Source organism: Blastococcus sp. SYSU DS0669, from assembly GCF_054050895.1.
This window is the reverse complement of the sequence record NZ_JBJHAE010000003.1, coordinates 168,611-224,961: the sequence shown is the minus strand read 5'-3', so window position 1 is coordinate 224,961 and position 56,351 is coordinate 168,611. Positions and strand designations below refer to the sequence as shown.

51 protein-coding genes and 1 pseudogene (1 of these 52 cut by a window edge) are annotated in these 56,351 nt (G+C 73.5%); 24 read left to right on the top strand and 28 right to left on the bottom strand.

The features are described 5' to 3' along the window. Window positions 1-478 carry the 3' portion of a CPBP family intramembrane glutamic endopeptidase gene (locus tag ACI792_RS05810; protein ID WP_456601751.1) on the top strand. It extends 239 nt beyond the left edge of the window, so only the last 478 of its 717 coding nucleotides appear in the window; the start codon falls outside the window, past its left edge; the stop codon is at window positions 476-478. Between the two features lie 35 nt (window positions 479-513). On the opposite strand, the gene ACI792_RS05805 is transcribed toward ACI792_RS05810, so the two are convergent. Both ACI792_RS05805 and ACI792_RS05800 read right to left on the bottom strand, forming a co-directional pair. Next, complete coding sequence (locus tag ACI792_RS05805; RefSeq protein ID WP_456601750.1) at window positions 514-687, bottom strand: hypothetical protein; 174 nt, start codon at window positions 685-687, stop codon at window positions 514-516. 2 nt (window positions 688-689) lie between these two features. Then, window positions 690-1,352 (bottom strand): alpha/beta fold hydrolase, encoded by a 663-nt coding sequence (locus ACI792_RS05800; RefSeq protein ID WP_456601749.1) that lies wholly within the window; start codon window positions 1,350-1,352, stop codon window positions 690-692. A 357-nt stretch (window positions 1,353-1,709) separates the two neighbouring features. On the opposite strand from ACI792_RS05800, the gene ACI792_RS05795 reads away from it, so the two are divergent. After that, window positions 1,710-3,644, top strand: coding sequence for an acyl-CoA dehydrogenase family protein (locus ACI792_RS05795; RefSeq protein WP_456601748.1), 1,935 nt, complete (start codon window positions 1,710-1,712; stop codon window positions 3,642-3,644). A 158-nt stretch (window positions 3,645-3,802) separates the two neighbouring features. Here the strand turns inward: ACI792_RS05795 and ACI792_RS05790 are convergent, their stop codons facing one another. Further along, window positions 3,803-4,117 (bottom strand): hypothetical protein, encoded by a 315-nt coding sequence (locus tag ACI792_RS05790; RefSeq protein ID WP_456601747.1) that lies wholly within the window; start codon window positions 4,115-4,117, stop codon window positions 3,803-3,805. A 419-nt stretch (window positions 4,118-4,536) separates the two neighbouring features. Here ACI792_RS05790 and ACI792_RS05785 point away from each other — a divergent pair, with 419 nt between their 5' ends. Next, window positions 4,537-4,995, top strand: coding sequence for an anthrone oxygenase family protein (locus ACI792_RS05785; protein WP_456601746.1), 459 nt, complete (start codon window positions 4,537-4,539; stop codon window positions 4,993-4,995). A gap of 376 nt (window positions 4,996-5,371) precedes the next feature. On the opposite strand, the gene ACI792_RS05780 is transcribed toward ACI792_RS05785, so the two are convergent. Continuing rightward, complete coding sequence (locus tag ACI792_RS05780) at window positions 5,372-5,566, bottom strand: type II toxin-antitoxin system RelE family toxin (RefSeq protein WP_456601745.1); 195 nt, start codon at window positions 5,564-5,566, stop codon at window positions 5,372-5,374. Window positions 5,567-5,968: 402 nt separating this feature from the next. Here ACI792_RS05780 and ACI792_RS05775 point away from each other — a divergent pair, with 402 nt between their 5' ends. Continuing rightward, the gene (locus ACI792_RS05775) at window positions 5,969-7,249 is read left to right on the top strand and encodes a M1 family aminopeptidase (protein WP_456601744.1); all 1,281 of its coding nucleotides are present in this window, start codon (window positions 5,969-5,971) and stop codon (window positions 7,247-7,249) included. A gap of 329 nt (window positions 7,250-7,578) precedes the next feature. On the opposite strand, the gene ACI792_RS05770 is transcribed toward ACI792_RS05775, so the two are convergent. Beyond that, window positions 7,579-8,550 carry an NAD(P)H-dependent flavin oxidoreductase gene (locus ACI792_RS05770; protein ID WP_456601743.1) on the bottom strand — a complete coding sequence of 324 codons (972 nt, stop codon included), beginning with the start codon at window positions 8,548-8,550 and terminating at the stop codon, window positions 7,579-7,581. Between the two features lie 135 nt (window positions 8,551-8,685). Next, window positions 8,686-10,644: an alpha-amylase family protein gene (locus ACI792_RS05765; protein WP_456601742.1), complete on the bottom strand. Its 1,959-nt coding sequence runs from the start codon at window positions 10,642-10,644 to the stop codon at window positions 8,686-8,688. 390 nt (window positions 10,645-11,034) lie between these two features. Between ACI792_RS05765 and ACI792_RS05760 the strand changes: the two genes are divergently transcribed. Beyond that, window positions 11,035-11,529: a PIN domain-containing protein gene (locus tag ACI792_RS05760; RefSeq protein WP_456601741.1), complete on the top strand. Its 495-nt coding sequence runs from the start codon at window positions 11,035-11,037 to the stop codon at window positions 11,527-11,529. A gap of 41 nt (window positions 11,530-11,570) precedes the next feature. Here ACI792_RS05760 and ACI792_RS05755 read toward each other — a convergent pair whose 3' ends face one another. Next, window positions 11,571-12,479 (bottom strand): CPBP family intramembrane glutamic endopeptidase, encoded by a 909-nt coding sequence (locus tag ACI792_RS05755; protein ID WP_456601740.1) that lies wholly within the window; start codon window positions 12,477-12,479, stop codon window positions 11,571-11,573. Beyond that, window positions 12,476-13,444: an NAD-dependent epimerase/dehydratase family protein gene (locus ACI792_RS05750; RefSeq protein WP_456601739.1), complete on the bottom strand. Its 969-nt coding sequence runs from the start codon at window positions 13,442-13,444 to the stop codon at window positions 12,476-12,478. The genes ACI792_RS05755 and ACI792_RS05750 overlap by 4 nt, the downstream gene beginning before the upstream one ends. 167 nt (window positions 13,445-13,611) lie before the next feature. On the opposite strand from ACI792_RS05750, the gene ACI792_RS05745 reads away from it, so the two are divergent. Continuing rightward, window positions 13,612-14,244, top strand: a complete 633-nt coding sequence (locus tag ACI792_RS05745) for a TetR/AcrR family transcriptional regulator (protein ID WP_456601738.1) — start codon at window positions 13,612-13,614, stop codon at window positions 14,242-14,244. Between the two features lie 718 nt (window positions 14,245-14,962). Here the strand turns inward: ACI792_RS05745 and ACI792_RS05740 are convergent. Together ACI792_RS05740 and ACI792_RS05735 are read right to left on the bottom strand one after the other, a co-directional pair. Next, window positions 14,963-15,322: a carboxymuconolactone decarboxylase family protein gene (locus ACI792_RS05740; protein ID WP_456601737.1), complete on the bottom strand. Its 360-nt coding sequence runs from the start codon at window positions 15,320-15,322 to the stop codon at window positions 14,963-14,965. Between the two features lie 438 nt (window positions 15,323-15,760). Continuing rightward, window positions 15,761-16,379, bottom strand: a pseudogene (locus ACI792_RS05735) (SDR family NAD(P)-dependent oxidoreductase). Window positions 16,380-16,849: 470 nt separating this feature from the next. Here ACI792_RS05735 and ACI792_RS05730 point away from each other — a divergent pair. Next, entirely contained in the window at window positions 16,850-17,569 is a 720-nt protein-coding gene (locus ACI792_RS05730) for an SGNH/GDSL hydrolase family protein (RefSeq protein WP_456601736.1), read from the top strand. A gap of 663 nt (window positions 17,570-18,232) precedes the next feature. Here ACI792_RS05730 and ACI792_RS05725 read toward each other — a convergent pair. From ACI792_RS05725 to ACI792_RS05705, 5 genes are all read right to left on the bottom strand, one after another. After that, window positions 18,233-19,801 (bottom strand): molybdopterin-dependent oxidoreductase, encoded by a 1,569-nt coding sequence (locus ACI792_RS05725; RefSeq protein ID WP_456601735.1) that lies wholly within the window; start codon window positions 19,799-19,801, stop codon window positions 18,233-18,235. Between the two features lie 36 nt (window positions 19,802-19,837). Further along, the gene (locus ACI792_RS05720; protein ID WP_456601734.1) at window positions 19,838-20,275 is read right to left on the bottom strand and encodes a hypothetical protein; all 438 of its coding nucleotides are present in this window, start codon (window positions 20,273-20,275) and stop codon (window positions 19,838-19,840) included. Between the two features lie 74 nt (window positions 20,276-20,349). After that, window positions 20,350-21,477: a flavin-containing monooxygenase gene (locus ACI792_RS05715; protein ID WP_456601733.1), complete on the bottom strand. Its 1,128-nt coding sequence runs from the start codon at window positions 21,475-21,477 to the stop codon at window positions 20,350-20,352. Between the two features lie 44 nt (window positions 21,478-21,521). Then, entirely contained in the window at window positions 21,522-22,010 is a 489-nt protein-coding gene (locus ACI792_RS05710) for a hypothetical protein (RefSeq protein WP_456601732.1), read from the bottom strand. Between the two features lie 116 nt (window positions 22,011-22,126). Beyond that, window positions 22,127-24,844 carry an AAA family ATPase gene (locus ACI792_RS05705; protein ID WP_456601731.1) on the bottom strand — a complete coding sequence of 906 codons (2,718 nt, stop codon included), beginning with the start codon at window positions 24,842-24,844 and terminating at the stop codon, window positions 22,127-22,129. A gap of 129 nt (window positions 24,845-24,973) precedes the next feature. Here ACI792_RS05705 and ACI792_RS05700 point away from each other — a divergent pair, with 129 nt between their 5' ends. The 9 genes from ACI792_RS05700 (at window position 24,974) to ACI792_RS05660 (ending at window position 36,441) form a co-directional block, all read left to right on the top strand. After that, window positions 24,974-26,494, top strand: coding sequence for an MFS transporter (locus tag ACI792_RS05700; protein WP_456601730.1), 1,521 nt, complete (start codon window positions 24,974-24,976; stop codon window positions 26,492-26,494). Between the two features lie 116 nt (window positions 26,495-26,610). After that, window positions 26,611-26,844, top strand: a complete 234-nt coding sequence (locus ACI792_RS05695) for a heavy-metal-associated domain-containing protein (protein ID WP_456601729.1) — start codon at window positions 26,611-26,613, stop codon at window positions 26,842-26,844. Window positions 26,845-26,952: 108 nt separating this feature from the next. Beyond that, the gene (locus ACI792_RS05690; RefSeq protein WP_456601728.1) at window positions 26,953-27,090 is read left to right on the top strand and encodes a hypothetical protein; all 138 of its coding nucleotides are present in this window, start codon (window positions 26,953-26,955) and stop codon (window positions 27,088-27,090) included. A 127-nt stretch (window positions 27,091-27,217) separates the two neighbouring features. Next, window positions 27,218-27,997, top strand: a complete 780-nt coding sequence (locus tag ACI792_RS05685) for an ABC transporter ATP-binding protein (RefSeq protein ID WP_456601727.1) — start codon at window positions 27,218-27,220, stop codon at window positions 27,995-27,997. A gap of 6 nt (window positions 27,998-28,003) precedes the next feature. Further along, window positions 28,004-30,532: an FtsX-like permease family protein gene (locus tag ACI792_RS05680; RefSeq protein WP_456601726.1), complete on the top strand. Its 2,529-nt coding sequence runs from the start codon at window positions 28,004-28,006 to the stop codon at window positions 30,530-30,532. Window positions 30,533-30,565: 33 nt separating this feature from the next. Next, entirely contained in the window at window positions 30,566-31,102 is a 537-nt protein-coding gene (locus ACI792_RS05675) for an N-acetyltransferase family protein (RefSeq protein ID WP_456601725.1), read from the top strand. 129 nt (window positions 31,103-31,231) lie between these two features. Further along, window positions 31,232-32,194 (top strand): EamA family transporter, encoded by a 963-nt coding sequence (locus ACI792_RS05670; protein WP_456601724.1) that lies wholly within the window; start codon window positions 31,232-31,234, stop codon window positions 32,192-32,194. A gap of 102 nt (window positions 32,195-32,296) precedes the next feature. Continuing rightward, the gene (locus tag ACI792_RS05665) at window positions 32,297-35,563 is read left to right on the top strand and encodes a heavy metal translocating P-type ATPase (RefSeq protein ID WP_456601723.1); all 3,267 of its coding nucleotides are present in this window, start codon (window positions 32,297-32,299) and stop codon (window positions 35,561-35,563) included. A gap of 74 nt (window positions 35,564-35,637) precedes the next feature. Next, window positions 35,638-36,441 (top strand): GNAT family N-acetyltransferase, encoded by an 804-nt coding sequence (locus tag ACI792_RS05660; RefSeq protein ID WP_456601722.1) that lies wholly within the window; start codon window positions 35,638-35,640, stop codon window positions 36,439-36,441. Here the strand turns inward: ACI792_RS05660 and ACI792_RS05655 are convergent. Both ACI792_RS05655 and ACI792_RS05650 read right to left on the bottom strand, forming a co-directional pair. Further along, window positions 36,389-37,054, bottom strand: coding sequence for a hypothetical protein (locus tag ACI792_RS05655; protein ID WP_456601721.1), 666 nt, complete (start codon window positions 37,052-37,054; stop codon window positions 36,389-36,391). The two genes, ACI792_RS05660 and ACI792_RS05655, sit on opposite strands and share 53 nt — an antisense overlap. Further along, window positions 37,042-37,386 (bottom strand): DUF2568 domain-containing protein, encoded by a 345-nt coding sequence (locus ACI792_RS05650; protein ID WP_456601720.1) that lies wholly within the window; start codon window positions 37,384-37,386, stop codon window positions 37,042-37,044. Before ACI792_RS05650 ends, ACI792_RS05655 begins: the two co-directional genes overlap by 13 nt. A gap of 157 nt (window positions 37,387-37,543) precedes the next feature. Between ACI792_RS05650 and ACI792_RS05645 the strand changes: the two genes are divergently transcribed. From ACI792_RS05645 to ACI792_RS05635, 3 genes are all read left to right on the top strand, one after another. Continuing rightward, window positions 37,544-38,653, top strand: coding sequence for a sensor histidine kinase (locus ACI792_RS05645; RefSeq protein ID WP_456601719.1), 1,110 nt, complete (start codon window positions 37,544-37,546; stop codon window positions 38,651-38,653). Continuing rightward, a complete protein-coding gene (locus ACI792_RS05640) occupies window positions 38,650-39,312 on the top strand; it encodes a response regulator (protein WP_456601718.1) in 663 nt (220 codons plus the stop codon). Before ACI792_RS05645 ends, ACI792_RS05640 begins: the two co-directional genes overlap by 4 nt. 223 nt (window positions 39,313-39,535) lie before the next feature. Then, the gene (locus tag ACI792_RS05635) at window positions 39,536-40,735 is read left to right on the top strand and encodes an acyltransferase family protein (RefSeq protein ID WP_456601717.1); all 1,200 of its coding nucleotides are present in this window, start codon (window positions 39,536-39,538) and stop codon (window positions 40,733-40,735) included. A gap of 58 nt (window positions 40,736-40,793) precedes the next feature. Here ACI792_RS05635 and ACI792_RS05630 read toward each other — a convergent pair whose 3' ends face one another. Further along, on the bottom strand, window positions 40,794-41,486 hold the full coding sequence (locus tag ACI792_RS05630; RefSeq protein WP_456601716.1) for a TetR/AcrR family transcriptional regulator: 693 nt from the start codon (window positions 41,484-41,486) through the stop codon (window positions 40,794-40,796). A gap of 102 nt (window positions 41,487-41,588) precedes the next feature. On the opposite strand from ACI792_RS05630, the gene ACI792_RS05625 reads away from it, so the two are divergent. Together ACI792_RS05625 and ACI792_RS05620 are read left to right on the top strand one after the other, a co-directional pair. After that, window positions 41,589-41,867, top strand: a complete 279-nt coding sequence (locus ACI792_RS05625) for a 2TM domain-containing protein (RefSeq protein WP_456601715.1) — start codon at window positions 41,589-41,591, stop codon at window positions 41,865-41,867. Beyond that, complete coding sequence (locus ACI792_RS05620; protein ID WP_456601714.1) at window positions 41,864-42,781, top strand: CPBP family intramembrane glutamic endopeptidase; 918 nt, start codon at window positions 41,864-41,866, stop codon at window positions 42,779-42,781. The genes ACI792_RS05625 and ACI792_RS05620 overlap by 4 nt, the downstream gene beginning before the upstream one ends. 80 nt (window positions 42,782-42,861) lie before the next feature. Here ACI792_RS05620 and ACI792_RS05615 read toward each other — a convergent pair whose 3' ends face one another. After that, complete coding sequence (locus ACI792_RS05615) at window positions 42,862-44,547, bottom strand: FAD-dependent oxidoreductase (protein ID WP_456601713.1); 1,686 nt, start codon at window positions 44,545-44,547, stop codon at window positions 42,862-42,864. Between the two features lie 199 nt (window positions 44,548-44,746). On the opposite strand from ACI792_RS05615, the gene ACI792_RS05610 reads away from it, so the two are divergent. After that, on the top strand, window positions 44,747-45,058 hold the full coding sequence (locus tag ACI792_RS05610; RefSeq protein ID WP_456601712.1) for a ubiquitin carboxyl-terminal hydrolase 14: 312 nt from the start codon (window positions 44,747-44,749) through the stop codon (window positions 45,056-45,058). 39 nt (window positions 45,059-45,097) lie between these two features. Here the strand turns inward: ACI792_RS05610 and ACI792_RS05605 are convergent, their stop codons facing one another. The 7 genes from ACI792_RS05605 to ACI792_RS05575 form a co-directional block, all read right to left on the bottom strand. After that, on the bottom strand, window positions 45,098-45,919 hold the full coding sequence (locus ACI792_RS05605; RefSeq protein ID WP_456601711.1) for a hypothetical protein: 822 nt from the start codon (window positions 45,917-45,919) through the stop codon (window positions 45,098-45,100). Further along, window positions 45,916-46,878, bottom strand: a complete 963-nt coding sequence (locus tag ACI792_RS05600) for an ABC transporter ATP-binding protein (RefSeq protein ID WP_456601710.1) — start codon at window positions 46,876-46,878, stop codon at window positions 45,916-45,918. Before ACI792_RS05600 ends, ACI792_RS05605 begins: the two co-directional genes overlap by 4 nt. Then, on the bottom strand, window positions 46,875-47,069 hold the full coding sequence (locus ACI792_RS05595; RefSeq protein ID WP_456601709.1) for a PLDc N-terminal domain-containing protein: 195 nt from the start codon (window positions 47,067-47,069) through the stop codon (window positions 46,875-46,877). Before ACI792_RS05595 ends, ACI792_RS05600 begins: the two co-directional genes overlap by 4 nt. 87 nt (window positions 47,070-47,156) lie before the next feature. Then, entirely contained in the window at window positions 47,157-47,651 is a 495-nt protein-coding gene (locus tag ACI792_RS05590; RefSeq protein WP_456601708.1) for an FBP domain-containing protein, read from the bottom strand. A 29-nt stretch (window positions 47,652-47,680) separates the two neighbouring features. Then, complete coding sequence (locus tag ACI792_RS05585) at window positions 47,681-47,908, bottom strand: hypothetical protein (protein ID WP_456601707.1); 228 nt, start codon at window positions 47,906-47,908, stop codon at window positions 47,681-47,683. A 258-nt stretch (window positions 47,909-48,166) separates the two neighbouring features. Next, the gene (locus ACI792_RS05580) at window positions 48,167-48,832 is read right to left on the bottom strand and encodes a response regulator (RefSeq protein WP_456601706.1); all 666 of its coding nucleotides are present in this window, start codon (window positions 48,830-48,832) and stop codon (window positions 48,167-48,169) included. Beyond that, window positions 48,829-50,025, bottom strand: coding sequence for a sensor histidine kinase (locus ACI792_RS05575; RefSeq protein WP_456601705.1), 1,197 nt, complete (start codon window positions 50,023-50,025; stop codon window positions 48,829-48,831). The genes ACI792_RS05580 and ACI792_RS05575 overlap by 4 nt, the downstream gene beginning before the upstream one ends. A gap of 133 nt (window positions 50,026-50,158) precedes the next feature. Between ACI792_RS05575 and ACI792_RS05570 the strand changes: the two genes are divergently transcribed. After that, the gene (locus ACI792_RS05570) at window positions 50,159-51,805 is read left to right on the top strand and encodes a histidine kinase (RefSeq protein ID WP_456601704.1); all 1,647 of its coding nucleotides are present in this window, start codon (window positions 50,159-50,161) and stop codon (window positions 51,803-51,805) included. Between the two features lie 56 nt (window positions 51,806-51,861). On the opposite strand, the gene ACI792_RS05565 is transcribed toward ACI792_RS05570, so the two are convergent. Together ACI792_RS05565 and ACI792_RS05560 are read right to left on the bottom strand one after the other, a co-directional pair. Beyond that, a complete protein-coding gene (locus ACI792_RS05565; RefSeq protein ID WP_456601703.1) occupies window positions 51,862-54,396 on the bottom strand; it encodes an ABC transporter permease in 2,535 nt (844 codons plus the stop codon). A 1-nt stretch (window position 54,397) separates the two neighbouring features. Further along, the gene (locus tag ACI792_RS05560; protein WP_456601702.1) at window positions 54,398-55,201 is read right to left on the bottom strand and encodes an ABC transporter ATP-binding protein; all 804 of its coding nucleotides are present in this window, start codon (window positions 55,199-55,201) and stop codon (window positions 54,398-54,400) included. A 208-nt stretch (window positions 55,202-55,409) separates the two neighbouring features. On the opposite strand from ACI792_RS05560, the gene ACI792_RS05555 reads away from it, so the two are divergent. Beyond that, window positions 55,410-56,258: a phosphatase PAP2 family protein gene (locus ACI792_RS05555; RefSeq protein WP_456601701.1), complete on the top strand. Its 849-nt coding sequence runs from the start codon at window positions 55,410-55,412 to the stop codon at window positions 56,256-56,258. Window positions 56,259-56,351: the final 93 nt, after the last annotated feature.

The following is a 56,351-nucleotide window of genomic DNA, read 5'->3' as shown; positions in this document are numbered from 1 at the left end:
GGCGTGCGTCGCCGTGGTCGCCGCCGGGTACGTGGTCGGACTCGCGGTACCGGCGGTCCGCCCCCTGCTGGCGGACGCACGGCTCGCGGACGCCGGCTCCGCCGAGGTCGCCTACCAGGCGCTGGTCCGGATCCCGCTCGGCACCGTCGTGTGGGAGGAGACGGCCTTCCGCGGCGTCCTGCTGGCGGCGCTGATGCGGCTGCTCTCGCCGCGCGCGGCCGTCGCGGTGTCGGCGGCGCTCTTCGGCATCTGGCACATCCGCCCGACCCTGAGCGCGGCGGCGGCCAACACGGTGGCCGGCGGGTCGGCGGGGCTGTTCACCGCCGTCTTCCTGGGCTGCGCCTTCACGGCGGCGGCCGGGATCCTCTTCGCCTGGCTGCGGCTCCGCAGCGGCAGCCTGCTGGCTCCCGTCCTCCTCCACCTGGCCACGAACAGCCTGGGCGCGCTGGCCGCAGCCGCGGCCCACCGTCTCGGGTGAGGGTGCCGCGCCGGCCGCTGCGGGCCGGCCCCGGACTACTGCGTGAGCTCGAGCAGCAGCGTGCGCAGCAGGTTCCAGCTCTCGCGGTCGGGCCCGTGGCCGCTCACGGCCCAGACCAGCTCGCCACGGGGCAGGCGCTGCACCAGCTCGTACGCGCTCACCGGCGGGCAGATCATGTCGTACCTGCCCTGCACGACGTAGACCGGCATCGTCAGCCGGTGGGCGTTGTCCAGGACGTGGTCCGGTGGCAGGAAGTGGCTGTTGGTGAAGTAGTGCGCCTGCAGGCGGGCCGGCGTCGCGTCGAAGTCGTCCGCGAACGGCGTCGGCGCGAAGCGGTCGTCCAGGTGCATGACGGCGCTGTCCGCCGTCGTGTAGGCGTACGCCGACTCCCTGCTCTGCGCTGCCACACCTCCGGGAAGAAGGTCCTCCAGCGGCCCTGGTTCAGCCACTCCGACTCCTGCTGCCGGCCGGTCAGCGATCCGTACAGCACGAGCGCCCGGACGCGTTCGGGGTGCGCCACGGCGAACGCCAGTCCCAGGCAGGAGCCCCAGGACCCGCCCATGAGGACGGCGTCGTCCACGTCGAGGTGGTCGAGGACCCGGACGATGTCCGCGACGAGGTGGTCGGTGGTGTTGTCCTGCAGCGACCCGTACGGCTCACTGCGTCCGACGCCGCGCTGGTCGCAGAACAGGACGCGCTGGCGCGAGGGGTCGAAGTACTGCTTGTAGTCGTCGCTGGCCCTGACGCCGGGACCGCCGTGGAGGAACAGCACGGGGGGCGCGTCCCCCGTGCCCCAGTCCTGCACGTGCAGGCGGTGCCCGTCACCGACCTCGACGAGCGTCTCGGGCACCGTGGAGCCGTCGACCGTCAGCATGGCACCTTCCGCACGGGACGAGGACGACGCACGACCGAAGCGCAGCGCGTCGTGGGCGTGCCTACCCGCGGTGGCGCAGGAGCTCGATCCCAGCCGGCACGCGAAGCCGTCCGAGGGAGTGCCGCAGGATCTGGTGGAGGACGAGGACGACTCCGCGCCGGCGTGACGCACGAACGGTCCACCGGTGCCGGCGCGGTCGACCAGGAACCGGTGCGGGGCTCCCGATCGGCGCGCGTCAGCTGGTGTCCGAGGGCCGATCCGCGACAGGCGCACACCCCTTCGGACGTGAGGCGCGGCGGCCGCGTAGGACGCGCCGAGATCCATTGCCGCACGAGGGCACAGGGTTGATCGTGGTGCATGGCGCCGCATCCCTCGTACGAGCAGTCGAAGCAGGTCGCCGAGGCCAGCCGTGAGACCGAGTGGACGAAGCCGTCCTTCGGCAAGGAGCTCTTCCTCGGCAACTTCCGCCTCGACCTGATCCACCCGCAGCCCGAGCTGGACCCGGCCGCGGTGACGGTGGGGGAGACGTTCCTCGAGCGCCTCCGTGCCTTCCTCACCGACCATGTCGACCCACAGCAGATCGAGCGCGAGGCGAGGATCCCCCCGAGCGTCATACAGGGCCTCAAGGAGTTGGGCGCCCTCGGCATGAAGATCCCCGTGGAGTACGGCGGTCTCGGGCTGAGCCAGGTCTACTACAACAGGGCCCTGGCCATGGCCGGCACCTGGCACTCGTCGATCTCGACGCTGCTCTCCGCGCACCAGTCGATCGGCCTGCCCGAGCCGCTGCGCCTGTTCGGCTCCGAGGAGCAGAAGCGCGAATGGCTACCCAGGCTGGCCAGGGACCACATCTCGGCGTTCCTGCTGACCGAGCCGGACGTCGGCTCGGATCCGGCGCGGATGAGCACCACTGCGGTCCCGACGGATGACGGCACCGGCTACCGGATCAACGGCACGAAGCTGTGGGCGACCAACGGCGCCATCGCCGACGTGGTCGTGGTCATGGCCGTCGTCCCGGAGTCCGACGGCCACAGGGGCGGTATCACCGCGTTCCTCTGCCCGTGCGACCGCGAGGGCGTCACGGTCGAGCACCGCAACCAGTTCATGGGCCTGAAGGGCATCGAGAACTCGGTGACGCGCTTCGACGACGTCGTCGTCCCCCGTGAGGACGTCATCGGCGGCGAAGGCAAGGGGCTGCGTATCGCGCTCACCACGCTGAACACCGGCCGCCTGTCGCTGCCGGCGTTCTGCCTGTCGGCGACGAAGTACTCGCTGAAGATCGCGCGCGAGTGGTCGGCCGAACGGAAGCAATGGGGTCAGCCCATCGGCAAGCACGACCCGATCGCCCAGAAGCTCGCCTGGCTGGCGGGGACGGCATTCGGCCTCGAGGCGGTGCTCGACGTGTCCAGCCGCCTGGCCGATGACCACCGCAACGACATCCGGATCGAAGCCGCCCTGGCGAAGCTGTACGCCTCGGAGCTCGGCTGGACCGCCGTCGACGAGATGGTGCAGATCCGCGGAGGGCGGGCCTACGAGACCGCCGAGTCGCTCGCCCGGCGCGGCGAGAAGCCGGTGCCGGCCGAGCAGATGTTGCGGGACATGCGCATCAACCGCATCTTCGAGGGATCCACCGAGATCATGCACCTGCTGATCGCCCGCGAGGCCGTCGACGAGCACCTGAGGGTGGCGGGGGACCTGGTGCTGGGCGACTCCCGTCTGGCCGACAAGGCGAAGGCCGCCGCGAGGGCAGGGGCCTTCTACGCCACGTGGTTGCCGACGCTGACCGTGGGAGCGGGTCAGCGGCCCGGCTCCTTCTCCGAGTTCGGGCAGCTGGCCAAGCACGTGCGCTACGTCGAGCGCCACTCCCGCAAGCTCGCGCGCTCGACCTTCTACGCGATGAGCCGCTACCAGGGGCGCCTCGAGCAGAAGGGTCACCTGCTCGGCCGGATCGTCGACATCGGTGCCGAGCTCTACGCGATCGCGTGCGCGTGCGTCTACGCGAGCACCATCGGGCGAGAGCGGCCCGACCGCCGGGACGAGGCCATGGAACTGGCGGACCTGTTCTGCGGCCAGGCCCGACGTCGGGTCGACCGGCTGTTCGCCGACCTGTGGGCCAACGACGACCACGCTCAGTACAGGGCTGCCCAGAAGGTCCTCTCCGGCCGATACGCGTGGTTCGAGGAGGGGGTGCTCGACCCGGCGGGCGAGGGTCCGATGATGCCGACGCACGCCCCGCCGGCCGCCGAGCAGTTCCGGGCGTCTCCGGCCCCGGTGCAGCTCGAGGCCCCGCGGTAGGGAACGGTCGCGGCCGGTGGTACCGGGCGCGCCGTGGAGACGGGGCAGGACCTGCTGAGGCCTCGGGTGTGCAGTCCGGGCCGACCGGGTTCGGTTCTCCTGCGGAGGGCACCCTGCACAGCTGGCGGCAGCAGCCGCTGCTCGACGGAGCGTCCCGGTCAGGCGCCGGGCGACGTCAGCTCTGCAGGAAGCTGCGAGAGTCCCCTGTGCGCGTCATCGAGGTTCATGCAGGGCACCATCGATACCCGCGCCTTCACGCCCAGGTACAGGGGTTCGGCGATGGCCGGCATCTGTGAGGGATCGGCCATGTCGAACACCACGGTCATGGCCCGTTGGCCATCCTCGTCATGGAAGTAGGCGGCTTCGGGATCGAGCTGCTTCACCAACTGCTCCAACATCTGAGCGACGGACCCGTTGCGGATGGCCTCGTTTCCCGCCTCGGTGTCGATGACCGCCCTGAGCATCATTCTCATCGGGCCCTCCCGGTGTGTCTGGGGCAGCCACAGCCTCCACCGCGCACTGACGGTGGAGTAGAGGCCATGGACTCCGTCCATTCCGTTCGCAGGCCGGCGGCGCGCCGCGATCACCGCTGTCGTCCTTCGTGGCGCTCGAGCCGACGATCACCGTCGGAAGGGGGGCCGGCCCCAGTCGTCGTGTCACTGCCGCAGGTGTCGTCCACTGAGCACCGCCTCAGCGGTGCCGGAGAGATGCGCGGTGACCGCGCCCCCGCGGGGCCGACGTGCGATCGCGATCCGGTGCCGCCGGGCAGATGCCCCGGCAAGGGTGTCCGAGGGGTGGCTCGCTACATGCGCGCACGGGTTCCCGCGGCCGGGAACCGACACCGCATGGATCAACCTGTTGCTGATGCGACGGGGGGTGGATAGTGCCCGGCGTGGTCGCGCGTTTCCTTGCTCTTGTCTCAGCCGTCCTGGCCGGGCTCCTGGCGGGCGGCATGCTCGTCATCGACGTCGTGCTCCTCCCGTTCTGGCGCGGCGTGCCGCCGGAACAGTTCCGCACCTGGTTCGCCGCCCACTCCGGCCGGATCCGGAGCCTGATGATTCCTCTCGCCGCGGGCTCAGCCGCCGTCAACGCAGCGTCGGCCGTCGTCCAGACGGGGAAGGGCCCTCGAGCTGGGGCGGCGTCCGTGGCGGCGGGAGCGGCAGCGGGCGTCGTCGCGATCACCATCACGGTCAACGAGCCGATGAATCACCGGTTCACGGCGGAGCACCTGGCCGACGCCGAGACCGCATCCTTGCTCGAGAGGTGGGCACGGTGGCATCACCTCCGGGTGGCGCTCGGTGTTGTTGCGACTGTCGGAGCTGCGTCGGTTCTGATGGACCGGAAGTCCTGAGCTGACGTCTCGTCCGGTCGGAGGCCACTGCGGTCTGCCAGGAGGAAGGCCCCCGGGCGAACCAGACCCCGGGTCACCCCGCCTCGCGATCGTTGGTCCGACTGGTCCCGGTGCGGGCAGCCAGGACTCTGCGGGTCCGACCCCCCGGACGGTGGGCGGCGGCTCTTCTGCAGTCCACCTCTCGGCCGTGCAGCAGTCCCGCTGACCGTCCGGCCCGGTGAATGCCGTGCAGCCCGGAGCGCCTGGCGCACCGGACGACGCGTCGGTCTGCAACCCGCTGCGACCAGAGGCGACCGGCGACGGTGAGCGCGCCGTTCCACGGCCTCCGCGTGGCTCACGGGCGGCACCCAACCTCACCCGCCGGCGCGGCACGTCCTCAGCCGTATCCATCGGCGCGGTGAGAGATGCGGAGAACGCCTACCACCACCTCGTCGTGCATGGAGTAGATGACCCGGTCCTGGCGCCGCCGGACCGACCACGAGCCCTCGGGCTGGAGCCGTAGCGGCTTGCCGACGCTGTGCGGATCCTCGGTCAGCGGGTCGTAGAGGAGGTCGACGACGGCAGCCGCCACCGCGTCATCGTCGGCTCGGCTCCGGTCAGGCGTTCTCGAGAACCGCCCGATCCGAGTCATCGACGAGGAACCGCGGGCCAACACCCCCGCTGGACGATCGTGGCGTACCGGCCCTGTACGACGGCCGCTTGACTCCCTACATTCCGTATCAGCGGACTGGCCGTACACGGAACCCGCCGAGGGCGGGACCCGGTCGACTCCGCTGGGTGGGCAGAGACCATGCTCGACGCGACCGCTCCGGCTCGGAGGCGTTGGTGGGCATCGGCGTGCGGCGCGGTCCTCCTGCTCGCCGGGTGCACCTCGTCGCCGGAGGAGACGTCGTCCCCGGAGGGCGCCGCGCGTGGGGGGCAGGTCCTCGGCTGCGCCACGGCCGAGCGGGCCGCTCCGGCGCCGGACCGGCCGGTGATCGACCTGGAGTTCCGGCTGGACGACGACCTGCGCACGGTGACCGGCACCGAGACGGTGACCTTCACCCCCGACCTGCCGGTCGAGGAGATGTGGTTCCGGCTCATCCCGAACGCCCCCCAGTCGGAGGGCAACCGGCTCAGCGTGGACGACGTCCGCGGGGACACGGTCACCGGCGGCGAGTACCTGGACGCCGACGCGGCGCCCGGGACCCCGGGCGGTCTGTACCGGGTGGACCTGGACACCGCCGTGGCCGGGGGAGAAGCCGTGACGGTGGAGCTGGACTTCACCCTGCGCCTCACCGCCGGCCGCACCCCCGCCGGCTTCGACCGGCTCGGCGTCGGCGACGACGTGACCTGGTGGGCGGGCGGCTACCCGTCGCTGGCCTGGGAGCCGGCCGTCGGCTGGGCGCGGGACCCCTTCGTCGAGATCAGCGCCGAGACGACGACCACCGCGGTGGCGGACACCACCATCCGGGTCTCCGCGCCGGAGGACCTGGTCGTCCTGATGAGCGGCGACCAGGAGGAGCCGCGCAGCGCGGAGGCCGGGCGCCGGATGTGGGAGTCGCGGGAGCCCGTCGCCCGCGACGTCAGCGTGGCGGCGGGGGACTTCGACACCGCCACCGTGGAGACGGGGAGCACGGGAGTCACCGTCGGCGTGCTGCCGGGCGCGGAAACGTCGGCGGAGGAGCTCGCCGACGACACCCTCGACGCCATCCGACGGATGGAGGAGCGCTTCGGCCCCTTCCCCTACGACACCCTCACCGTGCCGCTGGTGACCACCGGAGACGGCGACGACGGCGGCGGAGAGGAGTACGCGTCGTCGATCGTGCTCGGTGGCGACGACTACGACCTGATCCTGCACGAGGTCGCGCACATGTGGTTCTACGGGATGGTGGGGAATTCGCAGTTCCGCGACCCGTGGCTCGACGAGGCGTTCGCCAGCTTCTCGGAGTCCCTGGGGCCCGACCCGCACACGCACGAGGAGGAGCTGCGGACCCGCGGGGACGTGGGTGGGTCCATGGGCGACTTCGACGATCAGGACGAGTACGAGGACCTCGTCTACAGCAAGGGTGCCGCGGCGCTGGAGGCTGCCCGGAAGGCGGCCGGCGAGGAGGCGTTCGACGAGGCGCTGCGCTGCTACGTCGACACCCAGGCGTGGACGATCGCCCACCCCGAGGACGTGGCACAGGCCTTGGCCGGGTTGGAACCGGCGCTGGACGTGCTCCTCGAGGCCGGCGCGCTGGATCGCCAGGATCTCGCGTCGGACGGTGGGTGACCGAGCTCGGACCGTTCAGGGTGCCGACACGCTCACTCGGCGCCAGGCCGATGCTCATCGACGGCGGACCACCGGATCATGCGGACCTGAGACTTCGGGCCGCAGTTCCCGGCCACACTGGCCTCGAGCCATCCTGCCAACCGGTCGGAGCCAGAGGCAGGTGAAGCCTGCCGACGGAAAGGCCGCGGGGTTCAACTCGCTGTCGGAGGGGCGATCGAGGAGCCGCCACCCCGTGGGCGGGAGGGAACACCGGGGCGCAGCACGCTGATGCCCCGTGTCCGCCAGGGTCGCCAGGACCTCGTGCGATCGTCCCGGCGCGGGGTGTGCGTTCAGCGACGTGCGGGCACGTTGCCGGGACCGAGAGCGGCCGTCAGGTCGCGGAGCACGTCGGCGGCCGGCCGGATGGCGGTGACCGCCCCCACGCCCGCGCCCGCGTACATCGCCATGCCGGCCACGTCTCCGTCGACGGCGGCAAGGGGTGGCAGGCCGGCACCGCGCGGCAGGGCCACCTGCCGGCCACCTGTCGTCACCGTCCCGACGACGTCGCCGTCCAGGTTCCGGGCGCGTTCGACGGCAACGCGCAGGACGCGGTGACGTGGGCGGGTGGCGCAGAGGGGGCAGTCCCGGCTGAACGTGCTGCTGATGACGGTGCAGTCGCCGGTGGCGTCGACGAGTGCCTGCTTGTAGACCGGGTGGGCAGCCGCTTCCGTCGTGGCGACGAACCGCGTCCCGATGCGTGCTCCGTCCGCTCCGGCGGCCATCACCGCCGCGAGGGTGGGGGCGTCGGCGATGCCACCCGCAGCGAGCACCGGGATCGGTACCGCGTCGAGGATCTCCTGCACCAGGGGCAGCAACGGCCGGTCACCACGCACGTGGCCGCCCGCCTCGTGGCCCTGTGCGGTGACGACGTCGCATCCGGCATCCGCTGCGGCGCGCGCCTCCTCCACCGACCCGACCTGCCAGCCGACCAGGGCGCCCGCCCGGTGCACGAGCTCCACCAGCCGCGGCGAGGGGTCGAACCAGAAGAAGTCGACCACACGCACGCGCTCCGCGGTTGCGGCGATGACCTCCTCGTCGGTGTCCTCGAGGAGGATGTTGGCCGACAGCACGCCGCTCGTCCGCCGTCGCATGCCGTCCAGCCGGCGGACGAAGGTCTCGGCCGGCACACCCAGTGCACAAACGCTGCCCAGACCTCCGGCGTCCGCGACCGCGACCGCCAGGTCCGGCGACGAGACCGCCCCCATGGGCGCCTGCTGGACCGGGACCGAGCAGCCGACCAAGGCCGTGAACCGCGTCTGCATGACGGCACCCCCTCGCGGACAGTGGCCTGCAGGAACGGTCGCGCTGGGGCGCGCGTGGGTCAAGCAGGTCCGTCCCGGGCCGGCGCCTGCCGGATCGCCATCCGGCAGCGGCTCAGGTCTCGGGTCGTCCTGTCCTCAGCCCTCGGCGAACCAGGCGAAGCCCAGACCCGGGACGACGAGGCGGCCCTGCTCGACCGGCAGGACACCGTCGCCGCCGTGCACCTGGCGGAAGGTGCCCAGCCCGGTGACCGTGTCGGCGTCGACGGGCTGGGGGGCGGGGCTGACATTGGCCAGTCCGAGGAAGGTGCCGTGGCGGGGGTGCCGGCGGCGCCAGACCAGCACCGAGTCGTTGCCGATGTCGAGCACTTCGGCGCCGACGTCGCCGGACAGCGCCGGCAGCGAGCGGCGGACGTCCCCGAGCCGGCGCAGCGCGGCGGACACGCGGCCCTCGACCGAGCCGGCGTCGGCGGCCCGGGCGGCGGCCTGCCAGTCCAGAGTGGGGCGGTGCATCCACCGGTTGTCGGGTGCGAGCTCGGGGTCGGCGAGATAGCCGTGGTCGTTGAGCTGCGCGAGCTCGTCGCCGGAGAACAGCAGCGGGATGCCGCCGAAGCCGTAGACGACCGAGTACAGCAGGACCAGGCGCCGGATCCCGGACTCGAGTGCCGCGTCGTCACGCCGCGCGAGAGCGTCCTCGATACCGCACAACGACGCCGTGGTCCCCGAGATCCGTGCGTCACCGGTGGCCTCGTTCTCCTGGAAGAGCGCGCCGCGGGCGAACGAGCCGGGAAAGCGGCCGGCGTAGAAGTCGCTGAGGAAGTGACGGTGCGCGGCGCCGTCGAGGCCGACAGCGGCGGCGTCCTCGTCGGTCACCGCCCACCCGATGTCGTCGTGGCCACGGACGTACGTGCACCAGGTCGTCGACGCCGGGACGGGGCGCATCCGGGCGAGCGACTGGCGGGCCAGCCGGACGTCGCCGGTCGCCAGGCTGCTCCAGAGCAGCACCATGAGCTGGTTGTGGTACGCCAACTCGCACTCGGGGCGCTCGCGCTCGTGCGCGCCGAGGTACCGGACGAGGTCGTCGGGGGCGACGATCGCCTCGGCCTTGAAGACGACGCCCGGGGCGGCCAGCCGGGTGAGCGCGTGCAGCACCTGCAGCAGCAGGTGGGCCTCGGGCTGGTTCTGCGAGGCCGTGCCGAGCCGCTTCCAGAGAAAGGGGACGGCGTCCATCCGGAAGACGTCGACGCCGCGGTTGGCCAGCCAGGTGATCTCGCCGAGCATCGCGAGGGTGACCTCGGGGTTGGAGTAGTCGAGGTCCCACTGGTAGGGCCAGAACGTGGTCCACACCCACGCACCCGCGCCGCCCAGCGCCTCGGGCACCCAGCTGAAGGAGCCCGGCGCCCGGTCGGGGAACACCTCGGGGATGGTGGCGTCGAAGGCGTCGGGCATCGTCCGGTCGGGGAACGCCGTGTAGAAGCCGGCGTACCGGGGGTCGCCGGCCAGCCACCCCTGTGCCCACGCGTGCTCCCGTGCGGTGTGGTTGAGGACCACGTCGATGCACAGGCTCATCCCACGGTCGTGCAGCGCGGTGGCCACGGCCTCGAGATCGGCCATGGTCCCCAGACGCGGGTCGACGGCGCGGTAGTCGGCGACGGCGTAGCCGCCGTCGTTCTCGCCCTCGCGCGCACGCAGCAGCGGCATGAGGTGCAGGTAGGTGGTGCCGAGGCCGGCGAGGTGGTCGAGCCGGTCGGGCAGCCGGTCGAGGGTTCCGCAGAAGCGATCGACGTAGCAGACGTAGCCCTGCATGCCCGGTGATTGGAACCAGCGCGGGTCGATCTCCCGGCGCCGGTCGAGCCGGCGGAGCCGCTCCGGCCGCTCGCCCGCGGCCGCCAGTGCGAGGCGCAGCGCCCTCTGCAGCACGTCGGGTGCCCGCTCGCCGTAGAGCTCCGACAACGCGGTCGCGATGTCGGGTAGCCACAGCTCGGCCCGGGTGAGGAAGGCATCGGCATCGGCCTCGCCGAGCGCTGCCACCGCGTCCTCGCCGAGCACCGCGCGGATATCGGTCGTCGACTGCTGCGTGGCTGTCCCGAGGGGCACGCCCGTCACCCCCACCGCTCGTCGTGGTCCTGGGGCCCATCGGCGTGCTGCGATGGCCGCTCCGTCCGGGGACATCATGCGACTGGTCACCGACGTCCCGCCGTGTCGAGGGCGTTGAGCCCTCATGGCCTCCGTCGCCGACGCAGGGCGCTCGGGGGCAGTCACGCCCACGAGGGGACGGCCGTCAGGCCCCGGGGCCCAGGCCAGCCGGCCGGTGCCGCCCGTCATGCTGGCGCAGGCTCAACGCGAGCTGAACACCAGCGGGGTGTCGGACACGGTCCGCGCCGCTCTGCGGCAAGCGGCGAAAGCAGCCGCACGCGCCCGGCAGGTGGCCTGGCTTCAGGAGGGTGGACTCGAGGCGATGGCGGATCCGCGCCAGCGGGCTGACGCGTGGCGGTGATCGCCCGGTTCCTCATCGACACCAGCGCGGCGGCCAGGATGCGGCTGACTGCCGTCGCGGACCGATTGGAGCCCCTCATCACCGGGGGTCTGGTGGCTAGCTGCGCCGGCCTGGATGCCGAGGCGCTCTACAGCACCCGCAGCCCGGCGGAGTGCGAGCAGGTGCGGGCCGACCGCCGTGCGGCGTACGAGTACCTCCCCACCGACGATGGCCACTGGCAACGGGCGTTCGATGCGCAGCGCCTCCTCGCCGGCACGGGGCGCCATCGAGCGGTTGGCATCATCGACCTGTTGACGGCGGTACTCGCGGCTGAGCACGGGGTGACGGTCGTGCACCACGACGCCGACTTCGAGGTGGCTGCCGAAGTACTCGAGTTCGAGCACCGATGGGTCCTGCCACGGGGAGCCGTGCAAGGGCTGTCGATCGGTGTGCATCAGCTGGTGTCCGAGGGGACTTGGGGATGGGGAAGATCATCGCCGGCATGACGTTGGTGACGCTGACGAATGACCAGTCGACGCCCCGCCGCTCAAGGCATCCGGGGCCCTCTTCCGCGTGCATGCCCGCGCGGGAGGCCCAGCCGCGCTCGGGTCGCACCCAGGACGAGCAGGCCGAGAACTGCGAAGGCGAAAATGTGCAGTGGTCCGGTACTCACCTCCGGATAGAGCCGCTGCAGCAGGCCGTCCCCGAGCATGGTGCCGCCGGCGACGGCATTTCCGCTGGCGTGGACGAGTCCGACCAGGAGAAGGCTCTGGGTCCGGTTGTAGCTCCAGCCGATGAGAGCACGGAACGGGACTGCAAGCAGGACCAGCAGGAGCAGGAGCAGGGGAGCGCCGGAGCCGGCGTTGCTCACGACCAGGGGAAGGTGCTGGAGTGCAAAGAGCGGAGCGGTGAGGAGGGCAGCGACAAGCGGGCCGCGCCGGTCCTGCAGGCGCGCCTGCACGAAGCCCATCCAGGCGACTTCCTCGCCGAGATTGCTTGTCACGAGGCCGAGGACGGTGGGAATGAGCAGGCCGACCACCACCGCCGCGCCCAACGCCGGGAGGGAGGTGCCTCGGGGGAGACCGAAGAGCGCTGCCGCGACCCCCACGGTCGTCAGCGGGACCACGACGAGTGCGTAGGCGTACCAGCCGGGACCGACCCGCACCGCGGTGATGCGCCGCCACAGCATCCGGAGGCCGACCGCGCCACCGGTGACGTGCGTGATGAGCAAGGTCGGCAGCAGCAGGCCGACGAGGTTGCTGGCGAGGACGAACGGCGTGATTGCGACGTCGACGCCGTTCAGGTGAGAGACCACCGGGATGAAGGCGACGGCTTGACCGACCGTGAAGAACCACAGGAGCAAGGCCGTGACCGGGTGGCGCCGAACCAGTTCGGGCAGCCTGCATGCCCGGTTCCGGGACGGCGGGGTGATGCCCGGGGCCCGGATGGTCGTCATCGTCCGACCGCTGCCAGGGGTCGGCTCGAGGTGTTCGCGTACCACTGCAGGGTTGCATCGATGCCATCGGCGTAGGAGGTGACCTGGCCGGGTCCGACGGCCGTGCGGTAGGCGGTGGCGTCGACGCTGTGCGGCTGCCGGAACTGGTAGAGCATCTCGGCGCCCTCCCTGAGAACGGGCCAAGCGAGCCCGAGGACGCGGGCGGTGGCCGCCCCCAGCCGCAGCACGTGGAGTGGTCGCTGCGCCTGAGCGGACAACAGGTCGAGGAACCCTCGTGCTGTGGTCGGTGACGGGGTCGGGAGGTGCCAGGACTTGCCGAGAGCCACCTCCTGCTCGCCTAGGTCGGCCAGCCCGTGCGCGAAGTCGTCGATGAACATGGGACCGAGCGGCTGATCCATGTCGCCGACCCAGAGGACCGGTCCCTTGCCCAGAGCCGGCCCGAACAGGTTGCGACCGAGCACGGACTCCACGGCGGGGCCGTAGAGCTCCGGAGCCCGCCCGATGACGGTCCGCACCCGGCCGCTGGTGTGCGCCGCCAGGACCCGCTCGGCGAGCCACGCGCGGAGCACGCCCTTGCAGCTCACCGGCCGGTAGGGCATGTCCTCTGTCATGGGCTCCGTGACGCGGCCGTACATCCAGGTGTCGTCGACGAACACCATCCGGGCGTCGGCCGCCTCAGCGCCGGCGAGCACGCCGTCGACGGCGGCCGGGAAGGCGTCTCGCCACTGCACGAAGGGCGGGTTCACCGCGTTGTAGACCACACCGGCGCCTCGGCAGACCTCCTGCATGCGGCGGGCGTCCGTGGCATCTGCAGCCATCACTTCCACGCCCGGGGGCAGCGCCATCCGGCCACTGCGGTTCACCGCACGCACGCGGCGGCCGCGTCCCACGAGCTCGCGCACCAGGGCGCGACCGGTACCGCCGCTGGCGCCGACCACCACGTGCACCTTGTCGGCGTCAGCCATTCCCGCCTCCTGCGGGGAACGGCCGCCCTTCCGGGCTCGAAGCACCGGTCCGGCCAGTGCGACACATGTGAGCCATGACCCCTCCGTAGATACGTTCCCGTGTCGTATGGGCGGCAGAGTGGCCCTGTGCGCGAGGGAACGCAACCGTTTCTTGTACGCTGGATGCCATGGTGAGCGCACCGCTCGGCAGGGCCGCGGGCGAGGCGACACCGCCCGCTGTCAGGCGGCGTCGGGGAGAGGTCCTCGAGGCGGCGATCAAGGCCTCCGTGCTCGACATCGTCATCGATCAGGGTGTCGGCGGCGTCACCATGGAGTCGGTCGCCGCCAGGGCGGGAACCAGCAAGTCGGTTCTCTACCGGCGCTGGGACGGCCGGGCAGCCCTGCTGCGCGACACCCTCGTCCCGCTGGCGATGTCGGCCATCCCGCACACGGACACCGGCAGCTACCGCGGTGACATGTTGGCCATCCTGCACGGCTGGGCCGACTTCTTCGCAAGCCCCGTGGGGGTCATCGGCCCGGCCATCGTCGGCGCCATGCCACATGATCCCGAGCTCGCCGAGGCGTTTCGCGAGGGAGTGATCGGTTGGCGGAAGAAGGCCATGGCCGAGACGCTCCAGCGAGGAATCGCGCGCGGGGAGGTGCGCTCCGACGTCCAGTTCGACATCGCGCGCGAACTCGGTCAAGCCGTGCTCTGGCACCGCTTCCTCGTGACGGGCGACCCGGTCACCCCCCACCTGATCGAACACGTCGTGGACGCCATTCTGCTGCCCTACGTCACACCGCCGCCGCCCTCGCCGTGAGTGTGGGGTCGGCCCGGCTCAGCACTTCTCGGACGACGACGGGGTGGACGAGGCGGACGATCGCCGAGTAGTGGCGGCCGCGCCCGCTGTTCGCCCGGACGGCGGTGGTTGGCCTGACTCGGCCGGTAGGTGACGGAGGGACATGCAGATGTCCGGGTGGTGTTCGTGGACGCCCTCCAGGATCTCGTCGTCGGTTCGTCCGAGGTCGCCTTCGCACTGGCGTGAGCCGGCGATTCGCGTCCGAGGGCGACCCGCTGCATGCGCGTGCGGCTACGACGGTCTGGCCGGCCATGTCGGGCAGACGGGCCGCTCGGGTCTGAACCCCCGAGGAAAGACGTCCTTCACCACCTCCGTGCGCGCGGGTTCACCGGCAACCCTCAGGAGCAGCGGCGTGAGGTGACCGGCCGTGGGCGCTCCACGACAATGGCCACCGCCCCTGCCAAGGAGCCGTGGAGGGTCGGGAGGCCCGAAGTTCGGACCGCGGGGACTGCTCCAGGCTCCGTTGACTCGCGGAGATGCCTCACGACTCGGTTGCCTGGGCGGCTCGGAGAGGTGCGGGCCTGCAGGTCGATGTGGTTCCTCCAGGCATCGAGGGGACGTGCCGACGTCGAAAGCAGGAGAACCCCACCGGTCCGACGACCGTGGGGTTCAACTCGGTGTCCGAGGGGCGAGACGCTACATACGCACACGCTTCCCGCCCTGACGAGATGACCTCGGGTCACCCCTGCTCGTGGTCTGCTTCTTCCGCGAACTCTCGGAAGGCCGCAAATGCGCGCGGGCCGTACACGGTGCCAGGTCCGCCGTTCATCGCGATGGCGACGCCTAGGGCTTCGGCAACCTCAGACTCGGAGGCGCCGGTGCGGACGGCCCCACGAGCGTGCGACGCGATGCACCCGTCGCACTCCTTGCTGACCGCGATGGCGAGCGCGATCAGTTCCTTCGTCTTCTCATCCAGTGCGCCGGCGGCGTATGCGGCGGCATGCAGCTGGCGGTATCCGTCATAGACCCCGGGGATCGCGCGACGCAGCGCGCGGGCCGGTTCGCGGAGTTCGTCCTGGACGGCGTGGCCGTGACCCATGACGTGATGGTGGCAGTTGCCGTACCGCAGTGCGCGGTGGCCCGGACGCTCGGTCCACCGGCGTCCAGGCCGACTCTGCTGCGCAACGTGCCACTCGGGGGCCCTTCGCCATGTCGGTGGCGCGGGCGGCCTCGACGACTGCTTGACGACGGCCTCGCCGAGGGCGTCTTCGCCACCCTGGGCACCAGCGCCTCCACCCGAGGCAGCGCAGCGGCTGCTGACCGGGAGGCGTCGACGACCGAACGAGGACGTCGAGAGCAGGTAAGCACAACCGGGGAGCGGCAGACGCACATCCGGCCCCGCCCAACGTGGCCGCGGCCACCTGTGGCGAATCGGGTTCAATGCGCCGGGCGGACCGGACGATGCAGCTTCCGAGGGTCAACGCGCATCGGGACGGGACCGGATCGACCCTGGTGCTCCTTCCGGGCCTCGCCAGTCTCATCGGCGAGTTCGGCACGGTGCTGCCGACGCTGGCCCGCCGGTACGAGGTGTTGACGCTCGACCTCCCCGGCCAGGGGGATCCGCCGCGCTACCCGCGCCCCTGCGGCCGACGCTGATCGGCAGGTCCGCCCGCTGCACCTCCATCCGCAGCGTTTCGGCGAATCCGTCGATGCCGTGCTTGGACGGGCTGTAGGCGGTCTGCAGCGGCGCGCCCCGCTTGGCCCCGATCGAGGAGATGTGGATGAGGGCTCCGCTCTTCCCCTTCAGGTGCGGGGGAGCGGCCATGGCGCCGTGAACCTGGCCCATGAGGTTCACGTCGATGACGCGCTGGAACTCCTCCGGTGTCGTCTCGTCGAACGGGGCGACCAGCAGGACCCCGGCGGCGTGCACCCAGGTGTCAAGTCCGCCGTACTCGGTCACCGCGCGCTGGGCCACGTCGCATCTGGGCGGGGTCGGTCACATCGGCCATCTGGGCCACAGCGTCTCCGCCGTGGGCCCGGACCTGTTCGACGAGCGACCGCAAGCCGGCCTCTCCTCGGGCGGCAACGACGACCTTCGCCCCGTTCGCGGCGAACCGGGCGGCGGTGGCGCGACCGATCCCGCTCGATGCGCCCATCACGACGACAACCTGGTCCCGTATCGGCTTCAACACTGGCTGCGGCATGACCCACCCCTAACCGCTGGCCCGCTTCCGATGGGCAAGTCGCGCGGATCTGGCACGGCCGACAGTGGACAGACGACGCGGCACGTCGGCTCCCGGGAGAAGCGCACCGCATCGGGAGTCCATGACGGTTGGTCAGCGCGTGAGCGAGGCTGGACTTCGGCCCGTCACGCCGCCGAAGACCCTCGGAAGCGTCCGGGGCGGAGCCCGTGCCCGTACTCGCGGAGCTACCGGAAATGACGCCTGAGGGGCCGCGGTGCTCCGGACAAGCCCCGCAACGGTGAGTCCGGCGAGCGCCATTGCCTCCGGCGGGTGACTGCGGTCGGTCCGCGGCCCGAGGGATCACGTGGGAGCCGGGACTCCGGCGCCGCACGACAGCCGCCCGGCAGGCGGTGGCGCCCGGAGATCACGAGCAGGATGGCCCCATGTCCGATGCTTCGCGCCCGTTCTACGTCGCCCTCGGCGACTCGATCTCCATCGACGACTACGCGGGCGGCCCCGGTCGGGGAGGGGCCAGCCTCCTCTTCCGCAACCGCGACGACGACTTCCCCGACTGGCGCGGCCGCGACCTCCTCACGGTCGACCCCGAGACCGGCTTCCTGCTGTTGGCCACGGATGGCGCGACCACCCGGACCCTGCTGCACGTGCAGCTCCCTCGCCTCGGGGCGTTGCCGGACCGACCCACGGTGGTCACCCTCACGATCGGGGGCAACGACCTGCTGTCGGTGTACGGGGACAGCGCCGGCGCTCAGCAGGTCATCGCGCGCGTGGAGGCGGCCGTCGACGGAGCGCTGTCCCAACTCACCAGTCTCGTGGCGCCCGGCGGTCGGATCGCCGTCGGGACCGTCTACGACCCGAGCGACGGCACGGGGGACGCCGTCAGGCTGGGGCTGCCGCCGTGGCCGGATGCGGTCGCGGTGATCGACCAGCTCAACCAGGCGCTGCGCGGCGTCGCCGGGCGGCACGGTGCTGCGGTGGCCGACATCGGGGGGATCTTCCATGGTCACGGGCTTCGGGCCGGTGATCCTGCGCGGACCGAGGCGCGACCGGGGGAGCGGGACCTGTGGTTCAGCCGCCTCATCGAGCCGAACGCCTGGGGAGCCGGCGGCGTCCGGGCGGCATTCTGGACGGCGTTGGACGTGTGACACGGACCATCCACCGGTAACGGTGGGAGGGGCGGTGGCTCGTGCGTTGCGCCGCCGTGGAAGGGTTCCGAATCCGCGGTCCCCGCGGGGGACCCCAGCAGAGCCCCGCCTCGCAACGCTGGCCGCCGTGCAGCCATGGGAAAAAGGAGAACCCCACGGGCACGAATACCGTGGGGGTTCAACTCGGTGTCCGAGGGGGGAGTTGGACACCGGCAAGTGGGAGCCGTCCCACCTGCTGCCTCCGGGGTGGGGGAGGAGCGCGGTGTGCGCGGCTTCGTGGGCATGGTCGGAACGTAGCGCGCCGGTCGGACGACACCGGGATCGTCATCCCGGAGGGCCTTGTCCGGCCCGGCGGATTCCCCTTGCACCGGATCGTCCCCTGACCAGTACGTGCATCAATGAAGCGGTAGCGCCCGTTGGCGGACGGAATCTCTGATCCATCTTCGCCGCACGCTAGATCGGCACGGGTGAACGCGGGCAGCGGGAGGCCGATGTCGCCGTGCAGCGACGAACTCTACGGTGGTGACTGGCTCGATGCTGACTCCCGGGGATGTCGTCGAGCGGCGCTCATGGCGATGCCTTCCCCCATGGTGGAGCGAGGTCCCCCTGCGGAGGACCAGGGGCGTAGCCGAGAGCCGTGTGGCGTGGCGGTGCTGACCGGGATCAGTCGGTCGCGCCTGCGGCCTGGCCGACGGTCGACCCGCTGGATCCGCGCTGACGCCATGCGGCGACGCTGCGCGTCGCCCAGGTCGCACGGGTGATGCACTCGGCGGTGAGCCGGCGCAGCGCGGCTCCGGCGGCGTGGCCGCCGACCTGCACGGTCACCGTGTGGATGCCGCGCACGCCGTTCGGAAACGGCGTGGCGATGCCCTCCTCCTGCCATCCACCGCTGGTCGTGCGGCAGCGGACCCTCAGCTGGTGTCGGCCCGGGGTTGCGGCCCAGGTGGCCGTCCAGGGCCGCCAGGCGTCCGGACCGAGGTCGACGCCGAGGGCGGCGTCGGTCCACGGGCCGCCGTCGACCTGCACCTGTACGCGGTCCACGCCGACGGGGGGTGCCCAGGCGTAGCCGCGAAGGGTGACCTGGCCGGGCGCGACGCGCCCGTGTGAGCCGGGTGCGTCGATGCGGGACGCGGGGTGGACCGGGTAGGTGCCGTCGGCCCAGCCGCGGGAGCCCCAGTAGGAGAGCGGCGGGGTGGCGCTGACGGTGAGGCGTCGGAGCCACTTGATGCTGCCGTCCTGGCCGTGCCGGCCGGAGACGAGCAGCCGGGCGGGGCTGCCGTGCTCGCGGGGCAGCGGCTGTCCGGCCATGCCGACCGCGAGGAAGCCGTGCCGGCGGGCCACGTCCAGCGGCAGCACGTTGGTGTAGCCGTCGACGGCCTCCGCGACGAGCCATCCGTCGTCGTCAATCACGCCGGCCCGTTCGAGCAGGTCGGCCAGGCTGATGCCGGTCCAGCGGGCGCAGCCCATCCGGGTGCCGCCGACCGGGTTGTGCACGCAGACCATCAGCAGGTCGCGCTCCTCCAGCGGCAGGGCCAGCACCTCGGGAAGAGTGAGCGACAGCGGTCGCTCCGCCTCTCCGTCCACGTCGAGCCGCCAGGCGCCGACGTCGGTGCGCGGCTCGGGCACCGTCACGTCGATGACGACCAGGTCTCCGGGTTCGGCCAGCAGAGGGGCGACGCCACGGTGTGCTGCGGTGTCGGCAGCGGGGACCGGCGGCAGCGGCCGGGCGGGCGCGGGTAGCCGCACCTGGTCGCGCAGCACGGCAGCGGCGCGGCGGCGGGCCCGCCCGTCGGTGGCCACCACCGGCGGACGCACGGGCAGCGGAGCGATCGCGGTCGCGGCGGTGAGCATGCCGGCGGCCGCCGCGGCGGCGGTATCCCGGGCGGAGGCGTCGCCGCGGCGGATTGCGAGGTATCCGCCGAGGGCGTGCGGGGCGGCGGCGACGGCGGCGCCGAGCAGCGGCCGTCGGCCGGCCAGGGTGGTGCCGGCCGCCGCGGCCAGGCCGCTCGTGCCGGCCGCGAGCACGGCCAGGCCGGGCTTGTCCGCCCGGCCGACGAGGGCGACGCCGCCGTCGACGAGCATCGCCGGTGCAGCGTCGACCAGGCCGCGGGCCAGGCCGGACGACGGTGAACGACCGCGGCGGGTGGCGGTGGCGGTGATCTCCCCGGCGGCGGCGGCCAGCAGCCCGGCGAGCAGCCCGACGGTGTGACGGGGAGGGTGCGAGACGGTCATCGGATGCTCCTCGGGAGGCCGGGCGGGTCGGGGTGGTCAGCCGCGAGCCGGGGGCTCGGCGGAGGGCGGGACGTTCGGGGTCAGCGGTTGTGCGGCCATTGCCAGCGCGACCGTCAGCACGGCGCTCACCGGCCCCCAGAGCACCGCCCCGGCTGGGGCGAGCCAGCCGAGCGCGGCCGGCCCTGCCAGCACGGCCACCGGTGCGCCGAGTGCGGCGACCACGGCACCGGCATGCCAGTCGCGGTGCAACAGCCAGCCGGCCGCGAACAGCGCCCACCCGACGACACCGGCACCGGCGACCAGCCAGGTGGTCCCGCCCAGCAGCGACCAGCCGAGCTCGAGACCGGTCACGGCGACGAGCAGCGGCAGCAGCGTGGTGGCCCAGCCGGTGAGGAACTGGACCACCCCGGCATGGTGGCTGCCCGGCGCGGGCCTGGCGGGCACGGTCGGCGGGAGCAGGATCGCGGTGGGCATCGGCTTCTCTTCGGTGGGCCGGCGGTGGGACGGACGGGGGTGCTGCGGGTGACGCTAGGGGCGCGGCAGGGGCTTCACGCCGGGGAAACTGCCTGGATCGACGGCTCGGAGCGCACCGGCCGGGTGGCGTCGGTGGCCATGCGCTCGGAGAGGGCGGCGGCGTCGGCCCCGACGAATCCCAGCAGGGCCGAGCCGCGGCAGGTCTGCCACGGCAGGCCGAGGAAGTACAGCCCGGGCACGTCGGTCACCCCGGCGGTGTGGCGCACCTGCCCGTCGACGACGACGCCGGGAACGTGCAGCCACGAGTGGTCGGGCCGGTAGCCGGTGGCCCAGACGACCGCGTCGACGTCGACCGCGCTCCCGTCGGCGAAGTGGGCGGTGCGACCGTCCAGACCGGCCAGCCGGGGCCGGAAGTCGATCCCGCGGCGGCGCAGGTCGCGGCTGCGGGTGCCGATGACCAGGTCGCCGCGGGCACGCAGCCGGCGGGCGATGCGGGTGTGGCTGGGCACGGTGAAGAACCCGGAACGGGTCAGCCAGAAGAACAGGTCACGGCCGGCGACGCGCTGAGGCAGCTCGGTCGGCCGGGTGCCGACCGCGACGGTGACCGGCTGGGTCGTGGCGAGCTCGGCGGCGATCTGCAGGCCGGAGTTGGCGGCACCCACGACCAGGACCCGGCCGGCGCCGGGCAGCTGGGCGGGGTTGCGGTACCCGGCGCTGTGCAGCTGCGGCACCTGCGGGTCCAGCCCGTCGGCGAGACCGGGGATGTGCGGCGTCTGGAAGGGGCCGGTGGCGACGACGACCTGCTTCGCGCGCAGCGTCCCGGTCGGGGTGGTGGCCGCGAAGTCCCCGCCGGCGGCACGATGCAGGCGCAACACCGGGGAGTTGAGCCGCACGGGAAGCGCGAAGCGGGCGGCGTAGGCGGCGAGGTAGTCGGCGACGTCGTCCTTGCTCGGGTGGGTGTCGGCCGGGGCGGGGAACGGCATTCCGGGCAGCGAGTCGTACTGGGCGGGGCTGAACAGCCGCAGCGAGTCCCAGCGGGAGCGCCACGAGGAGCCGATCTCCGGGCCGGCGTCGACCAACAGGAAGCCCGCTCCACGGGCGGCGAGGTGGTGGCCGAGGGCGAGGCCGGCCTGACCGGCGCCGATGACGAGTACATCCAGGAGCTGGCGCTGACCGGCGGGGCAGGGCAGTGACGTGGGCATGGGATCTCCCGGCGTGGTGAGGAGGGGCGGAGGGGTGTCGGCGGTCAGACGAGGCCGACGGTGAGCAGGGCGGTGGCGATCACGAGGTCGGCGGCCAGGCAGGTCTCGGCGTACCAGCGGGGCACCACCCGGCCGAGGCGGTGATGGGCGACGTCCCAGGCGGCGTGGGCCAGCCAGCCGGCGGCCAGCACGTAGCGCGCGGTGGCCGGGTCGACGGCGACCGCAGCCATCGCCACCGCGCCGAAGCCGAGCACCGCGGCGGTCTGGGCGGTCAGCAGCCGCCGATCGGCCAGGTCGCCGCGGGCGGTGCCCCAGGTCAGGTAGATCACCGCGGCGAGCAGCACGCACCAGGCGCTGATCCAGGCGTGCACCTGGTCGGGCAGCGGCGCCAGGGCGGAGAGGCTGGCGGCGACCGCCGCGACGCCGATGCCGGTGGGCCAACGGCGGGCGAGCGTGGTGCGCAGTCCGCCGCGCCGGCGAGAACCCGAGGCGGCGGCCGCTTCCGGCATGTGGGTGACGACGGTGCTGGTCATCGGGAGCTCCTGGCGTCCGGGCTGTGGTGTCGCTCGGACGCTAGGAGCGGGTTGCCGACGTCACGCCGGGAGAACCGCCAGGTCGGCTGCCGGGGCGGGTCGCGGCAGCCGACCGATCAGAGCTCGAGCGCGAGCGCGGTGAGCTCGGCGCGGGAGGCCACGCCGAGCTTGCTGAACACGTTGCGCAGGTGGAAGTCGACGGTGCGCGGGGACACGAACAGCCGCGCGGCGACGTCCCGGTTGGACAGCCCCTGCCGCACGAGTGCGGCGACCTGGCGCTCCTGGGCGGTCAGGTCGGTGGACGTGGTGACGTCGCGGCGGCGGGCGGTCTCCCCGGAGGCGCGCAGCTCCTGCGCGGCCCGTTCGGCCCACGGCGCCGCGCCCAGCTCCTCGAACAGCGCCAGCGCCGCCCGCAGGTGCGCGCGGGCGTCCACCCGGCGTCGCGCGCGGCGCAGGTACTCACCGAGGGCCAGCTCGGTGCGCGCCCGATCGGGTACCCGCAGTGACGCCGCATGGGCGGTCAGGGCGCGGTGGAAGTGCTGCTCGGCGTCGCCGTCGCCGGCGAGCAGGGCGCGGCCGTGCTCCACGGCGGCGACCGCGGCCGGGGCGCGCGTGCCGGCCGCGAACGCCTCCAGCTCGGCCAGCCAGGTGCGTGCGAGATCCTCCCGTCCCGCGCGGACCGCGGCCTCCAGCCGGTCCAGGGCGGCCATGCGGCGGTACGCCGGGGAGCTGATCTGCTCGAGGTGGTGCAGCGCGGACGCCGGCTGCCGGGCGCGCAGTCCCTGCGCCCAGTGCACCATGTCGACGACGATGGATCCGGTGAGCCCGACCGGGTGCGCGTCCCGGATCGCCGACACGTCCGCCACGTGCTGATCGGCGGCGTCGTCCCCGCGAAGTGCGGCGAGCACGGCCAGCTCCGCGGCCGGCAGCGCGGTCAGCCCTGCATGCCCCGTGCTCGCGGTCAGCGTCAGCGCCTCGTTCGCGGCGCCGGCCGCCTGCGACCAGGCGCCGGTGGCGATCTGGAACAGCGCTCCGCGGGTGAGAGCGTGCTCCACCATGCTCAGCGCTCCCGCGCTCCGGGCGGCGGTCAGCTGCTGCTGGTGCAGCCGCAGGCCACGTTCGTCATCGTCGATCAGCATCGCCGCGACGCCGAGGTTGGGCTGCAGCACGTGATCGTCCACCACGACGTCGTCGGTGAGGGTGAAAGCGTCCTGGAAGCAGTCGGTCGCGGTGGCCCAGTCCTCACGGCGGACGGCGCGGAATCCCTGCAGGAGGGCGAAGGCTGCGTGCGAGTGGGGGGCGGCGTCCCTCCCGGGACGAGGAACCAGCGCTGCCGGGTCGAACTCCCGCGGGGACCGTGCCCCGAAAGCGGCCAGCGACGCGGCGAGCATCGCGAGCTGCTGGGCCAGCGCCTCCTCGGCGCCGGCTGCCACCTGGGCGGCCTGCACGATGTAGTCGTAGCCGTCGTCGACCGAGCGGGTGTTCCACTCGATCTGCCCCTGCAAGGTGAGCAGCCGCGCGCGCAGTGCGGGCTCGGTCACGTCGGCCGCGGCCGCGCTCGCCAGCGCTGCCGCCCGGGACGGGTGGGCCCCGAGCCAGCTCGATGACGCAGCCAGGTACAGCCGCCGGCCCCGGGCCTCGCCCCCACCGGTGAGTTCGGCGGCGCGCGCCCACGCGGCGGCAGCGGCCTCGTGCCCGCCGCGACCCGCGGCCCGCTCGGCGACCGCATCCAGCGCGTCGACCACCGCCTGATCCGGCCGGTCGGCCGCCGCCGCCAGGTGCCACGCCCGTCGGTCCGGGTCCCCGGACAGCACGTCGGCCAACGCCCGGTGGGCGGCGCGCCGCTGCGCGCTCGTAGCCGCCCGGTACACCGCCGAGCGGACCAGCGGGTGGTACAGCGTCAGAGCGTCGCCGTCGACCCGGACCAGACCGATCCGCTCGGCCTCCTCCAGGGCGTCGTCACCGAGGTCGAGACGAGCGGCGGCGTCCCGGACGACGGTCAGCCGGCCGGTGTCGTCGGCCGCGGCCAGCAGCAGGAACCGCTGGGCCCGGTCACCCAGATGCCGGACCCGGTCGAGGAACCCCCGCTCGACGCCGCCGGTCAGCGGCAGCGGCGCCGGGAGCGGCGTCCGGCCGGCCAACTGGTCGCCGGTCAGGGCGGCGGCGAGCTCGCCGAGGGCGAGCGGGTTGCCGCCGGTTGCGGCCACCAGCCGGTCCCGTACCGCCGGATCGACCGCACCGCCGGCCCGCGCCGCCAGCAGTTCCTCGGCGTCGGTCCCGGTGACGGCGCCGAGAACCACGGTGGACAGGTCGCGAGCGTCGAAGCCGTACGCCTCGCCGTCGCGGGCGGCGAAGAGCAGCGCGACGCGTTCGGCGTGCAGCCGCCGGGCGGCGAACAGCAGTGCCGCGGCGGAGGCGTCATCGAGCCAGTGGGCGTCGTCGACCACGGCGAGCACCGGCGTCTCCTCCGCGGCGTCGGCAAGCACGCTCAGCGTGCCGAGGAAGGCCAGGAACCGGTCACCGTCACCACCACCGGTCGCCTCGCCCAAGGCCGCCCGTAGCGCCGCAGCCTGCGGTGCCGGCAGGCTCTCGATCCGGCCACGCTCCGGCCACAGCAGTCGCTGCAGCGCGGCGAACGCCAGCGGGGACTCCGACTCCACTCCCGACGTGCGCAGCACCCGCATGCCGGAGGCGGTCGTGACCGCCTCCGCCAACAACGACGACTTCCCCGACCCGGCCACGCCACGGAGCACCAGCGACCCGCCGGCTCCGGCGCGGGCGGCGTCGAGCAGGGCGGCGATCGCCGCACGTTCGTCATCCCGTCCGACAAGCACGACCGGGACCGTACCGATCTGAGCGGGCCAGGCCCCGGATCGAGAACCTGGCGAAATCACCGGCGTGGGCGAGCTCGGCGATGGCGAGCGTGGGACCAGACCCAACAGCCCCCACCTCGAGGAGCAGCCATGTCGGCCCATCCCAGCGCCGAACCGGCGGCGCTCACCGCCCGGCACCAGCCGCAGCACGCGCCCGATCACACCGCACAGACCGCACCCGGCCACCCGTCACCGTCCGCGGACGAGCCGCGCCGGCCGTGGACGGTGTTCGCGCTGATGATCGCCGCCCAGTTCATGGTGATCCTGGACGTGTCGGTGGTGAACGTCGCCCTACCCAGCATCAGCGACGCCCTGCAGCTGTCCGCCGCCGACTACCAGTGGACGGTCAGCGCCTACGTGCTGCTGTCCGGTGGCTTGTTGCTGCTGGGCGGGCGGATCGCCGACCTGCTGAACCGACAGCGGGCGTTTCTCGCCGGCGTCGGCGTGTTCACCGCCGCCTCGCTGGTGAGCGGCCTGGCCCAGACCCCGCTCACGCTGATCCTGGCGCGAGCCGCGCAGGGCGCCGGTGCCGCGCTGCTCACCCCGGCTGCGCTGTCGATCATCATGACCGCCTACGCAGGCCGGCAGCGGCAGACCGCGCTCGCCGTGTGGGGGACCGTCGGCAGCCTGGGCATCGCCGCCGGCGTGCTGTTCGGCGGCGCGCTGACCAGCACCCTGGGCTGGCGCGCGGTGTTCTTCATCAACGTGCCGATCGGTGCCGCGGTGGTCCTCGGCACGCTGCGGACAGTGGCCCGCGGCGGTGCGCAGCCCGGCGGGCTGCGGCAGCTGGACGTGCCGGGCGCGCTCACCCTGGTCACCGGGCTGCTGGCCCTGGTCTTCGGCATCGAGGCCACCCGCTCGGCCGGGTGGACCGCACCCCGGACCTGGCTCGCCCTGGCCTTCGCCGCCGTCCTGCTGACCGCGTTCGCGCGGGTAGAGCGCCGCGCCGCCGACCCGCTGGTGCCGCCGTCGACCTGGTGGATCCGGTCGCTGATCTCCGCCTCGGCGGTCATGGCCGGCATCACCGGCGTCGTGGTCGGTGCCATCTTCCTGTCCTCGCTGTACCTGCAGGACGTCATCGGCGCGTCCCCGGTCATCGCCGGGCTGCAGTTCCTGCCGCTGGCCGCCGCGATCACCGTGGCCGCCACCGTCGCGTCGAGGGTCATCTCCCGCCTCGGCGCCCGCACGCTCATCCTCGTCGGCCTGGTCGTCATGGCCGCGGGGGTGCTGGTCCTGGCGGCAGGCGCCGGCGGCACGTCCTACGCCGCCGACGTGCTGCCCGGGTTCCTGCTGGTCGGCGCCGGCGTCGGACCGATGTTCGTCGCCATCGCCGTGGCCGCCATGAGCGACGTGCCGGCCGAGAAGTCCGGGCTCGCGTCCGGGCTGATGATGACCGGCCACGAGATCGGCGCCGCCCTGGGCGTCGCGGCGCTCACCGCCATCGCCGGTGACCTCGCCACACAAGCGGGTCTCATCGACGGCTACGGCCGCGCCTTCACCGCCACCGCCGGCGTCCTCGCCGCCCTGTTCGTGCTGGCCCTGCTCGCCGTCCCCGCCGGCAAGCCGACGGCCGGCGCCAGCGGTCACGGGCACGGAGGCCACGGCCACTGAGCCGCTGCCGGCCATCCCCCCTGACGAACCCGGCGAAATGCCCGGTGAGAAGGGCGCCGGTCCGCGGCGACTCTTCCCACCGACCGATCGCACCACCCACCTCCCGAGGAGTTCCCATGCTGTCCGGCACCCCCCGCACCTTCATCGGCTCGACCACCTTCACCGTCACCGGCATGACCTGCGCGCACTGCCAGCGCGCGGTCACCGAGGAGATCGCCGCCATCGAGGGTGTCGAGTCCGTCACCGTCGACGTGGCCAGCGGCACCGTCACCGTCACCGCCGACCGCCCCGTGGACCGCGCCGACATCGCCGCCGCGGTCGACGAGGCCGGCTACACCCTCCGGTCCTGACCGCCCCTCCGGCCGCGGGAGCCCCGCCCGGCTCCCGCCGCCCTACGCCTCACCACCCGCCTCCCGGCGTGACCGTTCCCCTCCCACCTCCCGTCGCAGGAGACCGCCATGTCCTTCGCCACCCACGACCACCTCGCCCGTGCCCGTCACCAGGAGCTGATCGACGACGCCGAGCGCGCCCGGCTGGCCCGTTGCCTGCAGCCGCCCCGCCGGTGGAGGCGCCCCCTCCACCGGGCGCGCACCTGACCGGAGGGCCCGCGCCCCGCGGACACCCGGCGATCGCGCGCTGTCCCGCCCGCGGGCCGCACCGCACATCTCCGCCGACCGACCACCGACCAGACCTGACCCCGCCATCCGCGAGAGAGAGACCGCCATGACCACCGTCGCCCCACCTGAGAGCACATCCCTCACCGTCGCGGCGCAAGCCCGCGACGTCGTCAAGACCTACGGCCAAGGGGAAGCCGCCGTCCGCGCCCTCGACGGCGCCGACGTCACGATCGACGCCGGCCGACTCACCGCGATCATGGGGCCCAGCGGCTCGGGCAAGTCGACGCTGGTGCACGCCCTCGCCGGGCTCGACACCATCGACTCCGGCCAGGTCCTCATCGGGGACACCGACCTCACCGCGCTGTCCGAGCGGGAGCGGACCCTGCTGCGCCGGGAACGGCTCGGCTTCGTGTTCCAGGCGTTCAACCTCATCCCCTCCCTGACGGCCGCGGAGAACATCGCCCTGCCGCTCACCCTGGCGGGCAAGCGGCCCGACCCGGCATGGCTGGCCGAGCTCGTGCAGATGCTGGGCCTGGGCAACCGGCTCGACCATCGACCGGCGGAGCTCTCCGGGGGCCAGCAGCAGCGCGTCGCCGTCGGCCGGGCGCTGATCGCCCGGCCCGACCTGGTCTTCGCCGACGAGCCGACCGGCAACCTCGACTCCCGGCACGGCGCCGCACTGCTCGCCTTCCTTCGGGACGCCACCCGCTCCCTGGGCCAGACGATCGTCATGGTCACCCACGACCCCGTCGCTGCCTCCTACGCCGACCGGGTCGTCTTCCTCACCGACGGCCGCATCGTCGACGAGCTCTCCGCCCCCACGCCCGAGACCGTCCTGGCACGCATGGCGCTCCTCGACGCTCCTACCTCACCGATTGGAGCGTGATCTGCGATGTGGCGCCTCGCCGTCAAGAACGCGGTCGCGCACCGCTCCCGCCTGACCCTGACCTGGCTCGCCGTCGCCCTGGGCGTCGCCTTCGTCGCCGGCAGCCTCGTGCTCACCGACACCAGCAGCCGGCTGCTCGACGCGCAGTTCCGCACCGCCGCCGCCGGCGTGGACCTCACCGTCCGCGGCGTGGCCGCGTTCGGCAGCGCGATGGGCGTGGAAGTGGAGCGGGACCCGTTGCCGGCCGACCTCGCCGAGCGTGTCGCAGGCACCCCCGGTGTCGGGCAGGCACGAGCGGTCGCCTCCGGTCCCGGGCAGCTGCAGGTCCGCGGGGAACCGGTGCGACCGAACGGCCCGACGATCCTGGGGACGTGGGCGGAAGCCCCGTTCACCGCCTACGATCTGCGCACCGGCCGCGCGCCGGACGGCGGCGACGAGGTGGTCCTGGACGCCGCCACCGCCGCCGCGCACGACATCGCCATCGGTGACACCGTCACCGTCTCCGCCGCGGCCAGCCGCCGGCTGGAGGTCGTCGGGTTGACCGGCGTGGGCGTGGACGACGGGCTGTCCAACAGCGCCGTGGTGCTGGTCGACCTGGGCACCGCCCAGGCCCTGCTCGGCCTGGGCACGGGGGTGACGTCGGTCGACGTCATCGCCGCCCCGGATGTCGCCGTCGCCGAGCTCCGGAGCGACCTGGCCCAGGCCCTGGGGGAGGAGTACGCGGTCACCAGCGGCCAGGACGCCGCCGAGGCGAGCGCCGAGGCGGCGAAGGAGAGCATCAGCTACCTCCGCGTCGTGCTCCTCGCGCTCGCCGCCGCCGGGCTCCTGGTCGGCGCGCTCCTGATCGCCAACACCTTCGGCATCGTGCTCAGCCAGCGCAGCCGGGAGCTGGCCCTGCTGCGTGCCGCCGGGGCCACCGGTCGGCAGGTGTTCGCCTCGGTGCTCGCCGAGGCCCTCCTCATCGGGATCACCGGCGCGGCCGGCGGCACCGCGGCCGGCATCGGCGCCGCCTACGGGCTCCGCGGCCTCGCGCAAGGCGCCGGCCTGGCGCTCCCCGACGGCCCGCTGACCGTCACCTCCCGCACGGTCCTCGTCGCTCTGGTCGCCGGCGCCCTCGTGACGCTCCTGGCCGCGCTCGGGCCGGCCCGCCGCGCCGCCCGCGTCGCCCCGGTCGAGGCCATGCGGCTCTCCGAGCCGGCACGGCCGCGGCCTCGCCGGCGCCGGTTGGTCACCGGGTGGGTGCTGCTCGCCCTCGGTGTCGCGCAGCTGGGCGCCGCCGCCGTCCTGCGGGACATCGCCGGCGTCGCGCTCGGCGCGGTGCTGCTCCTCCTCGGCCTGGTCGTGCTGGGCCCGGTGCTGGCACCGCGGCTGGCCAACGCCGTCGGCCGCCCGCTGGACCGCCTCGGTGTCCCCGGCCGCCTCGCGCGCGAGTCCACGGTCCGCAACCCGCGCCGGACGGCCGCCACCGTGACGGCCCTGGCCCTCGGCCTGGCCCTGATCAGCTTCGTCTCGGTGCTCGGCGGGTCGGTGAAGGCCATCAGCGCCGGCCAGCAGGAGGCCCTCACGGCCGACCTGCTGATCCGGAGCGCCGGCGACGAGATGCTCGGCGGGCTGTCCCCGGAGGTCGCGGTCCGCGTCGCCGACCTGCCGGAGGTGGGCGCGACCTCCTCGATCCGCTACGGGCACTGGCTGGACGGCGGCACGACCAGCGCCCTGACCGCGGTCGAGCCGGCGACCCTGCCGCAGGTCGCCGACGTCGAGATGACGGCCGGCGACCTCGGGGCCCTCGAGGAGGGAGGCGTCGTCCTCGCCGAGGACGTCGCGACCGAACGGGGTCTGGGAGTTGGCGACAAGCTGGCGATGACCTTCCCGCGCCACGGGGAGCAGCAGGTCCGGGTCGTCGGCGTCATGGCCGACGCTTCCGCCCAGGCGCTCAGCAGCGGCTACATCCTGTCGCTGACCACGTACGCCCAGCACTTCAACGAGGACGTGGACGCCAGCGTGTTCGTCGCGCTCGCCGACGGCGTCGACGCGGAGGCCGGACGGACGGCACTGGAGACCGCCGTCAGCGACTTCCCGAACGCGGAGATCCTCGACCAGACCCAGGCGGTCGCCGCGCGGGCCGCCACCGTCGACCAGGCGCTCGGGCTGATCACCCTCCTGCTCGGCTTCGCCGTGGTCATCGCCTTGCTCGGGATCACCAACACCCTGGCCCTGTCCATCGTGGAGCGGACCCGGGAGATCGGGTTGCTGAGGGCGGTCGGCATGACGCGCCGGCAGCTGCGGTCGATGATCCGCGCCGAGGCCGCCCTCGTGGCCGTGGCGGCCGTCCTCGCGGGTGTCGCCGTCGGGCTCGGGCTGGCCGTGGCAACTCTTGCCGGCCTCAGCAACGACGAGCTGCTGACGATCCGGATCCCCGTCGGCCAGCTCCTGGTCGTCGTCGCGATCGCCGTGCTCGCCGGCCTCGCCGCCGGCCTGTTGCCCGCCCGCCGGGCTGCCCGGCTCGACGTCCTCACCGCCATCGCCACCCACTGACCGCCCGTGCACCACCGTCCACCAGGAGTTCCGATGACCGACCGATCCACCACCCCCCGCCCCACGGCGCCCCCCGACCACCACGCGGCCGTCACGATCCGCCGAGCGACGCCGGCCGATGCCGCGGACGTCGCCGTCATGGTCGCCGAGATCGCCGCGCACGAGGACCGAGCGGCCCACGTCCACGTCCAGGAGGAGCAGTGGCGCCGCCTGCTGGCCCGGCCCGAGGTCATCGTGCTGCTGGCCGAACGCAGCGGCGGGCCGGTGGGCTACGTCTCCGCCGTCCGGCAGCTGCACCTGTGGACCGGTGGCGACGTCGTGAACCTCGACGACCTCTACGTCCGCCCCGGGCACCGCGACGCCGGCGTCGGCCGGCAGCTCATGGCCACCCTCGCCGAACTGGCGGAACCGGAGCAGCTGCTCATCCGCTGGAGCATGGAAGTCGACAACGCCGACGCGCAGCGGTTCTACCGCCGCCTGGGCGCCGGCCTGCGGCACAAGCTGCTCGCCGCCTGGCCGCCGACCGCGTACGCGGAGGCCGCCGCCGCGGTGCGTCCCGGCGTTGTCTGACCCGCAGCCACGGCCGGCATCAGCGGGCGCAGAGCCGAGCCCGGCGAAACCACCGGTTCGACGGCGCTCGTCACCGCGGAGCATCTGAGTCCGACCGAGCACCCCCTGCCCCGTGGTGGAGGAGTTCCCATGCAGCAGCGTCACCGGCTCCTCGCCGTCGCCGTCGCCGTCTCGTGGGGACTGAACTTCCCCGCGATCCACCTCTCGCTGGCCCATTTCCCGCCGTTCTTCCTGGTCGCCCTGCGATTCGCGCTGCTCGCGGTTCCGACCGTGCTGCTGGTCCGGCGGCCGACCGTGCCGTGGCGGTGGATCCTCGGGTACGGCGCCGGATTCGGCGTGCTGCAGTTCCTCTTCCTGTACCTCGCCATGGCCTCCGGGATGCCCTCGGGTCTCGCCTCGCTGGTGCTGCAGTCGTCGGCTCCCTTCACCGTGGTGCTGGCCGGCGTGCTGCTGCGCGAGCGGCTGAGCGGCCGCCAGGCGCTCGGCGTCGCCACGGCGGCAGCCGGCCTGGCGGGGATCGCCGTCCACCGGGCCGAGATGGGCGGTGGGGCGATGCTGCTGCCGCTCCTGCTGACGGTCTGCGGCGGGCTCGGCTGGGCCCTGGGCAACCTGTGCAGCCGCCAGGCGCGGGCCACCGAGCCGTTCCGGCTCACGCTGTGGATGACGGTGGTTCCACCGCTGCCCATGCTCGTCGCCTCACTGACCCTCGAAGGCCCGGCCCGCATCTCGGCGTCGGTGGCCTCGCTGGGCACCGGGCAGGGCGCCCTGGCCGTGGCCGGCCTCGCCTACACCGTGCTGGTCGCCACGATCGGCGGATCGGGCGTGTGGACCTGGCTCATGAGCCGCTACCCGTCGAGCGTGGTCGCCCCTTACTCGATGCTGGTGCCGGTGGCCGGCATGGCCTCGTCCTGGCTCGTGCTGGGCGAGCCCACGTTCGCCGTCGAGCTGGTGTGCGGTGCGGTCGTCGTCGCCGGCGTCCTGCTCGGCAGCGGTCCGGCCGCCCCGGTGCAGCGGGCGGCAGGACGCAGCGCGCTTGAGGTCGCTCCGCGGGTTCCCGCCGCGCCCCTCCCTTCACAGGCCGCCGGCCGCTGAACGACCTGGAGCCGGCAACCCGGCGAAATCGCCGGTCCGACCCCCTGGGTCGCCCCCGAGCATCGACTCCGCCTCATCAACCTGTCCCGCCCAGGAGTTGCCATGACGACCACCGTCCCTCCGGCCGCCGCGACGGCGACCGAGCCGACCGCCGGCTGCACCCTCGACATCGGCGGCATGACCTGCGCCTCGTGCGTCGGCCGGGTGGAGAAGGCGCTGCGCCGGGTCGACGGCGTCGCGACCGCGGAGGTGAACCTGGCGACCGAGGTCGCCACCGTCCGGTTCGACGCGGCCCGGGTGGGCGTCGAGGAGCTGACCGCGGCGGTGGCGCGTGCCGGTTACACCGCCACGCCGCACCGCGAGGCCCAGCCTGACTCCCAGGGCGTCGGCACCGATCCCGCCGCGGCGCCCGCGGACCACGAGGGCGAAGCCCAGGTGACCGCGCTGAAGTGGAAGTGGCAGTTCACCCTCGCCGTGGGCCTGGGGCTGATGGCCCTGATGTACGTGCCGCTGTACCTGGACACGATGGACTGGCTGATGCCGGCCATCCTCGTCGTGGCCACCGTCGTGCAGGCCTGGGCCGGCCGGGAGATCTATGCCGCGGCGTGGACCGCGGCCAAGCACGGGTCGACGAACATGAACACCCTGGTCGCGCTAGGTACCGGCGTCGCCTACGGATACAGCGCCTTCGTCACCTTGTGGCCGGCCGCCGCTGAGAGCTGGGGCCTGCCGCTGCACGTGTACTTCGAGACCTCGCTGGTGATCCTCGCCCTGGTCCTGGCCGGCCGGTGGATGGAGGCCCGCGCGAAGAAGCGCACCGCCGCGGCGATCACCGCGCTCGTCGGGCTGGCCCCGAAGACGGCGCGGGTCCTGCGCGACGGCGCGGAGGTGGACGTGCCGGTCGAGCGGGTCGTCGTCGGCGACCTGGTGCGGGTGCGGCCGGGCGAGAAGGTGCCGGTGGACGGCGTCGTCACCGACGGGGCGACGGCCGTGGACGAGAGCATGCTGACCGGCGAGAGCCTCCCGGTGGACAAGACGGTCGGCGACACGGTCATCGGCGCCACGCTCAACCGGACCGGCACGGTGGTGCTGCGGGCCACCGCGGTGGGGGAGGACACCGCCCTGGCGCAGATCGTCCGCCTGGTCGAGGACGCCCAGGGTGCCAAGGTGCCGATGCAGCGGCTCGCCGACCGCGTCTCCGCATGGTTCGTCCCGATCGTCCTGCTGCTCGGCGTGGCCACCTTCGCCGCCTGGGCGCTGTTCGGCCCGGACACCGGCCGGCTGACCATGGCCACCAGCACGGCGATCGCGGTGCTGATCATCGCCTGCCCGTGCGCGCTGGGCCTGGCCACCCCGACCGCAGTCATGGTCGGCACCGGCCGCGCCGCGGAGCTGGGCATCCTGGTCGGCAACGGCGACGCGCTGGAGACCGCCCGCCGGGTCACCGCCGTCGTCCTGGACAAGACCGGCACCCTCACCAGCGGACGGCCGGCCCTCACCTCGGTGACCACGGCGGGCGGCTGGGCCGAGGACGACGTGCTGGCCCTCGTCGCCGGGGCGGAGACCGGCAGCGAGCACCCCGTCGCCGAGGCGATCGTCGCCGCCGCTGCCGCCCGCGGCCTGCACCTTCCCGCGCTCGGCTCGTTCGACGCCGTCCCGGGTCACGGCATCGAAGCCGTCGTCGGAGGGAGGCACGTGCTCGCCGGCAACCAGGCACTGATGCGTGCACGCGGCGTGGACGTCTCCGCGCTGGCCGATGCCGCCGCCGCTGCGGCCACGGACGGGCAGACCGCGATGTTCGTCGCCATCGACGGGCAGCCGGCCGCGAGCATCGCCGTTGCCGACACGGTGAAGCCCGAGTCCGCCGAGGCGGTGGCCCAGCTGCGGGCGCTGGGGCTGCAGGTGTGGATGCTCACCGGGGACAACACCGCGACCGCGCGGGCCATCGCCGACCAGGTCGGCATCGAGGACGTGCTCGCCGAGGTGCTGCCCGCCGACAAGGCGGCCAAGGTCCGCGGGCTCCAAGAGCAGGGGCACGTGGTGGCGATGGCCGGCGACGGCATCAACGACGCCGCGGCCCTGTCGGCCGCCGACGTCGGCATCGCCATCGGCACCGGCGCCGACGTCGCCATCGCCGCCTCCGACATCACCCTCGTCGGCGGTGACCTGCGCGGCATCGTCTCGGCGATCGCCCTGTCCCGGCGCACGGTCGCGACCATGAAGCAGGGCCTCGCTTGGGCGTTCGGCTACAACCTGCTGCTCATCCCGGTCGCCGCCGGTGCCCTCTACTGGTGGGACGGCCTGCTGCTGGACCCGGTGCTGGCAAGCGCCGCCATGGCGATGAGCTCGGTCAGCGTGCTGACCAACGCCTTGCGGCTGCGCCGGTTCCAGCGGCCGGCGACCGTCCAGGAGATCCTGCGGCCGCCGCTGCGCGCCCGCATCGGCCAGTACGCCTACCTGACCGGTGTCGCCGTCGTGGCGCTCGCGCTCGGGGCGGGGCTCACGGCGGTCAGCCGGATGGACTTCGCCGAACGCGGCATGAACGGCACCCTTGCCTGGATGCAGGGCACCGGCATGCCGATGCGCCCGGCCATGAGCGAGATGATGACCGCCGAGGTGCCACCGACCGATGCCGCCGAGGCCGGCGTGGACGTGCGGCTGGACCTGCCCGCACAGGTCCGCCCCGGTGAACCGACGCGGCTGGTCGCCACCGTGGTCGACGCCGCCACCGGCGAGCCGATCGAGGACCTGACCCGCAGCCACGAGGCGTGGATGCACCTCATCGCCACCCGGGAGGACCTCGGCACGTTCACACACGTCCACCCGCAGCCGACCGGCAAGCCCGGGCAGCTGGCCGTGGACGTCACCTTCGTGACGGCGGGCACGTACGTGGTCAACACCGAGTTCCGGCGGCAGGGGCAGATGGAGGACGTCCACCAGCGGCAGGTCATCACCGTCGCCGGTTCCGCTCCCGAGTCGGTGAGCCTGGTGGCGGGACCACGCGCGGTGGTCGTCGACGGCGTCCGGGTCGAGCTGGACGGCGAGGTGGAGGCAGGCGGCGTGAGCGACCTCCACTTCACGGTCAGCGACGCGGCAACCGGCCGGCCGCTCGACGATCTGCAGCCCTACCTCGCCGCCGCCGGCCACGTCGTGGTCATGCGCGCGGACGGGTCCACCTTCGCCCACGAGCACGCCGAGGTGGCCGACGACTCCGGGCGACCGGTCTTCGCCACGCCGGGACAGACCTTCGGCCCGGAACTCGACGTGCACGCGGAGTTCCCCACCACGGGGACGTACCGGCTGTGGGCCCAGTTCCGGCTCGCCGACGGAACAGTGATCACCGCGCCGTTCACCGTGCACGCTGCCTGACCGAACCGTCACCCCCGCGCGCCGGCGACTGCGCGCAGGGGTGACGGACGGTCGCATCCCCCCAGGAGCAACGAATGACCCTCACGTCGCGCCCCGCCACCCTCGCCGACGTCCCGTCAGCCGCCGAGGTGCTCGCCGACGCCTTCACCGACTACGCGTGGACCAGGTGGACGGTCGATGTCCACGACCACGAGGAGCGGCTACGGGAGCTGCACAGTCTCATCCTCACCGAGGTCGCACTTCCCTTCGGCTGTGTCGACGTCGGCGAGGCGGAGGGGCGGCTCGTGAGCGTCGCGGTGTGGATGCCGGGCGATGCGGTGCCGGATGACGTGTGGGCGCGGGTCGGGCCGGCGGCCGCCGAGCTGGCGGGGGACCGGGCGTCAGCGGCTGAGGAGGCCGAGGCAGCGCTGGCCCTCCGTCGACCCGCGGACCGGCACGTGATCCTGGCCAGCCTAGGTGTACTGCCCCATCGGCAGGGCAGGGGGATCGGTGCCGCGACGTTGACCCCGGGGCTCGACCGCGCCGACCGGGACGGGCTGCCGGTGCACCTGGAGACCAGCGCGGAGCCGAACGTGCGCTTCTACCGGCGCCTCGGCTTCGCGATCACCGATGTCGTCGACCTGCCGGCCGGAGGCCCACGGACCTGGCTGATGCGCCGCCGACCCCGAGCCGGAGCCGTCAGAGCAGCGGCGGGGCGGGGAACGCGCACGCCCGGTGAACTGCATCTCGGTCCTCCTGATGGGGGCGTGGCCACCCCGGCCATGTGCGGCGCCGGCCCCGGTCATCCGTTGCCTCGTCGGGCCGAGGCCGCCGCCGGAGCACTCGTCACCGGCTGCCGGCCGCCCGTCGCCACACCACCAGACCCGTGCCGCCGATGACGACCAGCAGGAGCGGCAGGCTGAGGTACAGCGTGGCGGTGAGCGAAGGAACCTCGAGCACGAGGGACGCTGCGCCGGCGAGGAGCAGCGGTGCGAGCCCCCTGGCGAGGACGGTCAGCCAGCGCTGTCCCAGCCCGATCCGCCAGGTGACGGTGGTCCCTGCGACGACGAGGACGGCGAGCGCGAGCAGCTTGCCGGCGTCCACGAGGTCGATCGCCGCTCGCAGCGCCGCCGTGCGCTGCGGGGAGCCGTCGTCGACGCCGGCGACCAGCACGAGGAGCAGGCTCACCTGGAGCCAGGACAGTGCGGCGGCGGTGACCCCGGCCCCCACGGTGAGAGCCGGCCCGCGTCCGTCGTTCCGGCGAGCAGCCAAGCGGGCAAGGCTGACGGCGAGCACCGCCAGGGCCACACCTGCCGTGCCGTGCACCAGGAGCGACTGGACGACCATGCCGAAGCGGTGGTCGGCGATGTGGGTGTGCACCTGGACGGCCGTCGCGCCGGCCGGTACGGCGGGCACTGCGAGCAGGCCGGCGATCCACGCCGCGACGTAGGCCGAGGAAGCCGCCGCCGCCTGGCGGGGGAGGCTGCTGCGGACCGGGATCACTGCTGCCACCAGACCAGCAGAGCGGCGTTGACGGCGGCGGCGAGGCCGAAGGCCGAGGCGAGCTGGGGGCGCCCGGCCTGCACGAGCGCGGCGACCGCGGCACCGAGCACCAGCGCCTGGACGGCGAGCCGCGCCGCCGAGGGAAGGGCCACCGCGGCCCGTGGTGAGGCGAACAGCCCCCAGACGACGGCGGCCACGACAGGCGCGCCGACCCCGGCCAGCACGCGGACAGCGACGGGGACGCCGAGCGTGAAGCCCCAGAGGGCCAGCGCGGCGAGCGCGCTGAGCTCCAGGGCGAAACGGGCTACCAGGTTGGCGCCCTGCAGTACGGCGAGGCTCATTCCGGCTCCTTCTGCGTCGGGACGGCTGCAGCGTGGCTGCGCGGTAGGGACGCCGTCGTCGGCGCCCGGGTGGATCCTCCGAGCTCCACCCGACACGCCGGGCGTCTCCACCCGGGGATGGATTCCGCCGACCCGCGGAAGCTGGCACTGTCGCTGCGTGCAGGTCCGTCCTCGGTTGTTCACGGCGGTGGGGTTCGCCGTCGTGGCGCTGGTCGCGGTGGCGAACGCCGGCGGCGCGGTCGGATTCGGGTCCAGCGGGCCGGCTGCCCAGGTCACCGTTGCCACCGTCGCCTACGCGTTGGCGGCGGGAGTGCTCCTGCTGTGGGGCACCGCGCCGCGATGGGGCGTCGTGGCTCTGCTGGTCACCATGGCCCTGGCCGCCACCGCCGTCCGCAACGCGGATCCCACCGGGCCGGTCGTGGCCCTGTTCCTGATCATGGCCTTCGCGCCGTTGCGCCTGCCGCTGCCGGAGGCGGCGGCCACCGCCGTCGCCTCCGCGCTGGTGTTCAACCTGGAGCAGGCGCGCACCGCGGAGGACCCTGCCCTGTTCGTCCTGGTCACCGACGGCGGCGCCGCCTTCTTCTTCCTCATGGGCTGGCTGCTGCGCCGCGAGCAGGAGCAGCGCATGGAGCTGGAGGCCACCCGGGACGCCGAGCGCAGGGCCGCGGCCCTGGGCGAACGAACACGGCTGGCCCGCGAACTGCACGACGTCCTGGCTCACACCCTGTCGGGGCTGGCCGTCCACCTGGAGGGCGCCCGGCTCCTGGCCCGCTCGGGCCCGACACCGCCCGGCGTGGTCGCGGTCATCGACAGCGCCCATGCCCTGGCCAGGTCCGGGCTCGCGGACGCCCGCCGCGCCGTCGCCACCCTCCGCGGCGACGACCTGCCGGGCCCGGAGCTGGTGCCGCAGCTCGTCGAAGAGCACCGGAGGGCCGGAGGATCCTGCACCCTGACGGTGAGCGGCGACCCGGTGCTGTTGCCGGCCGACGCACGGCTCGCGATGTACCGGGCCGTGCAGGAGGCGCTGAGCAACGTCCGCAAGCACGCGCCCGATGCCGCCGCCGAGGTCGTCCTGCGCTGGGAACCGGAGGAAGCAGTGGTCATCGTCGAGGACCACGGGGCGGCCGGCCAGGTCTCATCCCCCGATCCGGTCGGCTACGGCCTGACCGGCCTGGCCGAGCGGGCACACCTGCTGGGGGGACGGTTCGAGGCCGTTCCCACCTCGGACGGGTTTCGCGTCGAGCTCGCCGTCCCGGTGGCGAGGTGAACGTGCGCGTCCTCCTCGTGGACGACCAGCGGGTCGTCCGCGACGGGCTGACTCTGCTCCTGGGGCTGCTCCCCGGGATCGAACTGGTCGGCAGTGCCGAGGACGGGGAGCAGGCGCTGGAAGCGGTGGCCCGGCTGCAGCCGGACGTCGTCCTGATGGACCTGCGCATGCCGCGCATGGACGGCATCGAAGCCACGCGGCGGCTCCGGGCGAACCACCCGGACGCCGCGGTGCTGGCCCTGACCACCTATGCCGACGACGACTCCGTCCTCGCCGCGCTGCGTGCCGGCGCTCGTGGCTACCTGACCAAGGACGCCGGGGCCGAGGACATCGCCCGGGCCGTCGCCACGGTCGCCGCCGGGCAGATGGTTCTCGACCCCGCGGCGCAGGAGCGCGTGGTCCACAATCTGGGCATCGAGGCGTCGGCGTCACGGCCGTCGGCGGGCCGCCGGGCGCTGCCCGACGACCTCACGCGACGGGAGGCGGAGATCCTCGGTCTCATCGCCGAGGGGCTGTCCAACGGCGAGATCGCCACCCGCCTGTACGTCAGCGAGGCCACTGTCAAGACCCACGTCAACCACATCTTCGCCAAGACCGGCGCCCGTGACCGAGCCCAGGCCGTCGCCTACGCCTACCGGACGGGGCTCGCCTCCACATGAGACCGCAAGACGTCTGCCGACGGCACCGGCACATCGGTCGAGGGTCACGCGAACTCCGCCGCGCCGCCGCCCGTCGGTGCTCACGGCCCGGACCGTCCGGCGGACTACGTCGTCCCCTGTCCCGTGCCCGTCACCGCGGTCCCCGGACGGCGGGCGGTACTCGACAGGGCGGTGGGGGCCTGCCAAGGTGCTGCCGGCGGCCGACGCTGAGGAGCGCGACGGGATGACGGCGACGGAGACGTCGGGGCGGGTCGACCGCTGGCCGGGGTTGGACCTCGCCCGGGTGGTGGTCGTCGGCGGCCTGATCCCGTTCCACGCCGCGCTGGTCTTCGACGCGACCGACGACTTCTACGTCAAGAGTGACCGGACCACCGACCTCGTGCCGTTCGCCGCCCCCATCGTGGTCGCGGCGATGCCACTGCTGTTCCTGGTTGCCGGGATCGGCGCATGGCACTCGTGGCAGGCCCGCGGCACCGGTGACTACCTCGCCCGGCGGGTGCGCCGGTTGCTGGTCCCCCTCGTGGCCGGCATCGTGCTGCTCGTCCCCCTGCCGGTGTGGCTGCGGCTGCGGGCGGATCCGGGGTACAGCGAGTCCTACGCGGCTTTCTGGCCCCGCTTCTTCCGCGTCGGCGTCGACTGGTCGGAGTTCCCGTTGGTGCTCCGGCCTGCGGTCGACGGCCGGGGGTTCGAGACCGGCCACCTGTGGTTCGTGTACCTGCTGCTGCTGTACTCGCTGGTCCTGCTGCCGCTGTTCGGCTGGCTGGCCTCCGCCGGCGGGCGGCGAGGAGTGCAGCGGTTGGCGACTGCCACGGGGCGACGCGGTGTGGTCCTGCTGCCCGCGGTGCTGCTGGCTGCGGTTGCCGCCGGGTTCGGCCTGGACGAGGGGATGGCCGCCGGCCACGAACTCGGTTTCCTGCTGTTCTTCGCGGCGGGTGGTGTCATGGCCGCCGACGTGCGCTTCCGGGACGCGCTGCGACGGGACGCGGTCCTCGCCGCGGCGACCGCGGTCGGGCTCATGGCCGTCGCCGGAGGGGCCCTCCTGCTCGGTGGGGACGGCGACCTGCTGCTGGACCGCACTCCGCTCGCCCTCGCCGGGAGGGCGGCGTTCGGCGCGGCCGGGTGGTGCGCGGTCGTGGCGGTCATCGGGGGGCTGGGCCGGCTGCGGCCGCGGCAGCTCCGCACGGGTGGGGAGAGCCCGTCGGGTGGTCGCCTCGCCCGCTACGTCGCACCCGCGGTACTGGCCTGGTACGTGCTGCACCAGCCGATCCTCGTGCTGGTGGCCTACCTGGTCGTCGGCGGCCCGATGCACCCGGTGCTGGAGTACCTGGTCATCTGCCTCTGCACGGCCGCCCTCACCCTCCTGGCCTACGACGTGCTCGTCCGGCGGACGGCGCTGACCCGGGCGTTGTTCGCCGGGACCTGAGCCCCGCCGGGACATCGGCGCCGGCCGGCCGGTCGGCGGCCGGCACCCGGCATCGTCATCAGCCCGATCCTTCGGCGGCGGTCGGCAACTGGGCCCGCAGGCCCCCGAGCAGCAGCCGCAGGCCGTGGTCGAACTGGGCGGTGAGGTCGGCCCCGTACAGGTGGTCGACGGTCGCGGCGATGTGCGGGTAGTGGTCGGCCGGCAACCGGGCGAGCACCGAGTGGGTGTCCGCCTGGTCCTGTACCCCGCCGTCTGGCGAGGCGGCGAACGGGGCTTCGAGTGCAGCGAACCCGAGCGTGTAGAAGAGCACCGCCTGGTACCCCTTCGCCGCCGCCGCGGGGTCCAGCCCAGCGGTCAGCAGCAACCCGAGGCCGGCGTCGAACCCGTGCAGCGTCGCCTCCTGAGGCGGCGGGCGTCTCACCGCGGCCGCCACCAGCGCCGGATGAGCCAGCAGAGCGCGGCGGGTCCGGTGCGCCGCAAGGCGCAGCCGCTCCAGCTCGGCCGGCCGGCACGGCGCCCCGGGCGGCGGCTCGGGACCGAGCCGGCCGTCGCGTGCCTGGGCGAACAGCCGGTCGGCCAAGGCCTCGACCAGCTCGGACTTGTCGGCGAAGAACCGGTACACCATCGCCGGGACGGCACCGACGGCCTGGCCGAGGCGGCGCATGGTGAGCCTGTCGAGCCCCTCTGCGTCGACGATCTGCATCGCCGCCTCGAGCAGCCCGTCCCGGGTGATCCGCTGCGATCGTGGCACGGCATGGCCCTTCGTCGAGACGTCCCTTGCCTCAGTGAACACCGTTCACCTACGCTGCCGCCATTCGGTGAACAACGTTCACTCACCCGGTCGGGAGGGGTCATGACGACGGACGCGCTGCGGGAGGGTGCGGAGCGGCGGGCGCTGCAGCGGATCGAGCAGAAGCTCGGTCTGGCGCTGCACTGGTTGGTCTACCTGGCGGTCAATAGCGGGCTGGTCCTGGCCGCGGGCGGCATCACCGGCTCCGGTTGGCGACTCATGGGATGGGGGCTGGGCCTGGCGGTGCACACGGCCTACGTCGTCGGTGACCTCGGCCGGTTCCGGGAGCGGCTGGTGCAGCGGGAGCTGGACCGGGCGCTGGACCGCGGGCGGGCGCGGTGACCGAGGTCCTGCCGGGGCGATCCGCGGCGGTCGACCGGGGGGCCGACCGCCTGGCGCAGGGCGTGTTCTGGGGGGCGCTGGCGCTCGCCAGCGCCCTGCCGCAGATCGTCGTCGCCGAGCTGACCGGGGAGGCGCCGTCCCTCCTGCCGGTCACCCAGGTCCTGGCGCTCGTCCTGCTGCTGATCACCGTCCGGCGTTCCGATCGCCTGCGGGCTCTGGACGCGTCGCTCCGCTGGCTCTTGGCGATGGCGGCGGGCTGGCACCTGGTCATCGGCGGCCTGACGGGTACCGATGTCTGGGAGGAGTGGCAGCACACCGTCCCGTGGGTCGCCCGCGGCGCCGTGGTCCAAGCCCTGCTGGTGGTCCCGACCGTGCTGCTCGTCGTCCTGGGCCCGGGTCGGCTCGGGCGCACGGCGCTGCGGTTGGGTGCCGGCGACGATCGCGTCCGCGCCCGGGCGGGGGTCTACACGGCCGGCGCCCGACCGGTCTGGCGCCGGCTCGGCACCTTCTGGGCGGTCGGCATCACCGCCGGCACGGCCACCGCCATGTGGTTCGCCTTGGGTTCGGACTTCGGCGACCCGACCGTCCTCCTGTGGTCCCTGCCGTTCGTCGCGTTGCTGGCCGCGACCAACACCGTCAACGAGGAGTTCGGCTACCGCAACGTGCCGCTCGCCGTGCTGCCATCGGTCGTCGGTACACGGGGGGCGCTGGCTGCAACCGGCCTGCTGTTCGGCCTGGCCCACTACCACGGCAATCCGCCCGGTGCCTCGGGCGTGCTGCTGGCGGGCTTCCTGGGAGTGCTCCTGGCCAAGAGCATGGTGGAGACCGGCGGATCCCGGTGGGCCTGGATCATCCACTGGCTGCAGGACATGGTGATCTTCTCCGCCTTGACCCTGGCCTGGACGAACCTGTAGCTCGGGCGCCATCGGAGCGCGGCGGAGGCCGCCGCGGGTTCACGCGCGTGCCGGTGGACGGGGCCCGTCCACCGTCGGCGTCAGGCCGGGACGCCGGCGTCCTCGGCGAGTGCGGAGTGCACGAGCGACACGACGGTCGCCCCTTCTCCGACGGCCGACGCCACCCGCTTGACCGAGCCGGCCCGGACATCCCCGACGGCGAACACCCGCGGCAGGCTCGTCTGCAGCAGCAGCGCCTCGTGGGACGCCCTGTCCGGGGCATGCTCGTCCCGCAGGTCAGGGCCGGTGAGGACGAAGCCGTGGGCGTCCCGGCGGATCTCGTCCGGCAGCCACCCGGTGTCCGGCACAGCGCCGATCATCACGAACATCGCGTCGGCCTGGACCTCGATCTGCTCACCTCCTGACCGGAGCGTCAACGACGTCAGCCACTCGGTGCCGCCACACGCGACGACTTCCGTGCCGGTCAGGACCTGGACGTTGGGCAGGGACGCCAACTGCTCGACCAGGTAGTGCGACATACCGGACGCCAGCGATCCGGACCGGACGACGAGGGTGACCTGATCGGCGGACTCGGCGAGCTTGACCGCCGCCTGGTCGGCCGAGTTGCCTCCACCGACGATGAACACCCGCCCACCGGAGATGCCGGGAAGCTGGACGGTGGGGGATCCGTACTGGACCCCCGACCCGACCAGCGCCTCCGCGCCGGCCGCAGGCAGGCGTCGGTAGCTGACGCCGATGGCGAGGACGACGGCGCGGGCACGCACCTCGCTGCCGTCCTCGAGGCGGATCACGTGTTCGCCGTCCTCCCTGTGCAGCGACGAGACCCGTCGCGGAACCAGCACCTCGGCGCCCAGCCGCACCGCCTGGGTGCCCGCGCGCTGCATGAGCGCGCCGCCGCTGATGCCGCTCGGGAAACCGAGGTAGTTCTCGATCCGGGAACTGGTGCCAGCCTGGCCGCCGTAGGCCTGCGACTCCAGGACGAGGGTGCGCAGTCCCTCCGACGCGCCGTAGACCGCAGCGGCCAGACCGGCCGGTCCTGCGCCGACGACGACGAGGTCGTAGCGGTCGCGGGCAGGAGTGGTCCGGGCACCGAGCGCGTCGGCCACCTGGCGCGGCTCCGGGTCGAGGAGCACAGCTCCGTTGTGGAAGAGCAACAGCACCTGGTCCGGGCGCGCGGCGTGATGTCCGCGCAGCAGGCTGCCACGCCCGGATCCCGGGTCCAGCCACTCGTGCGGCAGGCCGTTGCGGGTGAGCAGGTCGCGCAGTTCGTTGCCGCGCGCCGAGGTCGGCGCACACACCACCGTGATGGTCTGCACGGCCATCAGCTGGTCCAACTGCCATTCCTCGATCAGGTCGTCCACTGGTGGGTGCAGGCGGTCTGCCGCGGGGCGCCACGGGTGCGGAACGGCTGCGTGGGCGTCGCCGCTGGCGAGCGCGCCGCGGACCAGCTCGCCCTCGTCGTACTGCGCGGGGTCGGTGACGTACGCGGCGGACAGCAGGACACGTCGCACCCCGGGGAACCGGTGGCGGATCTCGGCCAGCAGGGCCGGCCCCTGCCCGCCGGGCAGTCGGCTGGCCACCAGCGCGAGAGCCACGGTCCGGGACCGTTCGACGAGCAGGTCCGTGGCCACCTCGCCGGTGGCCGCAGCGAGCACCCGTTCGGCGCCGAGGTGGGCGGACAGGTCGGCGACCAGACCTCTTCGGACGCTGTCGTCCGGGACGACGACCAGGACCGCCCCCGGAAGGGCTTCCGACGACTGGGACATGCCCTCTACTCTGCCGGATCTCGCTGGCCCGTCGGCCCCTCCTGCCCGCGGTCAGCGGATCGCATCCGTACCCGCCGGATCGTCCGCGTCGTCACGTCGCGACGCCCGAGGAGATGACCGTCATGACCGTTCCAGCCGGTCCCGCCTCCGCCATCGCACCGGTCCTCCGGTTGCTCGTCGACACGGGGGAGAGCCGGCGATGACCCTCGCCACCGCGCTGCGCGGCCGGCTGCCGTGGTTCCTGCGCCGCCGCGGCACCTGCAGCCACCTGGACGCCGTGCGCGACGTCTCGCCCAGCGCCGACGGGTGCGAGGACTGCCTGAAGACCGGTGACGCCTGGGTGCACCTGCGCATGTGCCTGGTCTGCGGGAAGGTCGGCTGCTGCGACCAGTCGAAGAACAAGCACGCCACCGCTCATTTCCGCGAGACCGCCCATCCGCTCGCGCAGTCACGCGAGCCTGGCGAGTCGTGGCGCTGGTGCTACGTCGACCAGGTGATGCTCACCCGCTGAAGCCCGTGCCCGGCGCCGACGCAGTCGGGCGTGACGGGATCAGAGCTCCCGGCGGGCCACGCCGCGGACGGCGAGCAGCAGCGCCGCGCCAGTGGCGAGGGTGGCGACGAGCGCGGCACGCAGGTAGTCGCCCGTGTCGGCGCCCTGCAGGAGCGCGGTGGGGGCACCGGCGAGAGCCGAGGGCATCCACGGCTGCAGCGCCGGGATCGCGGCGAGCAGCGGTAGGGCGAGGACGACGGCGAGAGTCACCGCGACGGCCGACAGCGTGCTTCGGGCGCGCGTGGCGACCGCGGCGGTGACTGCGAGGGCGAAGACCAGGTACAGGGAGCTCAGTGCCCACCCGGTCAGCACGGCCGGGATGTCGGGCAGGCCGATCAGGACGCCGGTCTCGTACACCGCCAGGGCGGTGCCGGCCGCGTGGGCGGCCACGGCGGCGCCGGTGACCACCGTCCAGCGGGGGAGGACCAGCCGGGCGGCGGAAGGCACGCGGGTGCGGTAGAAGACAGCGAGTGTGGGGTGGGCGTTGACGGTCAGCGCCGCGGCGGCGAGGACCAGCGCCGCGAGAAGCCCCAGCTGGAGCGCGTTGCCGGTGTAGCCGTCCATGGCGTCGGCGGGCGTGGGCGCGGTGGCCCGCACGGTGATGTTCCCGGCCGTGCCGACCGCGGACAGGAGCTCGTCTGCGTAGCGGGCCAGCAGCGGGCCGGTGCACGCGAAGAAGAGGAAGGGAGCAGCCAACCCGATCCACCGTCGGGTGCGGGTCAGGCGCAGCCACTCCAGCCGCCACAGCCCGAGCGGCCGGATGGTCCCGGCCTTGCGGTGCACGCCGGAAGCGGCCGGTGGACGGCTCGTGGTTGCGGTCACGGGTTCTCCCGGGTGGTGGTCAGGGACAGGAACGCGGTCTCCAGGTCGGCGGTGTGCGGCTCGATCGCCACGATCCGGGCGCCGCATGCGGCCAGCGCGGGCACCAGCCCGATCTCCGCGGAGTGGGCGCTGGTGACGTCGACGCGGAGGACGCCCCGCGCGGGGCTGGTCACCCGCGTGACCCAGGGCTGGTCCTCGAGGGCCGCCCCGGCCCGGTCCGCGCCGTCGCGCAGCCGCACCGTCCAGGCGGGGCGGGCGTGGTCGGCGAGCAGGTCGGCGGTGGCCCCCTGGTAGAGCAGCCGACCGTCGCGCAGCACACCGATGGTGTCGGCCACCCGCTCGACGTCGGCGAGGATGTGCGTGGACAGGATGACCGTGCGGTCGCCGGCCATCCCGGCGATCAGGTCGAGCATCCCCGCCCGGCCGGCCGGGTCCAGGGCGCTGGTGGGCTCGTCGAGCACCAGGATCTCCGGGTCGGTCACCAGGGCAGCGGCCAGGCCCACCCGCTGCCGCATGCCACGGCTGAACCCACCGACCCGGCGGTACGCGGCGTCGCCGAGGCCGGCGTGGGACAGCGCCTCGTGCACGCGCGCGGCCGGGAGGTGAGGGGCGCTCAACGAGCGGGCGAGCTCGACGGCCTCGGCGGCGGTCAGCCACGGCTCCAGGTCGGGCACGTCGGGGCAGACGGCGATGCGCTCGACCGGTACGGCCGTGGTGACGGAACCGGCGTCGGCGCGGCGAAGCCCGGTCACGATGGACAGCAGGGTGGTCTTGCCGGCGCCGTTGGGGCCGACGATGCCGTAGACGCTGCCCCGGGGGACGAGCAGGTCGACGCCGTGCACGCCGGCGCCACCGGGGTAGCTGCGGGTGAGGCCGGCGGTGCTGATCGCCCACGGGTGGCCGGGGTCGACCGCCGGGCGGTGGGCCAGGCTCGCCGCGAGCGGAGTACGGGCGCTCATCGCTGCTGACGCCCGGCGACGAGGTAGGCGACGGCGCCGAAGGGGATGGAGAACAAGCAGATCAGCGCCCACCCCCACCGCGGCAGCCACCGCGGATTCGGGAAGCGGACGAGGTCAGCCAGCGCGTAGGCCACGACACCGACGGCGAGCAGGAGCAGCGGGGCCAGGGCCAGCACGGTGCTCGAGGACATGGCAGGTCCTTCCGGGGAGGGGAACGGGCAGTGAGGACGGGCAGACGGGGTCGGGCGGTGACGGGCGCCGTCAGGCCTCCGACTCCGTCAGATCGCGCGCAGTACGTGGTCGGCGAAGCCGTCCAACCGGGTCTGCAGGGCTGTCGCCCGTTCGGAGATCACCTCGGGGTCACGGGTCTGCAGCCACGGGGGGATGTCGGTCCTGACCCGTCGGGAGCAGCCCAGGTCTGCGCAGATGTACTGGCCGACGGTGTTGCCGTTGCGTCCGGCCTCGCCGGCTCGCCGGGCGGTGAACAGGGAGATGTCGGCGCCGGACTGAGTGCTCTGGCAGAGCAGGCACATCGCGGCCGACCGGCTGGACATGCTGGTGTCGGCGGCGCGCAGCGCGATGCCCAATGGCCGGCCGTCGCGCCACCAGACGGCGTATCCGCGCAGTGGCGCTCGGGGGTCTCGCCAGCCGAGGAACTCGCGCTCGTCCCAGGGCACGTCGTCCAGACTGCCGGGCAGAGTCATGGCCAGCGCCTCGCTGCGGGAGCAGTTGACGAACGAGCGCCGGATCTCCTTGTCCGTCAACGCCTGCATCGAAGCGTCCTCCGTGCAGGGTGGGGAAGTCAGCGGAGGGTGGTGAGCAGTACGGCGAGTGCAGCTGCGTCGTCGTGGCCGATGAGCAGTTCGTCGTACCGGTGCCCCTGGAGGCGCAGACGGAGGGCCGGCTGGCCACGGCGGACGTCGACGAGGCGCCGGGCGCCGCGGCCGCGCCAGGTGCCGACCATCCGTCGACCGGGGATGCCCAGCCCGGGTGCACGCAGGCCGCGGGCGGCGGTGAGCCCGTCGGCCACGGCCTCGGCGCTGGTGATCGCCGAGCGGGGGACGACCTGATGGGAGCAGGCCGGCGATCCTGCTGAAGCGGGGGAGCCGGACGGTGAGGGTGTCGTCGGAGACGTGGATCGCGGCGGGCATGGGGGCTCCGTGGCTCGCGGCAGGGCAGGGTGCCCCGCTCGGTCCCGACGCTAGGAGCGGAGCGCCGCTCGGTCGTCCTCCGGACGTCCCGTTCCGAACTCCTCCCGGAGGAGGACCGCCCGAGGTGGAGCTCGTACTCAGGAGCCGGCCGGCGTGACGAGCCCGCGCTCGTATGCGAGCACGACCGCCTGGACCCGGTCGCGCAGGCCCAGCTTCATGAGCACGTTGCTCACGTGGGTCTTCACCGTCGTCTCGCTGAGGACGAGTTCCCTGGCGATCTCGGCGTTGGACAGCCCTCGTGCCACGAGCAGCAGGACCTGGTGCTCGCGTTCGGTGAGCTGGGCGAGGGGGGCCGGCGCGGTCGTCGTGGTGGCGGGCAGCTGCCGGGCGAAGCGGTCGAGCAGGCGGCGCGTGACCCGGGGGGCGACGACGGCCTCGCCACGGTGGACGACGCGGACGGCCTCGACGAGGTCGTCGGCGGGGACGTCCTTGAGCAGGAACCCCGACGCCCCGGCACGGAGTGACTCGACGACGTACTCGTCGAGGTCGTAGGTCGTCAGCACCAGCACGCGTGGCGGGGTGTCGAGCTCGCCGAGCCGACGGGTGGCCTCGACGCCGTCCATCCGCGGCATGCGGATGTCCATGAGGACGACATCAGGGTGCAGTGCGCGGGCTTGGGCGAGGGCGACCTCACCGTCGGCGGCCTCGCCGACGACCTCGATGTCCGACTCGGTCTGGAGGATCAGGCGGAAGCCCGTACGGAGCAGCGGCTGGTCGTCCACGAGCAGGACGCGGATCGTCATGACTGGCTCCGGGTGGTCGTCGGGAGGCTGGCGGTGACGGTGAAGCCGCCTCCGCGGCGAGGGCCGGTCCGCAGGCTGCCGCCATAGGCCGCGACGCGCTCGCGGAGCGAGTTCAGACCGTGGCCGTCGGGCGAGGAGTCGGCGAACCAGCTCAGGGCGCCGCGGCCGTCGTCCTCGACAGCCAGGCACAGGCACCCCTGTCTCCAGTCGAGCGTGACTCGGGCGGTGGCCCGCCCGGCGTGCTGCCGAATGTTCCGCAGGGCTTCCTGGACGATCCGGTAGGCGGTCAGGCCTACCCCCTGCTCGACGTCAGCGGGCGTGCCGCTGACCAGCAGCTGGACCTCCATGCCTTCGGCGCGCGCGTCGTGGAGGAGGGCCTCGAGGTCGGCGAGACCGGGCTGGGGTCGCAGCGCCGCTGCATCCTCGGCGGGCCGCAGGACGTCCAGGACCCGGCGCATTTCGGCGATGGCGTCGCGGCCCTTGCTCTCCACGTCGGCCAGCAGCTGTTCTGCGGTGTCCGGGTCGTCGCGCAGGAGCCGTCGGGCCGCCGAGGTCTGCACGGTCAGTTCCGTGATGCCGTGGGTGACCAGGTCGTGCATCTCCCGGGCGATCCCTGCCCGTTCGTCCACCTCCGTGGCTCGCGCACGGGCCTCGCGCGCCTCGAACAGGGCCCTGTTGCGCTCCTCGCGGCCGGCGCTCTCGGCCCGGTGGCTGCGCACCGACCGGCCGACGGCCCAGACGGCGACGATCATGAAGCTGTTGCTGACCCAGTCGGCCAGGGTGGGCTCCATCGGCCCTACCACCAGGAGCAGTCCTACCAGCAGGTACACGAACCCTGCGGCCGGCGCGCTCACCGACACCGGCCGCCGGGCGGCGACCGTGTACAGGATGAGCAGCGGTGCGAAGGTGGCCACGCTCTGCGGGTAGCCCAGCTGGAGCGGTATCAGCGACGCGCCGCAGGCGACGAGGAGCGCCGGCACGGGCCAGCGGGTCCGCACGGCGACGGCCGCGCCGGCGAGCAGGGTCAGCCCGACACCGAACGCGTCCGGTTCCCGGTAGTCGAACGTCGCCAGCGCCGGGGTCGACCAGAGCGACAGGACACCGAGCGCGGCGACCAGTGCGCCGAGCGCGGCATCGAGCCGCGCCGCGTGCCGCCGCAGGAAGTCCACCGCCGCAGCGGCCAGTCGTCGCACGTCCGGAACGGTAGGTCACTCCGCGGGCCGGACGACTCCTCCTCGAGGACCGGTCCGCCCCGCTTTCCTCCTCTCGGAGGAGGAGGTCGAGAACCGCTCACCGGCGGCTGGTAGCTCGGTAGCCTGTCCAGCCGTGTGGAGCACCGACAGCGCGACCGCCGACGACACGAGGCGACCCGCTGGCGTGGGAGAGGTGCCGGGGGTGGACCCGGGCGTCGACGACCTCCCCGCCGCACCGGGCAGCGGGTTCGAGTCCGCCGGCGCCGCCGTCCTGCGGGAGCTGGGGCTGGACGCGCTGGTGGAGATGCTGGAGACCTCCGGCTACGGCGTCTGCGTGACCGGCGACGACCACCGGTGGGTGTACCTGAACCCCAGCGGCTGCCGCCTCGTCGGGCGTTCGTTCGCCGAGTTGCAGGGCGAGGACTACCTGCTGTCGTTCCCGGAACACGAGCGGGCGTACCTCCTGGCCCTGGAGCACGACCAGCGGGACGGCGACACCGGCTTCTACGCCAACACGATCGTGCGGCCGGACGGCCGCGAGGTCGGCATCACGTGGTCGGGCTCGGTCCTGCACGCGGGCGGCAAGGAACTCGCCCCGGCGATCTTCCACCCCACCTTCGGGCTGGCCAGCGCCGGGCAGGACGCGGTGGCCCTGGGCGCGGCGGCCGCCCGCATCGCCGAGGGCGGGTCGGTCGGCGAGGTGCTGGACTCCCTGGCCGAGGAGGCCGTCGCGCGGTCGCGCGCGGTGGCCTGCCTGGTGCTCGTGGAGTGCCCCGACGGCCGGCTCGCCCTCGGCGCCGGCGCCGGACTGCCCGAGCAGCTCGACGACGCAGTGCGGGCTGCCCATTTGCGGCTGGCGGATCTGCCCGGCGGTGACCAGCTGACGACGGGGCGGCTGATGCTGCTGTCCGACGGCCGGTCCCGGCTGGCCGCGTCGCCGTCGACGTCGATCATCGCCGAACTGACCGCCGGACTGGCGTGGGAGGGGTCGGTCAAGGTGCCGCTGCACCGGGGCGGGCAGATCGTCGGCGCCCTCGTCCTGCTCCTGCCGGTCACCGTCACCGCGCCCACGAAGGCGGAGCTGACCTCGTGGTCGGCCCTGGGGGCGCACGCGTCGGTGGCGCTGGCCGACGAGCAACTGCGGGAGCAGGCCGCCGCGCACGCCGCCGAGCTGGAACGGCACCGGCTCGGCCGGGACCTGCACGACTCGGTGAGCGCGGCCCTGTTCTCCATCCACGCACGAGCGCAGGCGATCCAGCGGGGGCTGGCCGCGGGCGCTCCCGAGGTGGTGGCCGAGGCCGCGCGGGACCTGGAGGCCCTGTCCAAGGAGGCGGTCTCCCAGCTCCGGCAGATGGTTTCCGGGATGCGCGGGCACCACTCCGAGCCGCCGGTCGACCTGCCGGAGGCGCTGCGCCAGCTGGCGACCACCTGCACCACACGCCACGGGCTGCCGGTGCGGCTGCAGCTGGACGACGCGGTGCCGCCCGTGGGGGCCGAGGCCACCCAGCACCTGGTGCGGATCGCGGGGGAGGCGCTGCACAACTGCCTCAAGCACGCCGGCGCCTCCGCGGCGGCCGTCGCCCTGGGCGTGCGTGGCTCCGAACTCGTCCTCACCGTCACCGACGACGGCTGCGGGTTCGACCCCGCCGCCCGTCGGGCCGGGGGCCACGGGCAGCGGACGATGCAGGAGCGGGCGAGGCTCTGCGGCGGGACGGTGCACGTGGACAGCGTCCCCGACCGCGGCACCCGCGTCGTCGCGCGCATCCCTCTGGCCGCCTGAGACAGGCACCGGAGGGGCGTCCCGTGCGGGGCGCCCCTCTGGCCGTTGCTGCCCGATCAGGTGGTGGCGATGGCGTCGAGCACCTGCATCCGCGCCGCGCGCCGGGCCGGCCAGACGGCGGCCAGGACGCCGATCACGGCGCCGATGGCGAGGAAGAGGACCAGCCGCCCGCCCGGGACGACCAACTCCGAGATGCCCTGGTCGGCGAGCGCCCGGCTGAGGCCGATCCCGATCAGCGCGCCCAGCGCGAGCCCCAGCACCGACCCGTACACCGAGATGAGCACCGACTCGAGCCGGACCATCCGGCGCAGCTGGGCGCGGGTCATGCCGATCGCCCGGAGCAGGCCCACCTCGCGGGTCCGCTCGAGCACCGACATCGCCAGGGTGTTGACGATGCCCAGGACGGCGATCAGCACCGACAGCACCAGCAGGGCGTTGATCAGCATCAGGATCTGGTCGACCTGCCCCTTCTGCTCGCCGGCGAACTCGTCGCGGTCCTTGAGGGTCACGACCGGGTAGGGGTCGATCGCCGTCTCGATGGCCGATCGCACGGACGCGGTGTCCGCGCCGTCCGCGACGTCCACGAAGACGTACCGGTCCAGCTCCGCACCACCGGTGACGGCGAAGGTCTCCAGCGACACGACCGCCGGTGCGATCACCTGGTTGGCCGCGAAGACGCCGCCGACGGTCAGCTGTGCTGTGTCCCCGGTGGCCGTCACCATCTGCACGGTGTCACCGACGTCCCAGCCGTGGCTGTCCGCCGTCGGCTCGTCGACCACCAGCCCCCGGCCGGCGAGGCCTGCGCTGCTGCCGTCGCGGTAGTCCAGCAGCACCGTGCTGTCCAGCGTTGCAGGGTCGATCGCCGCGACCAGGGTTCCCTGCCCGTCGAGCATGGCCTGGCCGAACCGCTCCTGGGTGACGGCCTCGACCCCGTCGATCGTGCGGAGCCGGTCGGCGACCTCCGGGGTGAAGGGTTGACCCACCGAGGTCGAGACGACGAAGTCCGCTCGCAGCGCCGTGCCGATCAGCTTGTCGACCGAGGCGTTGGTCGACGCGCCGAGGATGCTGAACGCCGTCACCAGGGCGAGGCCGACCATCAGGGCCGATGCCGTGGCCGCCGTCCGGCGGGGATTGCGCTGGGCGTTCTCCCGGGCGAGGTGCCCGGTCGTTCCCCACACCCGGGGCAGGACGGCCCCCACCGACCGGGCGAACGGCCGCGCCAGGACCGGGCTCAGCGCGATGGCGGCCAGGACCAGGCTCAGCCCGCCGAACCCGACCAGCTGGGCGGCGCTCCCGCCGTCGGCCAGGAGGCTGGTGACCAGTGCACCGGCACCGACGACGGCCAGCACCGAACCGGTGAGGGCGCGCCGGCGCAGCGAGCGCTCCGCCGCCACGTGGTCGTCGCGCATGGCCGCGACCGGAGGGGTGGCGGCCGCCCTGCGGGCGGGCAGGTACGCCGCGACCAGCGTGACCACGACGCCGACGGCGTAGGACCAGGCGATGGTGCCCGCCGAGAGGACCAGGTTCCCGTCCAGCGTCAGGCCGAAGCTCCCGAACAGCGCCCGCAGGGCCGAGGCGATGCCGAACCCACCCAGCAGCCCCAGCGTCGAACCGAGGATGCCCATGACGAGGGCCTCGGTGAGCACCGATCGGGTCACCTGTCCGCGGCCGGCCCCCAGGGCGCGCAGAAGCGCCAGCTCCCGCGTGCGCTGGGCGACGAGCATGGAGAAGGTGTTGAGGATGATGAACGACCCCACGAACAGGGCGATGCCGGCGAACGCCGTCAGCAGCACGGTGATGAAGGAGAGCCCGTCCTCCAGCGCCGCTGACTGCTCGTCGGCCTGCTCCTGCGCGGTCGTCACGTCGTAGTCGTCACCCAGGGCGGCGGCGATGCGGTTCCGGAGCTCGTCGTGGGACACCGCGTCGGCGGCGAGCACGTTGATGCCGGTGAAGTCGTCCCCCAGTCCGAGGAGCGTCTGCGCGGTGCCCAGGTGGAACGCGGTCAGGGAGGCACCGGCCAGACCGCCGTCCTCGCCGAAGGTGAAGATGCCGACGACCTCGGCCTCGATGCGCGGGCCCGGGGTGAGCAGGGTGACGCGGTCGCCGACGGTGTAGCCGATCTCCTCGGCCGTCGCCGCGTCGAGCGCGACCTCGCCGTCGCGAGCCGGTGCCCGCCCGTCGGTGAGCTCGCTCGGTGACAGGTCCGGGTCGTCGAACCAGCTGACGCCCACACCCGGTGCACCGCCGGTGTCGAGCACATCGCCGTCCCGGTCCAGGACGTAGACGCCCTCTGTCTGCACATACCCCTCCGCCGCGGCCACGCCGTCGACGGCGCGCACCTGCTCCACCAACGCCGAGGGCAGGTGGGCGGTGGTGCCGCTGGGGCCGTTGACGCCCTCCTCGAAGGCCGCCGCGGGCTCGACGCTCACGTCGGCAGCGGTGCTCTCGAACAGCGCGGTGAAGGTCCGGTTCAGGGTGTCGGTGAAGATCATGGTTCCGGCGACGAAGGCGACGCCGAGCACGATGGCGAGTCCGGAGAAGGCGAGCCGCAGCTTGTGCGCCATCAGGCTGCGCCAGGTGGTCCGCCACATCTCAGATCGCCTCGGTGGCGCCGCGGCCGGCGGTGTCGAAGGCCTTCATGCGCTCGAGGACCCGGTCGGCGGTCGGGGCCGCCATCTCGTCGACGATGCGCCCGTCGGCCAGGAACAGCACCCGGTCGGCGTAGGAGGCTGCCGACGGGTCGTGGGTCACCATCACGACGGTCTGGCCCATCTCGCGCACGGAGGTGCGCAGGAACGAGAGCACCGAGGCGCCGCTGCGGGAGTCGAGGTTCCCGGTGGGCTCGTCGGCGAAGATGATGTCCGGCCGGCTCGCCAGGGCGCGGGCGCAGGCGACGCGCTGCTGCTGCCCGCCGGACAGCTCGGTCGGCCGGTGTCCCAGCCGCTCCCGCAGGCCCACGGCGTCGATGACACCATCCAGCCAGGCCTGGTCGGGGGTGCGACCGGCGATGTCCATGGGCAGCGTGATGTTCTCCAGCGCGGTCAGCGTGGGCAGCAGGTTGAAGGCCTGGAAGATGAAGCCGACCTTGTCCCGGCGCAGCCGGGTGAGGCCCTTGTCGTCCAGGGCGCTGATCTCGGTCTCGCCGATCCACGCCTGGCCGGAGGTCAGGCTGTCCAGACCGGCCATGCAGTGCATCAGCGTCGACTTGCCGGACCCCGAGGGGCCCATGATCGCGGTGAACTGACCGCGGCGGAACGCGACGTCGACGGTGTCGAGGGCGACGACCCGCGTGTCGCCCTCGCCGTACACCTTGCTCAGCGCCGCTCCGCGAGCGGCGTACGTGTGAGCGGCCGCCAACACGTCGGCTGCGGTCGTCCCCTGCTGGACCGTTGTCACGATCCCTCCTCGGTGGTCCGTGGGTGCCGCAGCTCCTGCGGCGCCATGAATCGTCGAGGCGGATGCGCGCCCGGCCATCGGCCGGACGGAGGGATCTGCGCGTGGGTCTGCAGGAGGAGGTCGAGGCCCGTCTCCTCCTCGAGGAGGACCGGGGGGTCGGTCCCGGCGCACGACCCGTCCGGCCATCGTCGTGCGGAACATCGGCGTCATGACGACGAACTGGACGACGGTGCGGCCGGTTGCAGCCCCGATTCTGCTGCTGGGCGGGGCCGCCGTGTTGCTCCTGACCAACGACACCCCGAGCTCCCAGGCCGCTCGATCCGCCGCCGGCGCGGTCGCGGACTGGCCTACGTGGGGGCAGCACGCACTGGCCGGCGCGAGCGAGGGCGGACTGGTGCTGCTGGCACTGCTGCTCGCGGCCTCGGCGTGGCAGGCGCGTGCTCGCGGGCCTCGTCCGGTGGCCACCGCGGTCGTGGGCGGTGTCGGCGTGCTGGTGGCCCTGGGAGTCAGCGAGCTGGTGAAGGCGCTGGTCGCCCAGGACCGCCCGTGCCGCACGGTCCCCGGCCTCGACGCCATCGCCGAGTGCCCGCCCGTCGGCGACTGGTCGTTGCCGAGCAACCACGCAACCCTGGCGGCGGCTCTGGCCGCTGCCCTGATCTGGAGGATCCCCCGCTGGTGGCCGGTCGCCACGCTGCTCGCCCTGGGGGTCGCTGCCGCCCGCGTGGGCCTCGGGGTGCACTACCCGCACGACGTGGTGGACGGGCTGGTACTCGGTGCCCTCGTCGTGTCGCTGTTCGTGCTGATGCTGCGCGGCCCGGCGACCCGACTGGTGACCGCCGCCAGCGGTGTGCCTTTGATCAGGCCGATCCTGTCGGCCGAGCGGCGGCCGCACAGCTGGAGTCGGGAGTCAGGTCCTGGGGCCCGCCCTGGGGCGCACGACGCTGCCGCCGCCCCGGCCACCCGCCGGGGACAGGGGGTGGCCGGGGCGCTGCCTGCTCGACAGGCGGCGGAACGACGGAGTCCCATCGCACCGAGGCGAGGGGCCGCCGGCACGTGAGCACCGCGATGGGAGGACGGAAGCCCGTCGACACCGCCGGACGCCGCTGACACGATGTGTCCCCTGCGCCGACGGTGTGGCGGTGACCGGAGT

Excerpts from the sequence above, each read along its gene's own strand:
- ACI792_RS05805 (WP_456601750.1), bottom strand. The coding sequence starts at position 687 with ATGCCGGTCTACGTCGTGCAGGGCAGGTACGACATGATCTGCCCGCCG.
- ACI792_RS05800 (WP_456601749.1), bottom strand. The coding sequence starts at position 1,352 with ATGCTGACGGTCGACGGCTCCACGGTGCCCGAGACGCTCGTCGAGGTC.
- ACI792_RS05795 (WP_456601748.1), top strand. The coding sequence starts at position 1,710 with ATGGCGCCGCATCCCTCGTACGAGCAGTCGAAGCAGGTCGCCGAGGCC.
- ACI792_RS05790 (WP_456601747.1), bottom strand. The coding sequence starts at position 4,117 with ATGAGAATGATGCTCAGGGCGGTCATCGACACCGAGGCGGGAAACGAG.
- ACI792_RS05770 (WP_456601743.1), bottom strand. The coding sequence starts at position 8,550 with ATGCAGACGCGGTTCACGGCCTTGGTCGGCTGCTCGGTCCCGGTCCAG.
- ACI792_RS05755 (WP_456601740.1), bottom strand. The coding sequence starts at position 12,479 with ATGACGACCATCCGGGCCCCGGGCATCACCCCGCCGTCCCGGAACCGG.
- ACI792_RS05750 (WP_456601739.1), bottom strand. The coding sequence starts at position 13,444 with ATGGCTGACGCCGACAAGGTGCACGTGGTGGTCGGCGCCAGCGGCGGT.
- ACI792_RS05745 (WP_456601738.1), top strand. The coding sequence starts at position 13,612 with ATGGTGAGCGCACCGCTCGGCAGGGCCGCGGGCGAGGCGACACCGCCC.
- ACI792_RS05740 (WP_456601737.1), bottom strand. The coding sequence starts at position 15,322 with ATGGGTCACGGCCACGCCGTCCAGGACGAACTCCGCGAACCGGCCCGC.
- ACI792_RS05730 (WP_456601736.1), top strand. The coding sequence starts at position 16,850 with ATGTCCGATGCTTCGCGCCCGTTCTACGTCGCCCTCGGCGACTCGATC.
- ACI792_RS05725 (WP_456601735.1), bottom strand. The coding sequence starts at position 19,801 with ATGACCGTCTCGCACCCTCCCCGTCACACCGTCGGGCTGCTCGCCGGG.
- ACI792_RS05720 (WP_456601734.1), bottom strand. The coding sequence starts at position 20,275 with ATGCCCACCGCGATCCTGCTCCCGCCGACCGTGCCCGCCAGGCCCGCG.
- ACI792_RS05715 (WP_456601733.1), bottom strand. The coding sequence starts at position 21,477 with ATGCCCACGTCACTGCCCTGCCCCGCCGGTCAGCGCCAGCTCCTGGAT.
- ACI792_RS05710 (WP_456601732.1), bottom strand. The coding sequence starts at position 22,010 with ATGACCAGCACCGTCGTCACCCACATGCCGGAAGCGGCCGCCGCCTCG.
- ACI792_RS05700 (WP_456601730.1), top strand. The coding sequence starts at position 24,974 with ATGTCGGCCCATCCCAGCGCCGAACCGGCGGCGCTCACCGCCCGGCAC.
- ACI792_RS05695 (WP_456601729.1), top strand. The coding sequence starts at position 26,611 with ATGCTGTCCGGCACCCCCCGCACCTTCATCGGCTCGACCACCTTCACC.
- ACI792_RS05690 (WP_456601728.1), top strand. The coding sequence starts at position 26,953 with ATGTCCTTCGCCACCCACGACCACCTCGCCCGTGCCCGTCACCAGGAG.
- ACI792_RS05685 (WP_456601727.1), top strand. The coding sequence starts at position 27,218 with ATGACCACCGTCGCCCCACCTGAGAGCACATCCCTCACCGTCGCGGCG.
- ACI792_RS05680 (WP_456601726.1), top strand. The coding sequence starts at position 28,004 with ATGTGGCGCCTCGCCGTCAAGAACGCGGTCGCGCACCGCTCCCGCCTG.
- ACI792_RS05675 (WP_456601725.1), top strand. The coding sequence starts at position 30,566 with ATGACCGACCGATCCACCACCCCCCGCCCCACGGCGCCCCCCGACCAC.
- ACI792_RS05670 (WP_456601724.1), top strand. The coding sequence starts at position 31,232 with ATGCAGCAGCGTCACCGGCTCCTCGCCGTCGCCGTCGCCGTCTCGTGG.
- ACI792_RS05665 (WP_456601723.1), top strand. The coding sequence starts at position 32,297 with ATGACGACCACCGTCCCTCCGGCCGCCGCGACGGCGACCGAGCCGACC.
- ACI792_RS05660 (WP_456601722.1), top strand. The coding sequence starts at position 35,638 with ATGACCCTCACGTCGCGCCCCGCCACCCTCGCCGACGTCCCGTCAGCC.
- ACI792_RS05650 (WP_456601720.1), bottom strand. The coding sequence starts at position 37,386 with ATGAGCCTCGCCGTACTGCAGGGCGCCAACCTGGTAGCCCGTTTCGCC.
- ACI792_RS05635 (WP_456601717.1), top strand. The coding sequence starts at position 39,536 with ATGACGGCGACGGAGACGTCGGGGCGGGTCGACCGCTGGCCGGGGTTG.
- ACI792_RS05625 (WP_456601715.1), top strand. The coding sequence starts at position 41,589 with ATGACGACGGACGCGCTGCGGGAGGGTGCGGAGCGGCGGGCGCTGCAG.
- ACI792_RS05615 (WP_456601713.1), bottom strand. The coding sequence starts at position 44,547 with ATGTCCCAGTCGTCGGAAGCCCTTCCGGGGGCGGTCCTGGTCGTCGTC.
- ACI792_RS05610 (WP_456601712.1), top strand. The coding sequence starts at position 44,747 with ATGACCCTCGCCACCGCGCTGCGCGGCCGGCTGCCGTGGTTCCTGCGC.
- ACI792_RS05600 (WP_456601710.1), bottom strand. The coding sequence starts at position 46,878 with ATGAGCGCCCGTACTCCGCTCGCGGCGAGCCTGGCCCACCGCCCGGCG.
- ACI792_RS05595 (WP_456601709.1), bottom strand. The coding sequence starts at position 47,069 with ATGTCCTCGAGCACCGTGCTGGCCCTGGCCCCGCTGCTCCTGCTCGCC.
- ACI792_RS05590 (WP_456601708.1), bottom strand. The coding sequence starts at position 47,651 with ATGCAGGCGTTGACGGACAAGGAGATCCGGCGCTCGTTCGTCAACTGC.
- ACI792_RS05580 (WP_456601706.1), bottom strand. The coding sequence starts at position 48,832 with ATGACGATCCGCGTCCTGCTCGTGGACGACCAGCCGCTGCTCCGTACG.
- ACI792_RS05565 (WP_456601703.1), bottom strand. The coding sequence starts at position 54,396 with ATGTGGCGGACCACCTGGCGCAGCCTGATGGCGCACAAGCTGCGGCTC.
- ACI792_RS05555 (WP_456601701.1), top strand. The coding sequence starts at position 55,410 with ATGACGACGAACTGGACGACGGTGCGGCCGGTTGCAGCCCCGATTCTG.